Below are 52,138 nucleotides of genomic sequence, written 5' to 3'. Positions count from 1 at the left end.
CGCGCGGGCGGCGCCACCTGGGTCGGGGACGGCAGGGTGGCCCGGGTGGAGAGTGACACCGGTGCCGGCGAGGAACCGGCCTCCTCGGTGGCGCTGACCGGATCGGGTGCGGGGTCCTGGGCGAACCCGCCGGGCGCCGGGACGAACGCCGTCGCTTCCTGTTCCGGGCGCGGGGCGCCGGACCAGAGCGGGACGAGGGCGAAGACCAGCATGGCGGCCACGCCGACCGCGAGGCAGCCGAGCATCAGCGTCCGGGCGGAGCGGTCGGGAGATTTCCGGGACGTCGGCGCGGGCGGAGGCGTGGTCTGCCGGGACGGTGCCGGAGCAACCTGGTGCCAACGGCCCTGGACGGGGTCGGGGTCCGGTGCGGGTGGCCGGGCCGGTTGGCGGGAGTCGGGCAGCCAGCCGCCGATTCGCAGGGCCGCGTTGGTGGGAGGGGTGTCGTCGGATGAGGTGGCCATGGCCCGTTTCGAAGCTGTGCGAAGCCACTCCGGTGGTGGCGCTGGGCAACGATTATCCGGGCAGTGCGCTTCCCGCGGTCAATAGCCCACTTGGGCGGAAAACGTGACCTTCCTCTGCGGCGCTCCGATGACGGAAAGTGACCATTGTGGTCTGGCCCCGCTTCGCCCGCTCAACCGTCAAGGGCGAGGTCCGCCACCTCGGCGGCGCATCCCCAGGACAGGGTGACCCCCGCCCCGGCGTGACCGTACGCGTGCACGAGCCGGCCGCCGGGCGAGCCCGCCGGGCCCGGCTCCGCCTCCACCCGCGGGCCACCGTGCCGGGCCGGTCGCAACCCGATCCGCTCGCCGAGCACCGGCGCGTCCGCCAACTCCGGCACCAGCGCGACGCAGCGGCGCCGGATCGCTGCTGCCGTGGCCGGGTCAGGTCTGGTGTGCCCCACCCCCGGCTGGTACGTGCCGCCGAGCACCACGTCGTGCCGGCGGGGGTGCACGTACGTGATCCCGGCCGGGTCGTCCTCGTCGCGGACCGAGACGGTCAGGCCCGGGTTCGCCACCAGCACCAGATGCCCGCGCACCGGGTGCACGGCCGGGTCGGCGGCGAGCTGGCCGGCGGCCAGCCCTGTCGCGTTGACGATCGTCGGGGCGGTGGCGAACGCGTCGGCGAGCCGGCGCACCCGGCGGCGCAGGATCCGCCCGCCGCCGGCCTCCAGCCGCTGCCGTAGCCAGTGCAGGTACGGGACCATCTCCACGGTCGGCGCGGTGAACCGCAGCAGCGTGGTGTACGGCGGCTCGGCCGCCTCCGCCGTTAGGTCGTCGAGGGCCTCCGCCCACCACGGCGGGCCGGCGTACCGGTGGCGCAACAGCATCCGGGTCGGCCGCTCGACCACCCCCGGCACCCCGGCCTGGGCCTGGCGGCTCAGCTCGATGCGGGTTTCCCGGGCCCACCGCAGCATTCGTGGGTCCCGCTCGGTGTGGGTCGGGTACCAGACGGCGGCGGCCACCGCGGAGACCGTGTCGGCCGGGTCGTCCGGGGCCAGCACCGTCACCCGTGCCCCACGCTGCTGGAGGGTGACCGCCGTCGTCAGCCCGACGATCCCGCCCCCGATCACCACCACATCCGCCGCTGCCGTCATTGTCGGCTCCCTCCCTCGCTCGGGCCGTTGGCTTCGGATCGTCGCCGGTCCGGTGGGTCGCCGTCCAAGACGGATCAGGTTGCCGGCGATAAGCGGCGCTTATGATGCGGGCATGTCCGATGCCCCGGCCCGCAACGCCTGGTTGGACCCGCGTCGGCTGCGCTCCTTCGCGGTGCTCGCCGAAGAGCTGCACTTCACCCGGGCTGCCGCCCGGCTGTGTATCGCCCAGCCGGCGCTCAGCCAGCAGATCCGGGCCCTGGAACGGCAGCTCGGCGTGCCGCTGGTGCACCGGACCAGCCGGGGCTGCCAGCTGACGGAGGTGGGGGCGCGGGTCGCCGAGGAGGCCGCCCGGCTGCTCGCCGAGGTCGACGCGGCCACCAACCGGATCCGCGACCTGGTAGGCGGGCGGGGCGGGCGGCTCCGGCTCGCGTACACCCGCTCGGCGCGCGGCGGCCCGGTCGACGCGCTGGTCGCGCGGTTCCGGGCCGCCCACCCGGATGTCGAGGTGGTCCCGGAGACGGCCTGGACGGCGCCGAACGTCGCCGGACTGCTCGCCGGCCGACTCGACGTGGCGTTCGTCCGCCCGCCGGTCGACGAGCCGGCGCTGGCCTGCCGGACGGTCGACACCGAGGAGCTGCTGCTGGCCCTGCCCGCGGCTCATCCCCTGGCCGTCGGCCGTCGGAAGATCAGTCGGGACGAGGTGGTCGACCTGCCGGCCGTGATGTGGCCGCGCGAGAACGGCCCCGGCATGTTCGACCGGACGATCGCCCAGGTCTGGCCACGCGGCGGGTTCCGGCTCGTCCGGCAGGAGCCGGACGACGAGCAGCTGCTACGGGCGGTGGCGCAGGGAGGCGTGGTCGCGGCCGTCCCGGCCGGCCGGGCCCGTGCGCTGCGGCTGCGCGGGGTACGGTTGCGCCGCTTCACCGCCCCCACGCCCACCGTGGACGTCGCCCTGGCCTGGTTGCGGGACAGCACCAACCCGGCCCTCGGCCGCCTGCTCGCCCTGCTCGACTGATCGGGGTCTCAGGAGATCGCGGCCCGCACCAGCTCGACGACCTTCTTCTCCACCTCGGGGCTCCACTTCTGCAGCGCGTACGACGTCGGCCACATGTCCCCGTCGTCGAGGTTGGCCGTGTCCTGGAAGCCGAGGGTCGAGTACCGCGAGTTGAACTTGCCGGAGTCCTGGAAGAAAAGAACGATCTTGCCGTTCGCGTTCGTGTAGGCGGGCATGCCGTACCAGGTTTTCGGCGACAGCTCCGGCGCGGTCGCGGCCACCGTCACGTGTACGCGCTCGGCGAGCGCCCGGTCCTCCGGCGCCATCTGCGCGATCCGATCGAGAACCGCCTGCAGGTCGTCCGCCTTCTTGGCGCCCTTCCTGCCCTCGGCGCGCAACTCGGCGGCGCGCTCCTTCATCGCGGCCCGCTCCTCGGGGCTGAAGCCGTCGGACTCGGTCCCGGAGTTCTTGGCGGACATGCTGGGCCTCCTGTTACCTGTTCGGGCGCCGGCCTGCTACCGGCTGCCTGGGAGAAGGCTAGGCCCACGGACAGCCTGGCTGCTTCTCGATTCCTGATCTCATCGCGGCCGGACGAGGGGTCGGGCGCGCGGCACCCTGGCTGGCCGAGCACGGTGTTGTCGATGACCACGTCGGCCAGCCGGAGCGGGTCCACCTCGGCCAGGTACAGCCGTTCGGCGACCAGGAGGTCTGCCACCGATCTCGTCCTCTGGCGGCTGCCACCGTGCCTACCGTGCGGATATCGCTCGCGTTCGTGATCGTGCCACGCGAAGATGTGGTGATGAGCGGAGCACCTGACGGGTTCACCTATCGCCTCCGGAAGAACGGGGAGGTCGAGTTGCTACACCATGGCCGGCCAGCCGGTGTTCTCCGCGGCGCCGCGGCGACCCGGTTTTTGATCGACGTGACGAACGATGATCCACAAGAGCTGATGGCCCGGCTGACCGGCAACTACAAGCACGGCAACGAACGGACGGCGAAGAGCCATCCGCGCAACCGCCGCCGGTAGCCCGACCCAAGGCATGCGGGAACACGCCCTTGCGCAGTGCCGCGCGATGCACCAGGCGTGCGCCGAGCGGGTGGACCGATGACCGGGGCGGAGGTCCCGCTCACCGGGGGCAACGTCACGGCGGGCGTGGTGCGGGTCGGCGACACCGTACGACGGCGGGTCGGCCCGTGGACGCCGGCGGTCCACGCGCTGCTCGACCATCTCTGGTCGGTCGGGTTCCGGGGCGCACCGCGCGCGTTGGGCATCGACGAGCAGGGACGGGAGGTGCTCAGCTACGTCGACGGTGAGGTGCCGTGGCCGTTCCGCTTCGACCTGCTGGAGCCGCGTGACCAGCTCGCCAGGGTGGGTCGGCTCGTCCGGGAGCTGCACGACGCCCTGGCGACCTTCACCCCGCCGCCGGACGCGCGCTGGAACGTGCTGATCCCGGCGGACCGCGACGAGTTGGTCATCCACCACGACCTGGCCCCGTGGAACCTGGTGGTCGGGGATCGGTGGGTCGTCATCGACTGGGACAACGCCGGGCCGGGCTCGCGGCTGTGGGACGTCGCGTACGCCGTCCACGGCTTCGTGCCCATGTCGGCGCACCCCGACTGGCAGCGGGTGGACGCCGGGCCGCGACTGCGGGCCTTCGCCGATGCCTACGGGCTGGACGAGCAGCAGCGCCGTCGCCTGGCGCCGATGCTGACCGTCCGGACCCGGGCGATGTACGAGTTCCTGCGCGAGCAGGCAGCGCTCGGCGCGGAACCCTGGGCGACCCACTGGCGGACCGGGCACGGCGACGCGTGGCGCTCGGACGCCGAGTACACTGAGCACCACACGGACCTGTGGGTGAGGGCGTTGCTCGACTGACTGGGTCGGAAGCGGATCGTGGCCGGTTGCCGTGCACCCTGTCGTCCAGCCCGAGGGATGACGTCGCGCCCACCCCTCCACCCGAACGGAGCCTGCTCGTGGCCGACCTCGCCGTCCGCCCGATGACCGTGGCCGACGCCGACCGGGTCCTCGCCATCTACCAGGCCGGTCTCGACGGCGGTCACGCCAGCTTCGAGACCACCGCCCCCACCTGGGCGGCCTTCGAGACCGGGAGGCTGCCCGCCCACCGCTTCGTCGCCGCCGACCTCGCCGATGAGGTCGTCGGCTGGGTCGCGGTCACACCCACCTCCACCCGCGCGGTCTACGCCGGCGTGGTCGAACACTCGATCTACATCGACCCCGCCGCCCAGGGCAGGGGAGCCGGTCGCCTACTCCTGGACGCGTTGATCACCTCCACCGAGGCCGCCGGGATCTGGACCATCCAGTCCGGCGTGTTCCCCGAGAACACCGCCAGCCTGGCCGTGCACCGGCGGGCCGGGTTCCGGATCGTCGGCACCCGGGAACGCGTCGGCCGCCACCACGGCCGGTGGCGGGACGTCATCCTCCTGGAACGCCGCAGCCCCGCCATCACCTGACCGTCGCGAGTAGCCTCCGGGAATGGCGTTCGGTCAAGGGTTGGCTGGGCCAGCCGGCGAGGCGCGGTTCCCGCCGCGGCAGGCTGCGGGGCGGGGACCCGGCTGGTACCGGGGTGACTGCCACGTGCACTCGGTGCACTCGCACGGCGCAGACCGGACGCCGGCGCAGCTGGCCGCCGCTGCCCGCGCGGCCGGCCTGGACTTCGTCGCCACCACTGAGCACAACAACTCGCTCGGGCACGAAGCGTGGGCACCCCACGCGGGTGATGATCTGCTGGTCATCCTGGGTCAGGAGGTCACCACTCGCACCGGGCACTGGTTGGCGCTCGGTGTCGCCCCCGCAGCAGTGGTGGACTGGCGGTACGGCGTCCGCGACGAGGTGATCCGTCGGCACCTCGACCAGGTACGTCGAGGGGGCGGGTTGTGCGTCGCGGCCCACCCGTACGCGCCCTATCCCGGCGGCACTTTGATGTACCCGTACCGCTGGTTCGACGCCGTCGAGGTATGGAACGGGCTGTGGGCGTCGGACGTGGCGTGGAACGCCGACAACGAGGCGGCCCTGGCCGAGTGGGGGCGCGGACTGGCCTTCGACGTGCACCAGGGGAGTTGGCGTCCGGCGGTGGGCAGCAGCGACACCCATCTGGCGGGTCAGCTCGGCGCGCCGCACACCGTCGTGTTCGCGGAGGAGTTGAGCACCGAGGCGATTCTCGCCGGTGTCCGGGCGGGCCGGAGCTGGATCGCGGAGTCGGCCGCCGTCGAACTGGCGTTCGCCGCCACTGCCGCCGACCGGAGCGCGGGCGTCGGCGAACGCCTGGAATCCCGGGGCGAACCGGTCGTGGTGCGGGTACGGGTGACGGGCGTGCCGTTCGGCATCGTCAGCCTGCACACCGAGCGCGGCGTGGCACACCGTGAGCGGTTGGGCGCCGACGGATCGGGCGTCGCTCAGTGGCGGACCGCGGCGGACGAATCCGGCCTGGTGCGGGTCGAGGTACGTCATCCGGACGGACGTATGGCGGCGCTCAGCAACCCGATCACGATGATCTGACCGGCGCGATCTGCCCACTGGTTTCAGCCGAGGTCGTGTTCCTTCTGCGACCATCATCGATCGGCAACCCGGGCGGTGCGGACGTCGGTCGACCCACTCGGCGAACCGATGCGTAGAGCACACCGTTTCCCCTGCTCAGGGCCTTCCCGTCGTCCGCACCGCCCGGTTCTCGCGAATCAGACCTCAGGAGGTGCTGCCCGGGAGCACCCAGGCTCCCTCCGGCCCGGCGTACACGCCGCCGAGGCCGGGAACGCTGGCGGCCCGGCCCGGCGCCGTGCCGTTGGTGGCCGACTCGACCGCGTCGAGGATGTCGTCGAGCACCTCGACGTCGATGTCCACGTCCAGGTCGATGTCGCGGATGCAGACGACGACGCCCTGCACGTTGGCGTTCGTCGCGGCGGCCACGCCGGTCTGGACGAAGGTGTTGACGCTATTGGTGCTGGTGTTGTCGCGGATGTTCTGGATGACCGCCGCGTCGGCGTCCTGGTCGTTGGTCGCGCAGGTGACGCCGTTGCCGTCCCCGTCGGGCAGTACCACCCGCTTGGGCGTGGTGTTGCCACGGTTGTTGTTCGAGGAGTTCTTCTCCCGCTGCTGGTTCGAGTTGCGGGGCTCCTTGCTCGGGCCGTCCGGCGCGGCGAGCGCCGCGACGGGTGCCGCGAACAGCAGGGCGGCGCTGCCCAGCACCGCCCCGCCGGCGAGCTTGGTCAGAAACCTCTTCGACATGTCCCTCATCCCTTCTTTGGGGTCGGCTCAGGAGGACGAGCCAAGCTGAACGTTAGGCGGATTCATGTCGTATCGGGCCGTTTTCCAGGCTTCCGACGCTCGGCGACTTACAGGTGATATATCTGGTTGTTCGCGATTGATGAGGTAAACCCGGTTCGCGGGAGTCTGGGGGATGACGCGGGCCCGTGGCCTCGACGCCGACATCGGCGTCTGCCTGGCCGGTGCCACCGTGACGAGGAACACCTGACTGATCCTCCGCCAAGGGCGAAACTCGGCGGCGCGCGGTCGGTGGTGGCCGCTAATCTCCGCTGCGGACTTCCCCTCCGCACGCCACGTCTGCCTCGGCAGGCGCCGCGTCGGCTCCATGCTGAGCCGGTCATCCGGCCGATCCCCTCAGGAGACCTCGTGACGCAGCAATCGGTCGCGGCACCCCCACCTGTCCCGACATCGGACAAGCTCGACGCCGCAGTGCTCAAGGTGGCAGGCGTCGTGGTGCTCGGCGCGATCATGTCGATCCTCGACGTGACGGTCGTCAGCGTCGCGCTGCCGACCTTCCAGAGCGAGTTCGGCGTCTCCTACGCGCGCGTCGCGTGGACGATGACCGGCTACACCCTCGCGCTGGCCACGGTCATCCCGCTCAGCGGATGGGCCGCCGACCGGTTCGGCACGAAACGCCTCTACATGATCGCCTTGGCGCTGTTCACGATCGGCTCCGGCCTCTGCGCCACCGCCGACACCATCGGGCAGTTGGTCGCGTTCCGTGTCCTGCAGGGTCTCGGCGGCGGCATGCTCATGCCGCTCGGCATGACGATCATGACGCGGGCGGCCGGGCCGCACCGGATCGGCCGGCTGATGGCCGTCCTGGGTATCCCGATGCTGCTCGGCCCGATCGGCGGTCCGATCCTCGGCGGCTGGCTGATCGACGTGGCGAGCTGGCACTGGATCTTCCTGATCAACCTGCCGATCGGGGTCATCGCGCTCGTCTACGCGCAGCTGGCCCTGCCGAAGGACGCTCCCGAGCCCTCGGAGTCGTTCGACTTCCTCGGCATGCTGATGCTCTCCCCGGGACTCGCCCTGTTCCTCTACGGGGTCTCCTCGCTGCCGGAGACCGGCACCTTCGCCGACGCGACGGTCTGGGTGCCCATGCTGATCGGCGGCGCGTTGGTACTGGCGTTCGTCCGCTACTCCTTCACGCCGCGTCACCCGCTGTTGGACCTGCGGCTGTTCGGCAACCGCAGACTGACCGTCGCGGCGGTGACCATGTTCGTCTTCATCATCGCCTTCATGGGCGCCGGTCTGCTGTTCCCGAGCTACTTCCTGCAGGTGCGCGGTGAGTCCACCCTGGCCGCCGGCCTGCTGATCGCGCCGCAGGGCATCGGCGCGATGGTCACCATGCCGATCGCCGGTATCCTGGCCGACAAGGTGCCGGTCGGCCGGACGGTGCCGTTCGCGCTGCTACTGATCGTCGCCGGGATGTTCACCTTCACGCAGGTCGACCCGCACACCTCGTACGTGCTGCTCTGCGGCTCGCTGTTCGTGATGGGTCTGGGCATGGGCGGCACGATGATGCCGGTCATGACCTCGGCGCTGAGGACGCTGACCGGCCCCGAGGTGGCTCGCGGCTCCACGCTGGTGAACATCCTCCAGCAGATCGGCGGCTCCGTCGGCGCGGCGGTGATGTCGGTGATCCTCACCAACGAGCTGAACAGTTCCCGGCCGATCCCCGGCGTGACCGACCCGAGCGGTGAGCCGGTCAGCGAGGCGGGGCTGGCCATCGCCACGCAGCAGCGGCCCGAGCTGATCCAGCAGTTCCCGGTCGACCCGTCGCTGATCGACCGCGGGCTCGACTTCGCCGCCGACTCGTTCGCCACGACGTTCTGGGTGGCGTTCGCGCTGGTGCTCGTCACGCTGGTCCCGGCGGCGTTCCTGCCCCGACGGCGTGAGCGGTCGCACCTGCTGGACGACCAGCCCGAGGGCCAGCCCGGCACACCGGTCGTCGTCCACTGATGCCGAGCCCAGCGGGCCGTCGGACACGTTCCGGCGGCCCGCTGGCATCTGCCGGTGGGCTCAGGCGCTCTGCCGCAGGTAGGTCCGCACCCCGAGCAGGACGGACAGGACGGCGATTCCGAGGGCGATCAGCGCCGTCGAGAGCATGGTCGTGCTGAGCACGTCGCCCTGGAACGCGCTGCGCATGCCGTCGACAATGTACCGGAACGGGGTCAGCCGGGAGACCAGGTCGAGCCAGCGCGGCGCGAACGACATCGGCAGCAGCACCCCGGAGAGCAGCAGCAGCGGCATCAGCCCGGTGTTCAGGGTCGGCCCCAGGGTGTCCTCGCTCTTCACGGTCAAGGCGAGGGCGCAGGAGAGACAGGCCAGACCCAGCGACAGGAGCATGACCACACCGAGCGCCGCCAGCACCCCCGGCACCGACGCCCGTAGGCCCAGCGTCACCGCCACCGCGATCAGCAGGACCGCCTGGACGAGCAGCAGCGCGACGTCGCGCAGTACCCGGCCGAGCAGCAGGGCGACCCGGCTCACCGGGGTCACCCGCAACCGCTCGATCACTCCACCACGCCATTCGGCGATCACCCCGAAACCGACGAACGCGGAACCGAAGAGGCTCAGCTGCACCAGCACCCCGGGTACGTACGTCTGCCACGCGCGCTCGGCGGGGACGCCGGTGATCGAGAGGGTGCTGGTCATCAGCGGGCCGTAGAGCACCAGGAACGCCACCGGCTGGGATAGCCCGATGATGATCCAGAGCGGGTTCCGCAGGGAGATCCGTACGTGTCGTTGGAACACCAACAGGATGTCAACGAGCAGGGACATGCTCCGCCCCCTCGGTGGTCGGGATCGGTGGGGTCGGGCCGTCCGGGTCGTCGCGCAGCCCCCGGCCGGTGAGGGTGAGGAAGACGTCGTCCAGGCTGGGGCGGGCGAGCTGCAACGCGCGTACGCCCAGACCCGCGCCGGCCAGGGTGGTGATCACGTCGATGATGCCCTGTTCGCCGTCGGCCAGGGTGACCTGGAGACCGCCGGTGCTGGTCACCGCCGCCTGCCGGACCCCGGACAGCCCGGCCAGCAGTCGCCGCGCGGCGTCCGGGTCGCCGGCCACGTCCACGGTCAGCACGTCGGCGGCCAGTTGCCGCTTCAGGTTGGCCGGGGTGTCCTCGGCGACGATCCGTCCGTGGTCGATCACCAGGATGCGGTCGCAGAGCGCGTCCGCCTCGTCCAGGTAGTGGGTGGTCAGGAAGACGGTGGTGCCGTTCTCGTCGCGCAGCCGGCGGATGTGCTCCCACAGGTTGTTGCGGCTGTGCGGATCCAGGCCGGCGGTCGGCTCGTCGAGGAAGACGATCTGCGGCTCGTGGACCAGGCCGAGCGCGATGTCCAGCCGGCGACGCTGACCGCCGGAGAGCGAGCCGACCGGCCGGGAATTCAGCCCGCCGAGGTCGAGCTGTGGCAGGAGGGCGGCCACCCGACGACGGGCCGGTCCGGCCCCGATCCGGTACAGCCGTGCCTGCAGGAACAGTTCCTCGTCCACCAGCGCGTTGGGGTCGGTGCCGCCGTACTGGGCGACGTAGCCGATCCGGCGGCGGACCTCCCGTGGCGCGGTACGCAGGTCCGCGCCGGCGATGCGGGCCGTGCCGCTGGTCGGTTGCAGCAGTGTGGTGAGCATCCGCAGCGTGGTGGTTTTGCCGGCGCCGTTGGGGCCGAGGAACCCGACGATCTCCCCGGGCTGGACCCGTAGGTCGACCCCCCGGACCGCCGCGACGGTCTGCCGGCCGGCCCGGAAGGTGCGGGTCAGGCCGTTCGCCTCGATGATGGTCATGGCTGTCCCTCGGTTTCCGCCTGGGTGGCCCGGCCGTCGCCCGCGGCGAGCACCGGCAGGTCGCGCCAGGCGTGCGGATCGGTCGGGTCGGCGGGGGCGCCGGCGTGCAGGACGTACCGGTGCGGCGCCATCGCGGTGTACGAGCCGGCGAGCCGGCGCAGGCAGGCCAGGTGTGCCCGCGCGGGATCGTCGATCTCGTCGGTGGCGGCCAGATGGGCGACGATCATCTCGCCGCCGCCGGTCGCGTCGGAGTCGACCACGAACGCCTGGGCGGGCCCGGGCAGTGCCGCCCGCAGCACCCGGTTGACCTGGCTGAGCTGGATCCAGCTGTGGTCGATGTGGTGCCAGTCGCCGTCCCGGCTGATCGGCGCGATCCCGGCGACCTCGCCGATCTGTGCCAGCGGGATGTTGTCGGTGGCCGCCGCGGCGAGCACCCGTTCGGTGCCGAGCAGCAGCCCTTCCATCTCCGCGTCGGGAAGATACCGGTTGTCCCCGGTGATGAGTTCCAGGATCAGCGCCTGCTCGGTCCGCACCAGATGGAACAGGAGCAGGTTGTCGAAGCCGGCCGGGGTCCACCAGTCGATGAACGTCTCGGCAGTGGCGACCGTCGGCAGGTCCGGCGGGGCGATGCCGGAGATGTTGTTGAACACGCCGTCACGGATCATGGGTAGGCCCCGTTCGTGCGCGATCCGGTCGTGCACCCGCTGCAACGCCTCGGCGTCGAAGACGCTGTTGCGGTTGGCGCGCAGCAACGCGGTGCCGGCGTGCCGGACCAGCGCGTCGTAGTCGGGCTGGTCGACGTCGAGGCCGATCAGGCCGTCCTGGGACACGGTGCTGACGTAGTCGCGCAGCCGTGCGCCGAGCCGGTTGGCGGCGGGGGAGTAGAGCACCACCTGTTGCTGCCCGCTCCGGGTGGCGAGCACGGCGGCGATCGCGGCCAGGACGGCCATCGGTCGGCTGGCGCCGGTGCGGGCCGTGATCCGGTCGAGCGCGGCCGCCGCGCGCGGCGAGTGCAGGTCCGCGCTGCGCGGTGCGAGCGCCGGCGGGGCGCCGTCCGGGCCGGCGCCGTCGGCCGGTTCCACCGGTACGACCGGTCGGGGCAGCACGCAGCGGGGACGCCGCCGCAGGATGCCCGACCAGTGCCGCAGCGCCGCCTCGGCCTGCCGCCGGCCCTGCGGCGAGCCCTCCCGCGCGGCCCGGTCCAGCGGCTGGTACGGCGGCTCGTCCCGGTCGCTGGCTGTCCCGGCCAGCAGTGCGGTGAAGCGTTCGCCCAGCACGGTCATGCTGCCGTAGTCGGCGGCCACGTGCGAGTAGACCGCGACCGCGGCGTGCACCAGATCACCGTCGACCGCCACCGCGAAGCGCAGCGGCAGGTCGGCGGACAGATCGAGCCGTTGGTCCCGCAGCCGGTCGATCAGCTCCCGGGCCAGCGCCGCGCTCCCGGGCCCGGCCGGCCGTTCGTGGACCTCGATCGGCAGTTCGACGCTGCGGGCCACACGCTGCACCGGACCATCGGGCCCGTCGTGGTACGTGGTGCGCAGGGACTCGTACCGGCGGACCAGACCGGCCAGGGCGGCGCAGGCACGGTCGAGGGTGGTCCCGGCCGGCACCGTGAAGATCCATTGCACCAGGCCGAGGAAGTGGTCGTCGGTGAGCGCGGAGATCCATTGCAGCGCGTTCGCCTGTCCCAGGGTCAGTGGGCCCTGCGCCGCGCGGGTGCCGTCCACCCGTAGGCGGATGGTGCGGACGGTCTCGCTCGGGGCGGTCATCGGTCACCTTCCGTGGCGGCGCGGCCGGAGCCGGAGGCGAGCACCGGTCGGGATCGCCAGGCAGCCGGGTCGGTGGGGTCGGCCGGGGCGGAGTCGTGCAGGACGTAGTGGTGCGGGGTCACCACGGCGTACCGGCCGCCGAGGCGGGCCAGGCAGGCCAGGTGGGCCTGCCGCGGGGTTCGGGCCCCGTCCGCGGCGACGAGATGGGCGACCACGCGGTGCCCGGGCCCGTCCGGGACGGCGAACGCGGCCGCGGGGGTGTCCAGCGCATCGTGCAGCAGCGCCTGAACCTCGCTGAGCTGCACCCAACTGACCCCCACCCGCAGCCAGTCGCGGTCGCGGGCCACCGGGGTCAGCCCGCTGAGGGCGGGAATGTCGCCGAGGCGTACCTGCCCGGTGCCGGCGGCGACGAGGACGCGTTCCATGCCCCGCAGCAGGGCGGCGATCTCGGTACGGGGGACGTGCCGGGTGTCGCCGGTGCTGACGCCGAGGATCATGGCCGGACGGACGGCGATCAACTGGACCACCAGGCGGTTGGGGAAGTGCGGCGTCGGTGTCCAGGTGAGGCTGCTCTCCGCGGCGGCGGGCGTGGGCGACCAGGTCAGGTCGGGGTGGTCGAGCGCCGGCAGCTGGACGTTGGCCGCCTGCCCGGCGTCGAGGGTCAGATGGGCGCTGATGTTGTTGAAGACGCAGTCCCGGCTGTAGTCCATGCCCTGCCCGTCGTTGATCCGGGTGGCCTCGGCCACCAGGTCGCCCACGTCGAAGATGCTGTTTCGGTTGGCCCGCAACATGGCCGCGCCGGTCCGCCGGGCCAGGTCGTCGAAGGTCGGCCCGATCACGTCCACCACCATCAGACCGTCCTGTGCCAGCGTGCCGACGTAGTCGCGCAGCCGGGAGGTGAACCGGTTGCTGGACAGCGCGGCGAACACGCAGCGGGACTGGCTCACCCGTACCGACACCACGGCGGAGAATGCGGCGAGTACGGCGGCGGCGGGACCGGCCTGGGTCCGGGCGGCGATCTGGTCGAGGGCCGCGGTGGCGGCGGGGGAGCGCAGCGCGGCGCAGGCCGCGTCGCTCTGCGCGCCGTCGACAGGTGGCAGCGCCATCAGACACTGGGGTGTCTGCCGCAGGTGCCCGGTCCAGTACCGCAGGGCCGCGGCTGTCCGCCGCTGCCCGGACGGCGAGGTCTCCTCGGCCGCCTGGTCGAGCGGCTGGTGCCGGCCCGTCCCGGCCGACCGGTCGTCGGGTGCGTCCACCAGCTCGGCGAACTCCCGGCTCAGAATCGCCATGCTGCCGTAGTCGACGGCCATGTGTGAATACACGGCCACGGCGGCGACCGCTCGGTCGCCCGTGGCCGCCACAGCCAGACGCACGGGCAATTCGTTGGCCAAGTCGAACGGTTTCTCCCGGAGTTGGCCAATCATCTGACGGGATAGCCGGTCCGGATCGACGGCGGCGTCGACATGGTGCATTTCGGCGGTGAGAACCCCGGTGCGCAGGACGTGCTGGAGCAGCTCGCCGTCGCGTTCGTGAAAGGTGGTCCGCAGCGATTCGTGCCGGGCCAGCAGGATCGAGACGGCCTCCACCACGTCCGTGACGTGGACGCCGGGCGGCACCGGAAGGATCCACTGCAGGATGCCCATCGGGTTGGACAGGTCCGTGCGCATCCACTGCCAGGTGTTGCGTTGACCGCAGGTGAGCGGCCCTTCGCCGGCCCGCTGCCCGGCGAATGCGATCGCCAGCCGGTCGGTCACCGTGGGACTGGACATCATGCCTCCGCTCGTCGGCGACCCTACGTGCCTGCTGCCCCACCCTCCCCCCTGCGGCCCTGCCGCGGATAGTCGGGAAAACCCCATTGTTGGCCGGCCCGCGTCCCGGGGGTAACCGAGGCGGCCTGTACGTCCCGTTCGGTGTTGATTCCCAAGGGTTTGCGAATGAATAGTCGGCAAAGCAGGTAAATTGCCTGCTCTGGTTCATTGGCGAGCGCGTATTTCCTTTGTCTGGTCCGGGATTCCCGGCTCTCGGGAACCTGGGGATTACCCCATTGCCCGCCCGTGACCGGCTCCCTAACGTAGTGGCGGCTAACGATCAATAATTGACCCGAGGGGTGGCCGCACCATGACCTCGCTGGCACCGACCCGGCCCGATGTCGTCCTGCGTCAGGTGGCGGCCTTCGCGCCGGAACGCTCGGTCACCGTGGAGGAGATCGCCGCCGGGCTGGGGCTCAACCGCTACCAGACCCGGCTGTTCCGGCGGATCCGTGGCCTGAACCGGATGCGCAGCGACCCCGACCTCGGGCTCCTCGATCTGGTCTGCCCACCGGCGGACGCGCTGCTGGCCACCGTTGCCGAACGCGACCGGATCCGCTACCTGATCTTCGCGCACACCGCGCAGGACCTCACGCCCACCACCATGATCGCGGCGGACGCGTTGCGCGAGCGGCTCGGCCTCACCGGCGCCGAGGCGTTCGCGGTGACCCAGCACGCCTGCGCCAGCGGCCTGCTCGCCGTGGAGGTCGCCGGCGAGCTGCTGCGCGCCGACGGCGACCCGACGGCCCTGGCGCTCGTGCTCACCGGGGAGCAGCCGTTCACCCGGGCCGTCCAGGTGCTCTGGAACACCTCGATCATCGGCGAGGCGTCGTCGGCCTGCCTGGTGGGCCTCGGTGGCGAGGGCACCCGCGTCCTGTCGTACGCGGCGCGCACGGTGGGCGAGTTCTTCGACGGGTACCAGCTCACCGGTGAGGCATTGCACCGCTTCGGCAGCACCTACCACACCCACCTGATCGCAGTGATCCGGGAGGCGCTGGACGCCGCCGGGCTGGAGCTGGACGACCTGACGTTGGTCATCCCGCACAACGTCAACATCTCCTCCTGGGTCACCATCTGCGCCACCCTGGGGTTGGCCCGGGACCGGGTCTTCCTGGACAACGTCGGGGAGTTCTCGCACTGCTCGTGCACCGACCCGTTCCTCAACCTGGCGACGCTCGCCCGCCGGGGTGCGCTGGTTGCCGGGGGTCGCTACCTGGTCACCGCCGTCGGTCTCGGTGCCACCTACTCCGCCATGGTCGTCGAGTGCTGAGGGAGCCGATCATGTTCACCCGATACCTACGCGAGATCAAGCGGGCGCTGACCGGGGCACCCGACACGCCGCTGGTGCTGGTGTGCAACTTCGAGGCCGAGGCGCAGTGGGCCCGGGGACACGTCGGGCTCCCCGCGCCGCCCGCGAACGCCGCCCGCCCGTTGGTCGCCGCCATGGAGGAACTCGGCGTACTGCTCGCCGGCCCGGACGACACGCTGGTGCTCAGCCGCCCGCCCGACCCCGGATACCAGGACTATCTGACCGAGCAGGGCCTGGCCCTGCCCACCGTGCTGGTGCCCGAGAACTGCCAGCCCGGGCGCTCCACCACCCAGAACGCGCTGGACTCGCCGGTCCTGCTCGACCAGCTTCGCCGACTCGGCGGGGACGGCGCCCACCTGCTGCCGATGGGTACCACCAGCGACGAGGAGGAACTCGCCCGCCGATGCGGCATCCCCCTGGCCGGACCGGGCGCCCCGGTGGTCGAACGGGTCAACAGCAAGGTCTACGGCCGGCGGCTGACCGACGCGGCCGGCCTGCGCCCGGTGCCCGGCGCCTGCTGCGAGACCCGGCAGGAACTGACCGACGTGCTGGCGCGATACCAGGGCCGGCTGGAGTCCGGGCAACCGCTGGTGGTCAAGGACGCCTACGGTGTCTCCGGCAAGGGGTTGCTGGTGCTCGACAACCCGACCCGGGCGGCGCAACTGCTGCGCATGGTGGACCGACGGGCGGCCCGCACCGGCGACGACCGGATGCAGGTGGTCGTCGAGGAGTGGCTACCCAAGCGGTGTGACCTGAACTACCAGATCACCATCGGACGCGACGGGCGGGCGGCCCTGGACTTCGTCAAGCAGGCGCTGACCGCGCAGGGCGTGCACCAGGGCCACCTGATGCCGGCCGACCTCAGCGCCGAGCAGTACCGGCAGATCGAGCACGCCGCCGCTCAGGTGGCGGCCCGGCTGCACGCCGACGGCTACCACGGGGTGGTGGGCGTGGACGCCATCGTGGGTGCCGACGAGACGCTCTACCCGGTGCTGGAGATCAACGCGCGGCTGAACATGTCCACCTACCAGGGGGCGATCACGGAGCTGTGCCAGCCGCCCGGCACCGTCGCGCTGGCCCGGCACTACCCGCTGCGACTCGCGGCCCCCCTGGAGTTCGCCGCCGTACGGCGCGTCCTGGACGGCGTCCGCGCCGGCTGGCCCGCGACGCGGGTGCTGGTCACCTGTTTCGCCACCGTCAACGCGAACGCGCTCGCGCCCGTCGGCGCCGGTGGCCCGCCGGAGCCGTTCGACGGGCGGCTGTACGCCATGCTGATCGCCCCCGACCGGGACCGGTTGGCCGACCTCGACGGGGCCGTGCGGGCCGCCGTCACCACCCTGTCGCTGCCCGAGGAGAGCCATGACTGAGCCGGCCAACGGCCACACCGTCCAGGGCGTACCCGTCGCCGAACTGGCCGACCGGTACGGCACTCCGCTGTACCTCTACGACGGTGCGATCATCCGCGCGACCTACCGGCGGCTGCGCGACCTGCTCGACCCGTCGGTCGAGATCTACTACTCGCTCAAGGCCAACCCGAACATCAGCGTCTGCGCGCTCCTGCACTCGCTGGGCGCCGGCGCCGAGGTCTCCTCCCTGGCCGAACTGGTCACCGCCCGCCGCGCCGGGGTGCCGGCGCGGGACATCATCTTCCTCGGGCCGGGCAAGTCCGCCGCCGAGCTGGCCGCCTGCCTGGAGCACGACATCGGCGCGATCGTGTGCGAGTCGCTCGACGAGGTCGCCACCGTCGAGGCCATGGCGGCCGCACTGCCCGACACCGGCAGCGGTAGCCGTTGCGTTCGGGTCGTGCTGCGGGTCAACCCGGCGTTCGTCACCAAGGGCTCCCGGTTGGCGATGGGCGGCAAGCCCCGCCAGTTCGGCATCGACCAGGAACTGGTCGCCGAGGCCGGCCCGACCCTCAAGGCGCTACGCCACGTACGGGTCATCGGCCTGCACGCCTACATGGGCACCCGGATTCTCGACGCCGCGGACATCGTGCACAACACCCGCGGCGTGCTCACCGCCGCGGCGGAGTTGGCCGCCGCGCTGGATCTTCCGCTCGACCTCGTCGACGTCGGCGGCGGGTTCGGCGTGCCCTACTTCGACAAGGAGTCCGACCTGGACGTCGAGACGGTGGCCGAGGGGTTCAACGCCGCCGTCGCGCGGTTCCGCGTCGATCACCCGCAGACCCGGATCATCACCGAGTTGGGTCGCTACCTCATCGGCTGGGCGGGCACCTACGTGGTCCGTGCCCGGCAGGTCAAGGCGTCGCGCGGCGAATGGTTCGTCGTCGCCGACGGCGGCACCAACCACCACATGGCGGCGGTCGGCATCGGCAGCTTCGTCAAGCGGAACTTCCCCATCCGGTCGCTGACCCGACCGGCCGAGCCGCCGGTCCGCCAGTACACGGTCACCGGGCCGCTCTGCACGCCCAACGACGTGATCGGCAAGCAGGTGGCGCTGCCCGAGGTCCGCCCGGGCGACCTGATCGGCGTCGAGCGCTCCGGCGCGTACGGGCCGAGCGCGTCTCCGGTGCTCTTCCTCAGCCACGGCCACCCGGCCGAGGTGCTCGTCCTCGACGGCGTGGCGCACCTGGTGCGCCGGGCCGACACCGTCGACGACCTGCTCCGACCACAGCGCCTCGTCGATCCCGCCGTACCGGTTGCGACTCCGGCCCCGGCCGCGTCGCCGATCCCCTGAGTCGATGTCCCACCGCGTCATGCCCGGCCGCCGGTCGGCCGGATCGTTCCCGAGAGGAAGAACCGATGGAACGCAACGAGATCGTCAAGAACATCCAGGGTGCGCTGACCGAGGTGTTGATGCGTGACTTCGGTCCGCTGCCCGAGAGCACCCGCCTCTTCGAGGACATGCACCTGGACTCCACCGCCATCCTCGAGCTGCTCATGGCCCTGGAGGACAACATCGGCATCGAGGTCGATCCCGAGAAGCTGGACATGGACGACTTCCGCACCATCGGCACGCTGACGGACTTCCTGGAGCGTACGCCGAAGGTGACGTCCTGAGCCGTGCCGCCGCCCGCTCCACCACGGAGGACCTGGCCATGCCCCTGACCCTGCGCGGCGCGGCGGCCCTCGTGCGTCTCGACGGCAACCCGTACGAGCGCGACGAGGGACTGCTCGCCTACCAGCGGGACCTGCTCGCGCCGTACGGCATCGAGGTCGACGAGGATCTGATGAAGCAGTCCCGGAACATCGGGTTCCGGGAACTGGCCGAGGAACTGATCGGCCGGTGCCCGAGCCCGGTCGGCGTGCCTGACCTGCTGCTGCTGGCCTACGGACTGCCCGACCGTTACCCGCTCAAGACCGTCACCACCCGGCTCAACGCCCTGATGGGTGGCCACAGCCGTAGCTTCGCCGTCTCCGAGCAGGGACTGCGGGCACCGTTCACCGCTCTGCGGATCGCCGAGGCTCACCACCGGGCGGGGCAGGCAACCAGCCTCGCCCTGTTCGTCTGCGAGCAGACCACACTGCCCTACCGGGACCCGCTCGTGCACGACACGCCCCTGGTGGACAGCGCCGTCCTGCTGTACTTCGGCACCGGCACCGGCACCGGCACCGGCTTTCGCTTCGTCGGCACTGAGGCCACCGGCGACGGGGTACCGCTCGGGGAACTGCTGGCCAGCCGGCGTCCGGCCCTACCGCCCGGGCCGGCGTTGCTGGTCGCCGGTCCGTGGCCGGCGGCTGACCAGCTCGACGCCGTCGATCTGCCGGTGCACCGGTGCGAGCCGGGCAGCTACTGCACCAGCGTCTGGCTCGACCTGGCCCGCCACCACGAGGAATGGGCCCGCCGCTACGCCAGCCTCGTCCTGTGCGACACCGATCCGCGCACCGGCCGCAGCCAGCTCGCCGTACTCGTCAACACCGGTACGCCCGATCACAGGGAGGTCCGATCGTGAACCGGGCAGCGCCCGTGCCGCCGCCAGCGGCGGCCACGCCGTACGCTTTCGTCCTGGACTCGCTGCACGGGCGGGCCGCGCCCGGCCGGCTGGTCGCGTCCCCCACCGGCCACGTCCTGGCCTCCACGGTGGCCCTGCCCGGCGTGCCACCCGGGCCGCTGACCCGCTTCGGCCTGGCGGTCACCGACGCCACGCCGGAGTCCGCCTTCGGCGAGGGGCCGGCCGCCGACCGCTTCGCCGCCGGCCTGCTGGACGCGCACCGTGAGTTGCTGCACGCCACGCTCGGGCACGCGCTGCGGCACCTCGAGGGGCGTACGTCGGGTGACACCACCCTGCTGGCCAAGCAGCTCGTCGCCGGTCAGCTGGCCGACATCGCGCTGCGGCTGGCCGAGGACGCGGCCGTGCCGCAGACCCGCCGGCACGCCGACCGGGCCGCCCGGTGGCGCTGCCACCTGCGTCTGGTCGGCATCGGCCGGGACCTGCTGCGGCTGCTGGGAGCCAGCGGCTTCCTCGCCGACGGACCGGCCGGCGACCTGCACCTGGCCGAGGTCGCCGGCAACGTCTACCTGCACCCCGACACGGAGAACGCCGATGAATGAGCTTCGCGAGGCCGCCCCGTCCGCCGGGGCGGACCTGCTCGACGAGCGGACCCGGGAACTGGCTGACCACTGCGCGGCGATGGCCGGGCGGCTACGGGAGATCGGCCGGCGGCTGGACCGGGACCCGGACGCCATCGTCGAGTTCCTCGACGAGCCGCAGGTGCGGTTCCCCGTGCAGGGGATGCTTCCGCCGCAGTACCGGTCGGTCGGGGAGTTCCCGGCCCGGCTGGTCGAGGCGAGCAGCACGGTCCTCGGTCAGGTCGTCGCCACCGAACAGGTTTCCTACGGCGATCCGAACGTGCTGCTCGCCAGTCCCGGGCCGTCACTGTCCGGCGGAGTCGTCCAGGCACTTGCCGACGACGCGCAGCGGCAGCGCTACTTCGGTCGGTTGTCCGCAGCGCCCACGCACACGTTCTTCGCCCTGACCGAGCCGGGCAAGGGCTCGGCGGCACTGGAACTGGAGACCACGCTGACCCCGGTGCCCGGCGGCGGCTGGCTGCTCAACGGGGTGAAGTGCTACATCGGCAACGGCGCGCGTGCTCAGCTCGGGGTGGTGTTCTGCCGGCGGGCACCCGGACCGTGGGGGATCGAGGCGGTGCTGCTGGACACCACCGCGCCGGGGTTCAGCGGTGAGCTGCTGCCCACCGTCGGGCTGCGCGGCGCGCGGATCAGCCGGCTGCGCTTCCAGGACGTCTTCGTCGCCCCGCAGGACCTGCTCGGCGCGCACCGCCCGCCGAGCCGGCGCGGGCTCTACGGCGCCACGTACATCCTCTACCGGTTCCGGCCGGGCATCGCGGCGATGGCGATCGGCTGCGCCCAGGCGGCCTGCGACTACCTGCGTACGCACCGCCGGTCGCTGCCCGGGCGCGACGGTGACCGGCTCGACGGGATCGAGGACCGCATCGCTGCGGTGCGGCACCGGACGTACGCGGTGGCCGCCGACATCGACGCCGGTACGGTCGACGTGGCCGCGATCGGCGCGGTCAAGGCCCGGGCGGCGCGGGTGGCCGAGGACGCCACCCGGCTCGTGGCCGAGCTGCTGGGCCCCGCCTCCCTGCTGGAGCATCCCTGGCTGGAGAAGGTCTACCGCGACGTGCGGGCGTTCGAGCTGATGGAGGGGACGACGAACCTGCACGCCTTGGCGGTCTTCCAGAGCCTGCTGCGCGGCACGGGGCCGACGGACCGCCCGCTTGCGCCGGAACGGGCGGTCGACGGTGCGCCTCGGCATTGACCTGGTAAGGCTGGACGAGCTGGACCGGCTACTGCGGCGGGCCTGGTTCGTCCGGTACGTCTTCGCCGCCGACGAACTGGCCCACGCCGAGACGTTGGGCGACAGCCGGCGTCGGGAGTACCTGGCCGGGCGGTTCGCCGCGAAGGAGGCGGTGCTCAAGGTGCTGGGCACCGGCCTGTTCGAGGGGGTCGCCCCCCGGGACATCGCGTTGCTGCGTGATTCCGGGGGGCGACCGACGGTCGTGTTGCGGGGCAGCGCCGCCCATGCCGCCCGATCGGTTTCGATCACTCACGTGAGCGTTTCCGTCACCCACAAACGGGATCTGGTGGCCGTCGTCGCCGCGGGCTGGTGAGACACGGTTGCCGACTCGACCACCGCCGGGCCGGCGCCCCGCCGCACCGCCCGTCCCCGTGCCAAGGAGTACGACGTGATTCCATCCCCGATCCGCTCGCACCCGTACCGCCGGAGACCGGCCGACCGGGACCTGCCCCGCACGCCTGGCGTGGAGCTGTCCCGGGTGGCCGGCGTCGAGCACCTGTCTGATCCGGTCGGTCCGGAGCTGGCGGGCGGCGGCGGGCGGCGCCGGCAGCTGGTGGGCCGGGAGGCGGAGTGCGCGACGCTCGCGGCGGCGGTGAGCGCCCTGGTCGAGGGCGATGGACGGATCGTCGAGGTGGCCGGGGAGCCGGGGATCGGCAAGACCAGCCTGCTGGACCATGTCGCCGGTCTGGCGCGGGCCAACGGGGTGCAGGTGCTCAACGGCCGCGCTCCGGCCCCCGGGTCGGATGTGCCGATGGCGGCGCTCGTCGACGCGCTCGACCCGTACCTGGCCCGAGCGCCGCAGGCCCGGTTGGCCGAGATCCGGCCCGACCACGCGGACCTGCTCAACAACATCTTCCCGTCGCTGCGCCTGTCCGGGGCCCGCTCGCTCGCGCCCGCCGGCGTGCCGGCAGCCGCCCGGCAGTTGCGCGCCGTGCGTCTCCTGCTGGAGGTGTTGGCGGCCGACCGACCGTTGCTGATCACGGTGGACGACCTGCACAACGGCGACCGGGCCACCATCGACCTGCTCTGCCACCTGCTCGACGCGCCACCGCGTACCCCGCTGCTGCTCGTCGTGGCGCACCGCCGCCGCCAGTCGCCAGCCCGGCTGCGCCTGGCGTTGGACACCGCCGGCCAGGTGACCAGGGTCGCGGTGGGGCCGCTCGCGGAGTGCCACCTCGACGCGTTGACGGAGGTGCCGCTCTCGGCGGGCCGGCGCGGGGTGCTGTACGACCTGTCGGGGGGCAATCCACGGTACCTGTCGGCGCTGCTGGCCTCGGCGCTGCCCGCCGGCCCGACGAGCGAGCACCTGGAACTGGGGGCGTTCCCACCCGACGTGGAAAGCGCGTTGGCGGCCGAACTCGAACTGCTGTCCACCACGGCCCGTCTGGTCGCCTCCGCCGCGGCGGTACTCGGGCCGGAGCCGGTCGACACCGGCCTGCTCGCCGAGGTCGGCGGGATCGCCGCCGAGCAGGTGCCGGTGGCCATCGACGAACTCGTCGCCGCCGATCTGTTGCGTCCGGTGCCCGGCGGCGGATGCTTCGCGTTTCGCCACCGGGTCGTCCAGCACGCGGCGTACCTGGCCACCGACGCCGGCTGGCGACTGGCGGCACACGCCCGCGCGCTGGCGGCGTTGCAGGGCCGTCGGGCTGCGGCGGCGGTCCAGGCGCCGCACCTGGTGCGGCTGGCCGTGCCCGGCGACGTCGCCGCCGTCGAGGCGCTCAGCGAGGCGGCCGAGACGGTGGTCGACCGGGCCCCCGACACGGCGGTCCGGTGGCTCGGCGCCGCCATCCGGCTGCTCCCGGCGACCGCGGAGACCGCCGAGCGCCGGATCGCGCTGCGTGTGCGGCTCGGCCGGGCGCTGGGTGCCGCGGGTCATCCGAGGACGGCACGGGCCGTGCTGCACGAGGCCCTGCGGATGGTGGACGGCCACCCGTCACCGGCCCGGGCCGGTGCCATCCTGCTGTGTGCCCGGCTCGAACGCCAACTCGGCCGGCGGGATGAGGCGGCGGCGCTGCTGCGTGCCGGCCTGACGCCGTCCGACGGCGCTCGCCCGGGCGACCGGGTGGCCCTCGCGCTGGCCCTGGCCGGGGTGGAGCTGACCAGCGGCCGGGCCGGGCAGGCCCGCCGCTGGGCGGCCGGCGCGCTGGGCGCCGTCCGGCACGCCGGGGCCGTGCCGGCGACGGTACGGGCGCACGCGCTGGGGCTGCTCGCGGCCGCCAGCCACCTGAGGGGCAACCGTGCGGCGCGCGGCGAGACCGATCGGGCCGCCGCGTTGCTCGACGCGACCCTGGACGGAGACCTCAGGGAGGGTCCCGAGAGTGCCGTCTGGGTGGGGTGGAGCGAGATTCTGCTGGACCGTTTCGACTCCGCGGTGCACCACCTCAGCCGTGCCATCGACGTCTCCCGCGGGGCCGGTCGCTACTTTCCGCTGCTGCACCTGCTCTGTGCCCGGATCCTGGCGTACCGGTGCAGCGGGCGGCTGGTGGAGGCGGCCGCCGACTGCGCGCGGGCACTGCGGCTGGCGTCCCGCACGCAGTGTCGCGAGCTGCACTCGGTGGCGACGACGACGGCGGGACTGTTGGACGTCTGGACCGGAGTCGGTGGCACCGGCTGTCCCCCGGCGTCGGCACCACCGACCCTCGCCCCGCCCGTCGTCGGTCTGCCGGGCACCCTGGCACTGGCCGCGTACGCGGAGACCCGACTCGCCCTGGGAGACCCGTCCGGCTGCCTGGCCGTGGCCTCGGCCGCCGGCCTGCCCGACCTGGAGCCGTGGTCGCAGGTGGGCTGGTACGAGCTGTTCACCCGTGCCGCGTTGGCCGGGGACGACCCCGCCGAGGCGGCCCGGTGGGCGACGCGCGCCGGCGAGGTGGCCGGTCGGCTCGGGCAACCGAGCCGCAGCGCGCTGGCCGCGTCCGCGGCCGCCCGGATCCTGGCGCTGCGGGATCCCGCCGCCGCGGTCGTCGCCGCCCAGGGTGCGGCGGAGGCGCTTGCCCGGGCCCGGATGCCGTTGGACGCGGCGCACGCCCACGTGATCGCCGCGCGGGCCCTGGTGGCCGAGGGCGACCCGGATCGCGCCGGCAGTGCGTTGCGGCTGGCCGAGGAGTTGTTCACGCGCTGCGGTGCCCGGCTGTTCGCCCGTCAGGCGAACAGCGAGCGGCGGCGGCTGCTGGCCGACGCCCCGACCGGCGCCCGGAAGTCCCGCCGCCAGCCGGGGCACTCGGCCCTCACGAAGCGGGAGACACAGGTGGCGACGTTGGTCAGCGAAGGGCTGACCAACCGGCAGGTGGCCGCGCGGCTGTTCGTCACCCAGAAGACCGTGGAGATGCACCTGTCCCACGTGTTCACCAAACTCGGTGTCACCAACCGGGCGGCCCTGGTACGCCGGGTCCATCTGGCCGGGTTGCCGCAGGCGCAGTCGTCGTGACGCCACCGGCCCGGCCGGGCCGGTGCGACGTGGGTGGACCGTCGGCTGGTCGGGCCGCCGCTCTTGCGTAGCGACGAGCGTCGCTTCATGCTGCTTCCAGCGTCTGACATAGACGACTTTCGCCCGGCCACCGGGTACCGCCCCTGGTCCTGCCGCCGGCGTTGAGCCGGGATCTGCTCTGTCAGGACCCGGCACCACCACCACATTCAGGTCGAGGCGTCGCCCGGCATCCGAGTGCCAGATCCATGCTTCGCCCCGAAGCCCGTCCCCCGGAAGGAACCTCGATGAGCAGAATGGACGCGGTCCGGCACCGGCTGCTGTGGCGGGCGGTGACGATCGCCGTGGTCGGCACGGTCGCCGTGGCGTCAGCCGCCGTGGTGGGCCAGAACGACGCGTACGCGGTGACCATCGATCCGAACGCCTGGTATCAGATCGTGTCGCGGCACAGCGGGCTCGCGATGAGCGTCAGCGGGGGGTCCACCGCCGACGGCGCGGGGCTGGTGCAGGCCACCCGGGCCAACCAGACGAGCCAGCAGTTCCAGTTCGTCAGCTCCGGCGGCGGCTACTACCGGATCCGTGCCCGGCACAGTGGCAAGGCCGTGGACGTCTACAACTTCTCCATCGCCGACGGCGCCAACGTGGTGCAGTGGAGCGACCTCAACGGAGCGAACCAGCAGTTCTCGGTGCTGGACACCACCGGTGGTTTCGTCAAACTGGTCAACCGAAACAGCGGCAAGGCGCTGGACGTGTGGGAGCGGTCCACCGCCGACGGGGCGCGGATCTCGCAGTACACCGACAACGGCGGTACCAACCAGCAGTGGCAACTGGTCAACGTGGCGGGCGGCGGTCCGACCGGAAGCCCGTCGCCGAACACCTTCACCAACCCGATCAAGCAGAACGGGCCGGACCCGTGGCTGCAGTACCACAACGGCTACTACCACCTGGCCACCACGACCTGGAACTCGACCATCACCATGCGCCGGTCACCGACCCTCGGTGGCCTGGCCAGCGCCGTCGACCAGGTGGTGTTCAACCTCGCCGGCCGGGCCAACGGCTGCTGCAACATGTGGGCACCGGAGTTCCACCTGCTCAACGGCCCGAACGGCCCACGGTGGTATCTGTACTACGTGGCCGGACGGAACGTGTCCGACTTCAACCCGACGCAGCGGCTGCACGTGCTGGAGAGCGCCGGTACCGACCCGATGGGTCCCTACTCCTTCAAGGCGGATCTGGGCAACGACTGGCAGTTGGACGCCAGTGTCCTCCAGGTCAACGGCAATCTCTACCTGCTGGGCACCTACGGTGGTGACGGCGCCGGGCAGAGCAACTTCATCCAGCGGTTGAGCACCCCGTGGACGGTGACCGGTCCCCGGGTCAGGATCAGCTCCCCGACGCTGTCGTGGGAGCGGCAGACCGCACCGGTCAACGAGGGGCCCGAACCGCTGTACCGCAACGGCCGTACGATGATCGTGTACTCCGCCAGCGCCTGCTGGGGGCCGGACTACAAGCTCGGCCTGCTGACCCTCACCGGCAGCGATCCGATGAGCGCGGCGTCGTGGACCAAGCACCCGAACCCGGTCTTCCAACGTAACGACGCCAACGGCGTGTACGCCCCCGGCCACAACGGCTTTTTCAAGTCCCCGGACGGCACCGAGGACTGGATCGTCTACCACGCCAACAGTTCGGCGGGCGGTGGCTGCGACATGAACCGCTCCACCCGGGCGCAGAAGTTCACCTGGAACGCCGACGGTACCCCCAACTTCGGTGTCCCGGCGCGGCTCGGCGTGACCCTCACCGCCCCCTCCGGCGAAGCGGGATGACGGCTGGCTAGCGCAGCGCGGCGGCGGCGGCCGTCCGGACCGCCGCTGTCAGCGCCGACAGCACCGCCGACTCCAGACGCCAGTACTGCCAGTACAACGGCACGTCGAGGTGGTTGTCGCCGCCGGTCAGCTCGACGAGACGGCCGGCGGCGATGTCGGTGCGGGCGACGGACTCGGGTACGAGACCCCAGCCGAGCCCGAGGCGGATCGCCTCGGTGAAGCTCGCCGACGCGGGCACGAAGTGCGTCGGCGGGTCGACGTCGTGCCGGGTGACCATGCGGGCGAAGCGGTGTTGCAGGGTGTCCTTGCGGTTGAAGCGGATCATGGGTGCGGCGGCGAACGCCGTGGTGAGGTCCTGTCCGGCGAACCAGGCCCGGTGGCCGGCGGGTGCGGCGACGGCGAGGTAGCGCATCGCGCCGAGCCGTTGCACGCGACACCCCTGCACGGCGACCCGTTCGGTGGTGACCCCGGCCATCACGGTGCCGTCGCGCAGCAGTTCGGCCGTGTGCCCCTCGTCGTCGGTGTGCAGCTCGAAGACCACGTCCGGCAGGGCGGTCAGGACCGGCAGGAACCAGCCGGCGAGGGAGTCCGCGTTGACGACGACAGCGACCCGGGTGCGGGCGTGGCCGCGTAGCGCACCGCGCGCGGCTTCGAGGGCTTCGTCCTCCAGCAGCGCCACCTGACCGCCGAGGCGCACCAGGGGCCGTCCGGCGTCCGTGGGTACGCACGGGCGTGCGCGGCGTACCAGCACCTGCCCGACGACCTGCTCCAACGCCTTGATGCGTTGGCTGACCGCGGACGGGGTGACGTGCAGGGCCCGCGCTGCGGCGTCGAAGCTGCCCTGCTCGATGACCGCCTGGAACGTCGCGAGCTGCACCGGGTCGAGCGTCATAAGCCATTCTAATGCTACTGAAGTAACTGTAGCTGGAGTGCAGCAGCCGGCCGTCCTAGCGTGGATCCCATGGGTTCCGTGCTCGCCGGCTTCGGCTTCTCCCTCGCGTTGATCGTCGCCATCGGGGCGCAGAACGCCTTCGTGCTGCGCCAGGGGTTGCGCGGTGAACACGTCCTGCCGGTCGTGGCGGTCTGCGCGGCCGCCGACGCGGCGTTGATGGCCGCCGGCATCGCCGGGCTGGGCGCGCTCCTGGCCGACGCGCCCACCGTGCTGACCGCGGTGCGGTCAGGCGGTGCCGCGTTCCTGCTCGGGTACGCGGTACTGGCGGCCCGCCGGGCGCTGCGGCCCGCCGCCCTCACCCCGCTCGACCGTCCGCCGGCCACGTTGCGTGCGACGCTGTCGACCTGCCTGGCGTTCACGTTCCTCAACCCGCACGTCTACCTCGACACGGTGGTGCTGCTCGGTACGGTTGCCCACCATGACCCGAACCGGTGGGCGTTCGGAGCCGGGGCGGCGACGGCGAGCCTGTTCTGGTTCGCCGGGCTGGGCCTCGGCGCCCGCCGGCTGGCGCCGCTGCTCGCCCGTCCGGCGGCGTGGCGGGTCGTGGACGGGGCGATCGCCGTGGTGATGGCGGCCCTCGGGGTGTCGCTGGCCCTCGGCTAGTCAGGCGGCGATGTCGACGTACTCGGTCGATCCATGGCCACGTGCCTACCGGCCGGCGCAGAATGCGGCCACTGTGCTCACCAGGGATGCTCCGAGACAACCATGACCGCGGTGGGCGCGGCCCGCGCCCCCACCGCGTCGCAGGCGAGGCCGATCACCACCCGGCCCTGGATCCACCCGCCCACCGCCATGGTGGGGCGGCCCGCAACGGTGGCGGTGAGCGCGGCGGCCGGTGGCAGCGGCATCGACCGGTGCAGACCGCCCTGACGCAGGCCGATGCCGAGCGCCTTGCCGACAGCCTCCTTCTGGGTCCACAGCGGCAGGAAGTGGTCAGGGTGCGCGGCGACCCAGTCCGCCTCCGGGCCGGAGAACCACCGCCGGGCGAGCTCGGCCGCGGGTAACGGACGGATCTGCTCGATGTCGATGCCCACCGGTCCGTGCCTGGCTACCGCGACCGCTGCCAGGCCCCGGCAGTGGCTGATGGTCAGGTGCAACCCCGGTGCCCCGACGACGTACGGACGGCCCGCCGGCTCGCGGCCGAGCGCGACCTGACAGGCGTCGACGCCGAGCGACCGGCCCGCGGCGTGCCGGGCCAGGTCGTCGGCGCTCATGACGTCGGACAGCCAGACCCCGATCGACTCTGACATGACGACCACCATGGCACAGTCCCGACCCGATGCGGAGGATGCGCCCGGATGCCGGTGCAGACGGCCCGGTGGTGGCGTGGGCCACCACCGGGCGTCGCGCGTTACTAGCTGGTGATGCGGAAGGTGGCGTCGGCGCGGCCGGTGGCGGTGCTGATGGGGTCGAGCCGGAGCAGGTAGTTGTAGTGGCGGAGGTAGCGGTCGGGTGAGCTGTAGGACTGGAACGATGCCGCCGTGGAGTCGGCCAACCCTGGCACCCGGCGGAACGTGGCGGACGCGGCGAAGGCCGCGGTGCCGTCGGCTGCGGCGAGGACGAAGTCGTTGTTGACGTGCCGCAGGTAGTAGCCCGGGTAGTTCACCGACTCGAACGACACGTAGCCGCTGGCCGAGTTGGCCAGCCCGGGTGCGATCCGCCACTGGGCGTCGGCTGCCGGGCTCACGTTCGGGTCGATGCGGACGTCGAAGTTGACGTGCCGCACGTACCGGTCGGTGAAGTTGTACGACTGCAACCGGTTGATGCCGGGGACGGGGTTGCCGACGCCGGTGCTGGTCTGGGCCACCCGTGGGATGGTGCCGTCGGGGTTGTGGCTGAGGTACTCCATTGCCAGGGAGCGGCGGAAGTCGCTTCCGCCGGGCAGGCCGTTGCGGTGGTACGCGATGTACCACTGGCCGTTGTACTCGGCGATCGACTGGTGGTTGGTGCTGACGTTGGTGTAGTCGAGGATGACGCCACGGTAGGTGAACGGACCCAACGGGCTGGTGGCCGTGGCGTAGTGGATCTGCCCCGGCCAGCCGGTGGAGTACGAGAGGTAGTAGATGCCGTCGCGCTTGTGCAGGTGGGGCGCCTCGCCGTAAACGGTCGACCCGGTGATCGTGACATTCTGGATGGCGCCCGACGTGGATATCATGTCAGGGTTCAGCCGGACCACCTTCGGTGTTCGCGTGCCGAAGTACATGTAGGCCTGACCGTCGTCGTCGACGAACACCGCCGGGTCGATGGGCTCCTCGCCGGTGTTGGCGTCGCGTCCCTTTTCGATCATGGCCTCACCGCGGGCGTCGACGAAGCCGCTGACGGGGGAGGTGCTTCGCGCCACGCCGATCTTCGTCCGGTCCACCGGCAGGTAGAGGTAGTAGTAGCCGTTGCGTTCGACGGCCTCCGGCGCCCACGCGTACTGCCGGGCCCAACTGAACCCGCTGAGCGAGAACGGCGCGCCGTGGTCGGTCCAGTTGACCAGGTCGGCCGACGAGTACACCCGCCAGGCGTTGGAATCCCAGTACGTGCCGCTGTTGATGGCGTCGTCGGTGGCGTAGATGTACACGCGGTTGTCGGAGACGAGCATCGAGGGGTCCGCGGCGAAACGGTTGACGATCGGATTTGCCGCGTGCGCCGGAGTGCTGGGTCCGACGACCAGCGTCCCTGCCGACACCACCGCCGCGGTGGCGAGGTATGCCATGGCCCGTCCGGCCGTCGTCCGGGAGGTGGTCACGATCCGGACGGCGGCCACGCGACACGCCTCCGTGAACGCGGCGGCACGGCCGGTGAATACTATGGACATGAATGTCTCCTAGAGAGTCGGCAGGATCGGGCGGATGGTCCCGTCGGAATGGAACTCCAGGCGATCGATGGCGGTTTCCCGGTTGGTGCCGTTGCCGGCGGGCACGGCGAACCGGTGATAGGCGACGTACCAGGTGTCACTCCCGGGCGCACGGACCACGGAGTGGTGACCGGGGCCCTTGATGCCCGCGTCGAGGCGCTTCTGCAACACGATTCCCCGCTTGGTCCACGGCCCGAGCGGCGAGGGCCCGGTGGCGTACGCGACCCGGTAGTCCTCGCTGCGGGTGTCGTTCTCCGACCACATGAAGTAGTAGACGCCGTTGCGTTCGAACACGAACGGCGCCTCGTTGTAGCCGGCCGGGGTGATGACGCGCACCTGCGCCGGGTCGAACGAGACCATGTCGTCGTTCAGCGGTACCACCCGGGCGACCCCCTGCCCCCAGTACAGGTAGGAACGCCCGTCGGTGTCGGTGAAGACCATCGGGTCGATCGCCTGGCCGGAATACTGGCCACTGCGGATCAGCGGCTGGCCCAGCGCGTCGCGGAACGGTCCGGTCGGCGAGTCGGCGACGGCCACGCCGAGTTGCTTGGCCGTGTTGCCGCTGGCGAGCCCGCCGCTGAAGTACAGGTAGTAGCGGCCGTTTTTGGCCGCGACGGCCGGGGCCCAGGCCGAGTTGTCCGCCCATGACACGTCCGGGCCGTGGTCGAGGATCACGCCGTGGTCCGTCCAGTTCACCAGGTCGGTGGAGGAGAAGGCCTTGTAGTACGTGCCGCTCCAGCTCGCGTAGCCGTCGGTGGTCGGGTACAGGTAGTAGCGGCCGTTGAGGACCGTGAGGTGTGGGTCGGCGAACAGGCCGGGGATGACCGGATTCTTCGTGGTTTTCGGTGCCCACGGCGCGGCGAGGCGGAACGAACTGTCCGCCCGGAACTGGGGAATGTCCTGGTAGGCGTCGAGCGTGAGCGCGAAGTCACGGTGCCGGATCCGACGGTCCGGATAGTTGTACGAGACCAGCGAGATCGATCCGGCGACCGAGCCGGCGACCGCGCAGAAGGTCGCGTCGGCGCGGAATGTCTGGTCCCCGGTGTTGGGGTCGACTCGCAGCCGCCAGTCCCGGTGCCGCAGGAACAGCCCGTCCTTGGTCTGGAACGAGTAGCACGTCGGCGAGGCCAGCCCGTTTACGACCGTGAAGGTGGCGTCCCGTTTGGTCTGGGCGTCGCTGCTGGCGGTCACCGCCGCGAGCTGGCCGGCGTTGCTGAGGTGTCGTACGTACCGGCCCGGATAGTTGACCGACTCCAGCGACTGGGGGGCGGTGGGCAACGACGCGGCGGCCGTGACGGGCTCCGGCGCGGCGAGCACCGTGCCGGCGATGGCCACGGTGAGTAAGGCGAGGGCGGAAACGATTCGCATCGGCGGTGTCCTTCGTGACGGTTCGCTGGACGATGACAATGGCCGTCCGGTCCGACCTTCGGAAAGATCAGCCAGGACGGTTGTGGCGGTGGACGAAACATCACGTTCTAAGGATTGTCTTCGCTTTTGCGGGGTGTTAGCGTTCTCAGCTCCGGGCTATGTGGCAGTAAGTGTCGTCACGGCTACCCGAAGTGTCGATCGATGGACTCCGGCATTGTGGTGCCGGTGTCGTGGGGCCTTCGTCGAGGGTCTGGCAGTCTGAGGGCCACGGTGTCGACGCGTCGCCCCTCGCCGGTCGGTGTGCTGTTGCGGTCGGCACCGCCTCGCTGGACCTGCCCGCACAGAGCGTCACCGCGTACGTCCTGCGCGCCGAGGCGCGAGTTGACACCGACGGCACCGGCGCCGAGCGGTGCCGTCTGGTCAACCTGGTCGCGTGACCTTACTCGTAGGTCGGTCCAGCGTGCCGATGCCGCCCGGCGCAGCGAACCGACCGCCTGGCGACCGCCCGATCGACATCGATTCACATCGCTCTCTATCGTACGGCAAGCGCTTTCCGGCTGGTATCCGGAGGGCATCGGGAGGACGATCACATGGGGCCATCCAAACGCCTGTTCCGCACCATCGCCAGTACCGTCGTCGCGATGGCGGTCGCGGCCGCCGCGACCGTCGCGGTGGCGGCTCCCGCCCACGCCGCGCCCGGAGACGGGTCCACCTCGGACCCGAACATCTCCTTCATCGGCCGCTGGGACCGCAGCTCGACCGCCGCGTTCGCGTCGAACTGGGCCGGGGCCTACCTGCGCACCGGCTTCACCGGAACGACGGTGCGGCTCAAGCAACGCAACGCGGTGGAGTTCTGGGCAAGTATCGACGGCGGGCCGTTCGTGAACTACCGCAACGTCAGCGGGACGGTGAACCTGACCCCGACCCCGCTGCGCGCCGGCAACCACACGCTGGTGGTCTCCTACCGGCAGCGGGCCGGCTCGTACAACGGCGACGCCGTGTTCACCGGGTTGGTCCTGGACTCCGGCGCCCGCACGTATCCGCTGCCGGTGGCGCCGAAGCTGGTCGAGTTCGTCGGGGACTCGATCACCGCGGGCACGGGCAGTTCCAAGCTGGCCATCACGGACTACGCCTGGTTGGTCGGGGAACGGCTCGGCGTGGAGCACACCCAGATCGCCATCGGCGGAGCCTGCCTGGTCGCCGCGCCGGACGGTTGCTGGGGGATGGAGCGACGGTACTTCAACATCGACGCGGGTAGTTCCACGCCGTGGGACTTCTCCCGCTACCGGGCCGACGCGGTGGTCATCAACCTCGGTACGAACGATGTGGGGCACAGCGTGTCGGGCCCCACCTTCCAGGCGTCGTACACGGCGTTCATCCGCAACATCCGCGCGAAGTACCCCCACGCCGCGATCCTCGCGCTGAAGACCTTCCGGGGCCGGTACGTGGCGGAAACCCAGGCCGCCGTGCAGGCGGTCAACAACTCCGGTGACCGCAACGTCTACTTCGTCAACACCGACGGCTGGCTGACCGCCGAGGGTCTGGGCGACGCCGTGCACCCCAACGACCGCGGTCACCAGATGATCGCCGACCGGCTCGCCCCGATCGTCGCGGCCCGCCTCGGCACGACCACGCCGACCCGCCAGTACAAGGTGGTCAACCGCAACAGCGGCAAGGTGTTGGCGGTCAGCGGCAACTCCACCGCCGACGGCGCGGCGGCGGTCCAGGCCACCGACCTCGGCGCGGCCGCCCAGCGGTGGCAGCTCGTGGACGCCGGTGGCGGGTTCAGCAAGCTCGTCAACGTGGCCAGCGGCAAGGTGCTCGACGTGAACGCCCGCTCCACCAGCGACGGCGCGGCCGTCATCCAGTACCGCGACAACGGCGGCACCAACCAGCACTGGCAGACCGTCCCCGTCGACGGTCACGTCAGGCTCGTCAACCGTAACAGCGGGAAGCTGCTCGAGGTGCCGGGCGGATCCACCGCCGAGGGGACCGCGCTGGTGCAACGCGGCGACAACGGCGGCACGAACCAGCAGTGGCACCTGGTGACCGGGTGAGGGGAGCAGTCATGCGTGTGTCGACACGTCAGCTCGCGACACTGATGGCAGTCGTGCTGGCGACCCTGGCCGGCGGTTACGTCGTGACCGGTCAGCTCGCGGTCGCGGCCGCGGCCGGATGCCGGGTGGACTACCGGGTGACCAGTCAGTGGTCGGGCGGCTTCGGCGCGGACGTCACCGTCACCAACCACGGCGACGCGATCAACGGCTGGACGCTCACCTGGAACTTCGTCACCGGCCAGGGCGTCACCCAGGCATGGAACGCCACGGTGACCCAGAATGGCGCGGCGGTGACGGCCAGGAACGCCAGCCACAATGGCGCCATCGGGACCAACGCGACGGTGAACTTCGGGTTCAACGGCTCCTGGACCACGGCGAATCCGGTGCCGCCGACGTTCACCCTCAACGGCACGGTGTGCGGGGGTACCGCCACGCCCACCGTGTCGCCCTGCGCCGGGCCGTCGACCCCACCCGCGTCGCCGAGCAGCCCATCCGCGTCGCCGGGCCGAGTCACCGTGTGGTTGGCCGGCGACTCCACGATGGCCAACCCGTCCGGTGGCGCTGCCTGCCCGGCCGGCTGGGGTGGCCAGTTCGCCCCGTACTTCACCAACGGCGTCACGGTGGTCAACAGCGCGGTTGGTGGCCGCAGCATCCAGACCTGGTTGTACGACCCGAACGTCACCAGCAACAAGAACTCCGCCGGTGAGTGCATCGTCAGCCCGGCCACCTACTCGAGCCGTTGGCGGGCCATGCTCGACCGGTCGACCGGGATGAAGGCGGGCGACTACCTGTTCATCCAGTTCGGCATCAACGACGGGACGAGCACCTGCCCCCGGCACGTGGGATCGGCCCGGTACAAGGAACTGCTGGGGGTGATGGCCCGGGCGGCTCGCGAGCGTGGCGCCCACCCGGTCTTCCTCACGCCCGTCGCCGCGATCAGGTGCAACGGGAACACGGCGGTCGGCAACCGGGGCTTCCTGACCGAAACGTTCGACGCCGCCGTCGCGAACGGCAACGTGCCGGTCATCGACCTGCACCGGCTGAGCTACACGCTCTACAACCGGCTCGGTCTGTGCCCGAACAACGGCGACTACACGCAGGGCCCGGTGGGCGCGTTCTTCTGCAACGACCACACCCACTTCGAGGCGGCCGGCGCCCGGCAGATCGCCGGTGTCGTGGCCGGCGCGGTGCGCAACCAGCGGCTCGGCCTCGCCGCCTATCTGAGATGACGGGTTCCGACAGGAGATGACAGGATCCGCCGGGACGCAGAGCGTCTCGGCGGATCCTGCGCGTACCGCGCTCAGCGCACTGCCGCCCGCCCGAGCCGCCTCGGGCAGGCACGGCCACGGTGGCCAGTTCCGCCCCGGGGCCTGGTGGCTACCGCTCGTCGGCTCCGGTGCCGCCCTCGGGCCGTTGCCACCGGTCACCGGGGTCTGTGGGGCTACGCTCTCCGCCCCAGGGGTCGCGCTCGGGTTCGTCGGTCTGGTCGAAGCTGGGCCGTCGGATGTGTTCGGGGTCGGGTACCTCCACCGGTCGCGCTCCGGACTCCGGGGCCGGCTGGTACTCGGTCACCTCCCGAGGGCCGTACGCTCCCTGCCGGTGGGGCGGTTCGGGAACCCGTTTCTCGGCGTGGAGTTCCTCACGCAGGGTCTGCCGGGGTTCGACGTCGCGTTGCGGCAGGTCGCGGCCGAGGTCGGCGACGTGCGGACCGTACTTGGCGTCGAAGGCGGGTCGTTCGGAGCGAATGCGCAGCATCGTGTCGAAGTTGCGTAACGGGGGTGGGCAACTGGTGGCCCACTCCAGGGAGTTGCCGAAGCCCCACGGGTCCTGCACGGTCACCCGAGGGCCGTAGCGCCAGGACTTCCAGGCGTTCCAGATGAAGAACAGCGTGGAGATGCCGAGCACGAACGACCAGACGGTGGAGAACATGTGCATTCCGGTGAAGCCGTCCTGGGGCTGGTAGTCGGCGTAGCGGCGGGGCATGCCCTCGGCCCCGAGCCAGTGGTGGACCAGGAACGTGCCGTGGAAGCCGGTGAACATCGTCCAGAAGTGGATCTTGCCGAGGCGTTCGTCCATGAGTCGGCCGGTCATCTTGGGAAACCAGAAGTAGATTCCGGCGAAGAGGGCGAAGACCACGGTGCCGAACACCACGTAGTGGAAGTGGGCGACGACGAAGTAGCTGTCGTGGACGTGGAAGTCCGCGGGTGGGCTGGCCAGCAGCACGCCGGTCAGTCCACCGAGCAGGAAGGTGACGAGGAAACCGATCGCGAACAGCATCGGGGTCTCGAAGGTCAGTTGTCCCTTCCACAGGGTGCCGAGCCAGTTGAAGTACTTGACCCCGGTCGGTACGGCGATGAGGAACGTGGTGGCGGCGAAGAACGGCAGCAACACCTGGCCGGTGGTGAACATGTGGTGCGCCCAGACGATCATGGAATAGCCGGCGATGAAGATCGTGGCGGCGACCATGCCCTTGTAGCCGAAGAGCGGCTTGCGGGAGAAGACCGGGATGATCTCGGTGACGATGCCGAAGAACGGCAGCGCGATGATGTAGACCTCGGGATGGCCGAAGAACCAGAACAGGTGCTGCCAGAGCATCGGCCCGCCGGTGGCCGCGTCGTAGACGTGGGCGTTGAACAGCCGGTCGGCCATCAGTGCCAGCAGGGCGGCGGCGAGCAGGGGAAAGACCAGCACCACCAGAAGGCTGGTGATCAGCATGTTCCAGGTGAAGATCGGCATCCGGAACATGGTCATGCCGGGGGCGCGCAGGGTCAGGATCGTGGTGATCAGGTTGACCGCGCCGAGGATGGTGCCCAGGCCGGAGACGGTCAGCCCGACGACCCACATGTTCGCGCCCACCCCCGGGGAGTGCTCGACGCTGCTCAGCGGGGTGTAGGCGGTCCAGCCGAAGTCGGCCGAGCCACTCGGGGTCATGAACCCGCCCATGACCATCAGCCCGCCGAAGAGGTACAGCCAATACGCCAGGGCGTTGAGCCGGGGGAACGAGACGTCGGGTGCGCCGATCTGGAGCGGCACGATGTAGTTGGCGAATCCGAACGCCGCCGGGGTGGCGAACAGCAGCAGCATCACGGCGCCGTGCGAGGTGAACAGCTGGTTGTACTGCTCGGCGGAGAGGAGCTGCATCCCGGGCCGGGCCAACTCGGCCCGGATCAGCAGCGCCTCCACCCCGGCGGCGACGAAGAACCCGAACGACGTGAGCAGGTAGAGCAGTCCGATCTGCTTGTGGTCGGTGGTGGCCAGGAACTTGATCAGCGATGCGCCGGGCAGCGGCCGCCGCAGCGGCCCCGGATAGCCGCCGGACATGGCCGGAACGAGCACCGCCGGCCCGTGGTCCCGTGCCGGCTGCGCCGTCCGATTCGACATCTCGCTCGCCTCACCCTGGTATCGGAGATAGGGCGAATGCCCCTTACATTGCTAAACGGAGTAATGCCACACTACCGGCACGGATCGGTTCCGTGCGCCGGATGCGGGTGAGCCGCCCGACCAGCGGCTTCACCCGTCAGAGCAGACCGGTGGCGGCCGCACGGGCGAACCCCTCCGGGTTGTCGAGCATGACGTTGTGGCCGGCCGCCGGAACCGTCACGACCCGCACGCCGGCGGCGGTGAGCCCATCCGGGTCGCGTACCGCAGCGCCCTGCTTGCCCTGGATGAACGTCCGGGGGATCGACAGGCGCTCCAGCATCCGCCGCATGGTGGGTCGGGTCGCCGCAACCAGGTGCACGGCGCTGCGGTACAGGCCGACCGGGTCGGCGAGTCGCATGGTGGACGCCCAGAGCGGTCCGACCCGGTCGAGGGTCTCGGTGAGACCGCCGGCAAGGAACTCGTCCTCGGGGTAGGCGTTGATGCCACTGCCCCCGACCACCGGTGCCGGGCTCGGCTCCAGGTTGGCCTCCACCAGCACGAGCCGGCCGACAAGGTCGGGCCGGTGGTGGGCGAGCACGACCGCCACCCCGCCGCCCATGCTGTGCCCCACCACGTCGGCCCCGCGGACCCCGGCCATGTCCAGCGCCGTGGCGAGGGTGGCGGCGTGCTCCTCCAGGGTGTAGCCGAAAGCCCGCGGGCGGTCGCTCAGCCCGTGGCCGAGCAGGTCGACGAAGAGCGACCGGTGCCCGGCCAACTCCGGCCGGGTGGCCACCGGGACGAAGTACGGCGCCGACATCGCCCCCAGGCCGTGCAGGTACACCCGTGCCGGCGCGTGGCCGGACACCTCCACCCACCGCATCCGGGCACCGCCGGGCCCCACCACCGCGTCGCGCATCTGTCGGTGCACACCTCCGCGCCGAGGTGACTCGGCCTGGGCAATGGGGGTTCGGTCTACCCGGCGAACCTCGGCCCGAACCTGCCGGCGCGACGGGGGCGTCGGCAGGTCGGCCGGGTGACGGTCACGCCGTGGCGTCGGGCGGTAGCGGCCGAGTCGGGGTGACGGTGGGGACGAAGACGACGGCGTCAAAGCTGTCTCGCAGCGAGGGGCAGGTCGTAGTAGTGCTCGGCGTCGTGATCGGGGTCGTAGACCCCGGAGATCAGCCTCGTCCGCCACGGCGCGTCGAGTCGGGTGGCCACCTCGGCCGGGACATCACCGTTCAGGCTGATCGTGCGTTCGCCACCGGCGGCCACCATGAGGTCCTCCAGTGACTCGGGGGCCGGTGCCGGAATCTTGACGTTGCCGACCAGACCGTGGCCGAACGTGACGTGAACGGCGACGTACTGCTCTCCGAGGGCTTTGCGCAGGTGGGAGCCGAGCATGACACCGTGATGCGCGGCGACGTGGGCGCTGCCCTCCCAGAGGACGACCCGGTCGCCGGTGCGTCGGTGTCGTTCCAGGATTCGTTCGGCGGCTGCTCTCTCCTCGCGTTCCACGTCGTATCCCACTCCGATTGCGTTCGCGTGGTGCTCGACGATCCCATCGAGCAACCGCACGGCTTCGTCGCGTTCCGCGCCGGCGTCGAGCCGCCCGGCGATCGCACGCGCCGTGCGCGCGAGTTCCACGAAGGGAGTGCCGGGATGGGTACCCCGGGCTCGCTGCACGTGCTCGGCACTTTCGTGCGCGGTGCGAATGACGTCGAGCAGCTCACGGAGCGGTGGCACCTCGGCCGGGGCGACGGCCGCGATCAGGTCCAGGACCCGGTCGTAGTCGCTCGGTAGCATCCCCGAACCGCTCACTCCGATCACCCGTACCGGATCATCGAGCTGGCTCGCGTTGCGGTGCCGGAGCCAGGTCAGGGCATCCCGCATCTCGCTCGTCTGCCAGGGGCCCCAGGCCTGCCGCAGCGCGGAGTCGATGTCGACCTCCTCACCGCGCACGTAGCGGTCGTAGAGGTCAGCCACGCGCTGGTTGTCGAGCACCGCCAGGATCCGGAAACCGCGGTCGATCAGCACCCGGGTGGTGTGGTCGACGATCTGGAAGGTCTCGTGTGCTTCGCGGGTGCTGGTGCCGAGCCCGACGACGAGGGCGTCTGCGGCGAGGTCGGCGACCGCTTCGGGGTCGACGGTCTCGGGTTGTGCCGCCACCCAGGACACCGTCGGGTCTGCGGTCTCTCCGGTGTCGCCGACGCTGCCGAAGGGGCGTCGCCGTCGGGCGTCGCGCAGCGCGTCGGCCCACCAGGTCAGCTCACGGACGGCATCGAGTACCGCGTGGTCTTCTCCGTCGGGAGCGACGTAGCGGCCTTCGGTCAGGTGTGCCCATGGCGCGCGGAGCGCGACCATGCGCCGGGTGGTGACCACGGAGAGTTCGGCGAAGACCGGGCGGAGGTACTCGCCGGCGAGCAACCCGCCCTGTACGCCATACGGCACCACCGTGGCGGCCTTGAACTGCCACTCGGCGTAATGCCAGTCCAGGAAGCGTTTGAGACTCGCCGGGTAGGAGTGGTTGTACTCGGGGGTGACGATGACGAAGCCGTCCGCGGCGGCCATCAGATCCGACACCGGCGTCGGCTGCCCGCCACCTGGCTGCAGTTCCGAGTCAGGTGGCAGGTGGAGGTCGGCGAGGTCCACCACCTGGGTGCGAACGTCCCCGGGGATCTGTTCCGTCACCCAGTCGCCCACGACCCGGCCGATCCGGTCGCCGCGGACGCTGGCCACCACGACGACGAGGCGGAGCGGGTCCTGCCGGTTCTCGCTTCTTGCGCTTCTCTGATCGGTCATGCCCGTCACGCTGCCGGTTGAACATATGTTGAAGTCAAGCCTCTGCGCATGGCACGCTCGTGGCGTGAGTCATGCCGTCATCTCCGCACCCGAAGCCGTTTTCAGCGTCGGTGACGTTGCCCGCGATGCCGACGTCGCGCCGTCGGCGGTCCGGTTCTACGAGAAGACCGGTGTCATCACCGCCCAGCGCGACGGCGGCAACCAGCGTCGCTTCGACGTCTCCGCGGCCTGCCGGATCAAGGTCGCGAAACTGGCCCAACGCGTCGGCCTCACCGTCCGCGAGATCGCCGATCTACCACCCGACCCCGGACCGCAGGAGTGGGGCCGGGTGGCCACCGCGCTGATCGCCGAGGCCGATCGCCGAACGGCCGAGCTACGCGCCTGTCTGGCCGAGATGCAATCCGGCGGGAGGCTCTGCGAGTCCGTCGACCAGGTCCCGTGACCGAGATGTCCTGGCTGCTGCGGTGACCACAGGCCGCGCCGGGTTGAGGGGCACGGTGCGGGCTGTTACCGGCCGAGAAGCAGGGACGCCAACTTGGCCGTGCCCTGCCGGATGGCACCCGGTCCGTTGCCGCCCGCCCGGCGGGGACCGAGGTCATCCCCGCCGGGGCGAGCCGTGCCCACTGCTCTGCGTGGTGCTGACAGGTCGCGCGCGAGCCCGTGGCCCGGCCGTCGATCAGAAGTCGTCGTCGAAGGTGACGCTGCCGGTGACCCCCACCTGGTACGCCGACACCCGCCGTTCGAAGAAGTTCGACAACTCCTGGACGTCCTGCAACTCCATGAACGCGAACGGGTTCGTCGAGCCGTACAGCGGTGCGATGCCGAGCTGGGCGAGCCGGCGGTCGGCCACGTGCTGCAGGTACTGTCGCATGTCCGCCGGGGAGAGCCCGGAGACGCCCTGTTCGAGCAGGTCCTCGGCGAACTGGGCCTCGCACTCGACGGCCTCGGCGAGCATGTCGCGTACCTGGGTGGCCATCTCGTCGTCGAACAGGTCCGGTTCCTCACGCCGGACGGTGTCCACCACGTCGAAGGCGAACGCCATGTGCATGGACTCGTCGCGGAACACCCAGTTGGTGCCGGAGGCGAGGCCGTTGAGCAGCCCTCGGGAGCGCAGGAAGTAGACGTAGGCGAAGGCGCCGTAGAAGAACAGGCCCTCGATGCACGCGGCGAAGCAAATCAGGTTGAGCAGGAACGCCCTGCGGTCGTCCCGGGTCCTCAGCTCGCGCAGCTCGAAGATGGAATCGATCCAGCGGAAGCAGAAATCGGCCTTGCGCCGGATCGAGGGGATGTTCTCGATCGCGGCGAACGCGGCGAAGCGCTCCTTCTCGTCGGGCACGTAGGTGTCGAGCAGGTTCAGGTAGAACTGGACGTGCACCGCCTCCTCGAAGAGTTGCCGGGACAGGTAGAGCCGGCCCTCCGGGGAGTTCACGTGCTGGTACAGGTTGAGTACCAGGTTGTTGGCGACGATGGTGTCGCCGGTGGCGAAGAACGCCACCAGCCGGGACACCAGGTGCTGCTCGGCGGGGGAGAGCCGGGCCAGGTCGGCGAGGTCGGAGTGCAGATCGACCTCCTCGACGGTCCAGGTGTTCTTGATCGCGTCCTTGAACCGGTCGAAGAAGTGTGGGTACCGCATCGGTCGCAGGGTCAGGTCCATGCCGGGGTTGAGCAGCATGTGCCGGGTGTCGGTGCGGGGTTCGGAGGTCGTGGTCACTGGCAGGCCTCGCAGCTCTCGGGGTTCTCCAGGGAGCAGGCCAGCGCCTCGTCGTCGCTGATCGCGACGAGCGGCGTCACCGCCGGGGTGACGGCGACGGTGGCCTGCTGGATCCGCGTCGCGGGACGCGACCGCAGGTAGTAGGTGGTCTTCAGACCGGACTTCCAGGCGTACAGGTACATCGACGAGAGCTTGCCGATGGTCGGCGCGCTCAGGAACAGGTTCAGCGACTGCGACTGGTCGACGTAGGACGCGCGGGCGGCGGCGAGGTCGATCAGCGCCCGCTGCGGCAGCTCCCACGCGGTACGGAACAGCTCCCGCACGTCGGCGGGCAGGTCAATGATTCCCTGTACCGACCCCTCGGCGCGCTTGATCTGCTCCCGGATCTCCGGCGTCCACAGCCCACGCGCCTTCAGCTCGCCGACCAGATACGTGTTGACCTGGAGGAACTCACCCGACATGGTCTCGCGCTTGAACAGGTTGGACACCTGCGGCTCGATGCACTCGTAACAGCCGGCGATGGAGGCGATCGTCGCGGTCGGGGCGATCGCGACCAGCAGCGAGTTGCGCAGCCCGTGGGTGGCGATCCTCGACCGCAGCGCCGCCCACCGTTCGGCCTGGGTGGGTTCGACGCCCCACAGGTCCGGGTGCAGTTCACCGCCGGCGGCGCGGGTCTCGGCGTACGCCGGGTGCGGGCCGAACCGCTCGGCGAGTCCGGCGGAGGTCTCCAGGGCGGTCAGGAAGATCTCCTCCTGCACCCGGGTGGACAGCTCCTTCGCGGCCGGGGAGTCGAACGGCAGACGCAGGGTGAAGAAGGCGTCCTGCAGGCCCATCAGCCCGAGCCCGACCGGTCGCCAGCGCGGGTTCGACGCCGCCGCCTGCTCGGCCGGGTAGTAGTTGATGTCGATGACCCGGTCGAGGAACACCACCGCGGTACGGACGGTGGAACGCAGCCGCTCCCAGTCGACCCCGTCCGTGGTGACATGGGCGCCGAGGTTGACCGAGCCCAGGTTGCACACCGCGGTCTCGGTGTCGCTGTTGACCTCCAGGATCTCGGTGCACAGGTTCGACAGGTGAATCGTGTTGCCCGGGACGCCGGTCTGGTTGGACAGCCGGTTGGATCGGTCCTTGAAGGTCATCCACCCGTTGCCGGTCTGCGCCAGGGTACGCATCATCCGCCCGTACAGATCCCGGGCCTTGACGGTGCGGACCGCCTTCTTCTCCGCGACCCGGTAGGCGGCGTCGAACTCCTCGCCGTAGAGGTCGGGCAGCTCCGGCGCGTCGGACGGGTCGATCAGCGACCAGTCGCCGTCCGTCTCCACCCGGCGCATGAACTCGTCCGGGATCCAGTTGGCCAGGTTCAGGTTGTGGGTGCGCCGGGCCTCCTCGCCGGTGTTGTCGCGCAGCTCGAGGAACTCCTCGATGTCCGGGTGCCACGGCTCCAGGTAGACGCAGGCCGCGCCCTTGCGCCGGCCGCCCTGGTTGACCGCCGCGACGCCGGCGTCGAGGGTCTTCAGGAACGGCACGATGCCGTTCGACCGGCCGTTCGTGCCACGGATCAGCGCGCCCCGGCCGCGTACCCGCGACCAGGAGATGCCGATGCCACCGGAGAACTTCGACAGCTTCGCCACCTGGTGGTACCGCTCGTAGATCGAGTCCAGCTCGTCGCGGGGCGAGTCGACCAGGAAGCACGAGGACATCTGGGTGTGCCGGGTGCCCGAGTTGAACAGCGTCGGTGAGCTGGGCAGGTAGGCCAGCGACGACATCAGCCGGTAGAAGCCGATCGCCTCGGCCGGCGTCTCGGACAACCCGCAGGCCACCCGCAGCAGCCAGTACTGCGGTGTCTCCACCACCAGCCGGGACTCGGGGTGGCGCAGCAGGTACCGGTCGGCGACGGTACGCAACCCGAAGTACTCGAACCGCAGGTCACCCGTCGGGTCCACGGCGTCGTCCAGCTTGCGCGCGTTGCGGGTCACGAACGCGGCGGTGTCGTCGCCGATCAGGCCCAGGCCGTGGGCGTACCGGATGGACTGGCTGAAACTGGCCACCTGCTGCCCGCGGACCTCCTTGTCCACGAACGCGGCCAGCAGCCGCGCCGCCAGCTTCGAGTACTGCGGCTCCTCGCCGATCAGCTCCGCCGCCGTCTGGATCGACAGCTTGTCCAGCTCGGCGGTGGTCGCCCCGTCGTACAGGCCGCTGATCGTCTTGGTGGCCACCCGCAGCGGGTCCACCTCGTCCAGGTCGGCGACCCACCGCTCGACCGCTTTGACGATCTTGTTGACGTCCACCGGCTCGCTGTCGCCGTTGCGCTTGCGCACCTGCATGACCTGGCGGCGCTGCTCCGGTGCGCCCACACCGGACGCCGGCCTTTCCTGCCCGACCGTCATCGTCTCTCCTCGCACTGTCTCCGATGGTCTTCGGACGCGGGAGAACGCCAACGGACCGCCGGCAAGGCAGGCTCGTGCTGGCGTCGGTCGTCCCGCGTGACCTCCGACCGCCGTTCGCGTACGCGAACGGCGCGCTGGCAGGTCTTCGGACTCGCGGGCGTGACCGGGCTCGCCGGTCGCCTACTGGCCGTCGCTTCCCAGACCCGGTGGGCCCAGTGCGTGGTGACGGCGGTCGTTCCCACTCACCGCTGCGGGGCAGTCCCGGACTCGCACCGGGTTCCCTCTTGCCTCGACCGTCCACCAGGGGCGACCGAACCAGCTGCGGGGGACACCATATATGCCGCTGCCATCGGGCAGGCAACACCAGATGTCGTGTCGATGTGTCGGCTTCGTCTCATCGGCCGTCGGCCTGGTGGCGGCGGCACCGCCTGCCCGCAGGGCCCGGTGACCCCGATCCGGGCAGCGTCCGACCGGGCGGTGGTGAGCCCAGCTCGCGTCGGCCGCTTGCTCCGCCGGTGGCAGCCCGATAGCCTCTCGCCGTCAGGGTGCACGGGAAGCCGGTGGAAGACCGGCGCGGCCCTCGCCACTGTGACCGGGTAGCGACCTCCGACGACGCCACTGGGCCCACCTGGGCCTGGGAAGGCCGGAGGAAGCATCGATCCGGGAGCCAGGAGACCGGCCCTGACAGGTGATCTCATCCACGAGGTGCTGGAGAGGAAGGTCCTCGATGCATATCGCCGAGGGGTATCTGCCCCCGGTGCAGGCCGCGGCATGGTTCGCGGTCTCCGCACCGTTCGTCGTCCACGGCAGCCGGGCACTGGTCCGCCAGGTGCGGCAGGACCCGGAGACGAAACTCCTGCTCGGAGCGGCGGGCGCGTTCACGTTCGTGCTCTCCGCGTTGAAGATCCCGTCGGTGACCGGTTCCTGCTCGCATCCGACCGGCACCGGGCTGGGGGCGGTGCTGTTCCGGCCACCGGTGATGAGCGTGCTGGGCGGCATCGTGCTGCTGTTCCAGGCGGTGCTGCTGGCCCACGGCGGGCTGAGCACGCTGGGCGCCAACATCTTCTCGATGGCGATCATCGGCCCCTGGGTGGCGTACGGGGTCTACCTGCTGGTCCGCCGGGCCGGCGGCGGTCTGGGCGTGGCGGTCTTCGCCGCCGCGGCGCTCGGCGACCTGGCCACGTACTGCGTCACCAGCGCCCAGTTGGCGCTTGCCTTCCCCGACCCGTCGACCGGGTTCGCCGGCGCGCTGGCGAAGTTCGGCGGGATCTTCGCCGTGACCCAGATCCCGTTGGCCGTCAGCGAGGGCCTGCTGTCCGTCCTGGTGATCCGACTGCTGACCCGGACCAGCGGAGACGACCTGCGCCGGCTCGGCGTGTTCCGGACGGCGGCGGAGGTGCGGGCATGAAGCGCTTCACCCGGGTCAACCTGCTGTTGCTGCTCGCGGTGCTGGCCCTTGCGGTGGCGCCGCTGGCGCTGGGCCTCGGGTCGGGCGAGGAACCGTTTGCCGGCGCGGACGCGCTGGCCGAGCAGGCGATCGTGGAGGATCACCCCGACTACGAGCCGTGGTTCACCCCGCTCTACGAACCACCCTCGGGTGAGGTGGAGTCGGCGCTGTTCGCGCTCCAGGCCGCGCTGGGCGCGGGGTTCCTCGGGTACTACTTCGGGGTCGCCCGGACCCGGCAGCGGCAGCGCGACGCCGCCGCCGAGCAGCCGCGCGGGTAGGTGTTCGCCCTCGACGCCGCGGCCCACACCGGAGTGTGGCGATCACGGCACCCGGCCGAGAAGGCGCTGCTCTCCCTCGGGCTGCTGGCCTGCGCGGTGATCCTGCCCCCGTGGCCGGGCGCGGCGCTGTCCGGCGCGGCGGCCGTGGTGCTGCTGGTCGGCCCGGCCCGGGTGGCACCGGCCGTGGTGCTGCGCGCGGCGCGGGTGCCGCTGCTGTTCGTGGCGACCTCGACGGTGCCGCTGCTGGTGACGATGCCGGCGCCGGCACGGGTCACGCTCGACCCGGCCGGTCCCGCGCTGGCGGCGCAGACCGCCGGCCGGTCCGTGGCGGCGTTGGCCTGCCTGCTGCTGTTCAGCGCCACCACGCCGCTGTCGGACGTGCTGCCCCGGCTACACCGGCTGGGGGTCCCCCCGGCGGTCAGCGAGGTCGCCGCGCTGACGTACCGGATGCTCTTCCTGCTGATGGAGAGCGCACGGGCGGTCCGTGCGGCGCAGGCGGCGCGGCTCGGCTTCCGGACCTGGCGGGCCGCGTACCGGTCGGTCGCCGGGCAGGCCGGCGCGGTGTTCGTCCGGGCGTTCGACCGCGCCCGCAGGCTGGAGGAGGGGTTGGCGTTGCGGGGATACACCGGATCGCTCGCGGTGCAGGTGGAGGCGCTGCCGGTGTCACCGCCGTTCGTGGCGGCGACCGTGGGGTTGGTCGCGGCGATCGTCGCCGCCACCGTCCTGGTGGCGCCGACGTGGTGACCGGGCCGCTGCTGGAGTTCGCCGGCGTGCACTTCGGCTACCAGCCGGACCGTCCGGTCCTGACCGGCGTCGACCTCCGGGTGGAGGCGGGCCGACGGCTGGCGGTGGTCGGGCCCAACGGTGGCGGCAAGACGACCCTGTTCCGGCTGGCGGCCGGCTCGTTGACGCCCTCCGCGGGCCGGATCGCCGTCGCCGGCAGCCGGGTGCGGCACACCCGTGCCGGCCTGCGGACGGTACGCCAGCAGGTGCAACTGGTGCTGCAGGACCCGGACGACCAGCTCTTCTCCGCCAGTGTCCGGCAGGACGTCTCCTTCGGACCGGTCAACCTCGGGCTGCCGCCGGAACAGGTCCGGCAGCGCTGCGACCAGGCTCTCACGGCGCTCGGCGTGACGTCGGTCGCCGACCGCCCGACCCATCTGCTGTCCTACGGTCAGCGCAAGCGGGTGGCCATCGCCGGTGCGGTCGCGATGCGACCCCGGCTGCTCATCCTCGACGAGCCGACGGCCGGGCTCGACCCGGCCGGCGTGGAGGAACTGCTGCACACCCTGGACGACCTGCACGCCACCGGTACGACGGTGGTGCTGTCCACCCACGACGTCGACCTCGCCTTCCGCTGGGCGGACACGGTGGCCGTGGTCAGCGGCGGTGGGGTGTGCGCCATGCCGGCGGGCGAGGCGCTGGCCGACCCGGCACTGCTCACCGCGGCGCACCTGCTGCCGGCCTGGGCTCCGTTGGTGCACCGGCTTCTCGACCGGGTTCCCGGCCTGGCCGGGAAACGCCCCCGGTGCGCCGCGGACCTCGCCGCGCTGCTCACCGCGGAACCGGATCGGGGCACCTGACCCCCGGCCACCGCCCACGGTGGCACCACCGCGCGCCAGCTGTCGTACGACGGCACCGCGCACACCGGGCGGTACCTGGCCGAGCGCCGGGCCGTCCGGTCGCCACGTTCGGGCGTGACCGGCCGGACGGCCCGCAAGGATCAGCCGCCGGTCGCCGCGGGCGAGACCGGAACGGCATCGCGGCGACGTCGGGCGACCACACCGAGGATCACGTCGACGAGGAGGAAGCCGAGCAGGGTGACGCCGAACCAGGGCAGCGCCCCGCCGACGGCCACGGTGACCGGCACACCGAGCAGCAGCGCCCACCACGGCAGGCCGCGCACGCCGCCGCGGACGGGCGGGATGCCGACCGGCAGCCGCCGGTCGACCCGGGTGGGGCGGCGCTGCCACCACATGCGGTAGCCCCAGACGATGACGCAGAGCAGGCCGAGGGCGAGCGCGGCGAGCAGGATCTGGTTGACCGGGCCGAACAGCAGGCCCATGTGGGCCTGGATGCCGAGGTTGCTGAGCTGGGCGAGCAGGGGCCAGTCGGCGAAGTCGCTGCGGGCGGTGATCGTGCCGGCGGCGGGGTCGACGGCGACGCGGTCGCGGCCGACCGGCCAGGTGTCGTCGGTCTGGGCGACGGTCCAGGCGCTGCCGGGTTCCTCGGCGGGAGTGATCTCGACGGGACCGGCCAGGCCAGCGTCGCGGGCGACCGCCAGCACCCGGTCGTACGTCGCCGGGTCCGCGTCGGCTCCGGTGGCGGGGCCGCCGTGCTGGTGCTCACCACCGCCGGTGGCGGGGGGTGCGCCGTCGAGGACGGTGGACAGCGGAGGGCGGCTGGCGTTCAGCGCGCCGAGGGCGGCGCTGAAGTTGTCGCCGGCGTAGCGGGACCAGGTCAGGCCGGTGGCGGAGAGGAAGAGCAAGCCGACGGCGAGCCAGACGCCGGTGGTGGCGTGCCAGCCCCGGGTACGCCGCACGCCCCTGCCGGCGGACAGGTCCGGCACGAGCAGGTGCCGGACCCGGGACCGGTTGCTGGCGCGGCGGCGCCACCACAGCACGATCCCGCCGACGACGAGGACCCACAGCCAACTGGCGGCGATCTCCGAGTAGTGCCGGCCCAGGTCGCCCAGGTGCAGGTTGCGGTGCAGGTCGTCCAGCCAGGTGGTGGCCGGGGTGGCGCCGAACCAGGTGGTGAGCTGCCCCTTGACCTCTGCCGTGTACGGGTCGACGTAGACGGTGTGCTGCTTCTCGCCCAGGTCGGGCTGGGCGAAGACCACCTGGGTCGTCTGCTCGCCGGTGCCGGGCAACACGCCGGTGAGGGTGCCGTCGGGGTGCGCGGCGCGGGCGGCGGTGATCTGGGCCGCCAGGGGGGTGGGCTGGTCGCCGATGGTCGCGACGGTGAGCTTGTCGCCGTAGAGGGCCCGGTCCAGTTGGGGGGTGATGGTGTAGGCCAGGCCGGTCAGGGCGGCGACCAGCAGGAACGGGGCGACCAGGATGCCGGCGTAGAAGTGCAGGCGGGTCAGCAGCGCCACGAGGGGTGTGGGCCGACGGGCCGGTCGTCCGCCGTCCGGCGCGGCAGTGGGCCCCGGCGTACGGTCGTCGGACAGTTCGGTCACGGACATCGACTACTCCGATCGGGAAAGAGGGTTGGTGATCGGGGTGGCTCGTGCCCTTCGAGCCGTGGCTGCCCGGCCGCCGCTCCCGGTCGAGTAGTCGGGTTGGGGGATGGAAAAGTTCCGGGCTGATGCCTGCCGATTGCCGTCCGGTGTGGAGTGCGGAGGTGCGCGCGGCAGTCGCCGACGGCTCGTCAGCGCCCGGCGCGGCGCCGGCGGAGCAGGACCACCGTCCCGGCGAGCACCCCGGCGGCCAGTAGGATCCCGCCGCCGACCAGCACCGGGACGTTCGCTCCGCCGGGGTGCTCGGACGACGCCGTGACGGGGCCTGCGGGGGTGGTGGACGGTTCGGCCGTCGGGGTCGAGGCGGCCGGCGTGCCGGCCACGTCGGCGGTGGGGTCGGCGACGTGGAACCGGTACGAGCCCTGCACCGGGTGCCCGTCGGCGGAGACCACCCGGTAGGCCACGGTGTAGGTGCCGTTGGCCAGGGATTCGTCGACGGTCACGGTGCCGGCCGTGCCGCTGACGGCAGGCTCACCGGTGGTCACCTTCCGGGCGGTGGCGTCGGACAGCACGATGGTGGTGAAGGCCGGGTTCAGCTTCTGCATGAACCGCAGCGTGATCCGTGCCGGCGGCTCGGTGAGCCGGGCCTCCCTGGCCGGGGTGGCGGACGTCAGGGTGTTGTGCGCGGCGGCCGGGGTGGCCGGTACGAGCAGCAGCGCCAGTGTGGTCAGCGCGGCGGTGAGCAGGCCGACGGTGGTCGGGCGGGCATGGATGCGCATGTTTCGTCCTGTCCGGCTCAGTCGAGCAGTTGTTCGCCGATCCAGCCGCCCTCCGGGCAGCCGGGCGGGATCGCGAAGACGGCCGAGCCGATCGGGGTGGTCCACTCGTTGAGCAGGTCCCGTTCGGCCAGGCGCCGCTGGATGGGCAGGAACTGCTTGCCGATGTCGGCCTGGAACGACGCGAAGATCAGACCGCTGTCGGCGGTGCCGTCCGCGGCGGGCGTCCCGTCGTAGTTGTAGGGGCGGCGCAGGATCTTGAGTCGGTCGTCGGTCACGTGCGCCCGGGTGAGATGGGAGAAGTCCGGGATCACGGTCAGCCCGTCGGGTCCGAGGGCGGTGAAGTCCGGCTCGTCGTGCTCGGCGGTTCCGGTCAGTGGGGCTCCGGTGTCGAGGCGACGGCCGGTGGCCAACTCCCGGTCGGCCCGCCCGAGCAGGTCCCACGTCTCCAGGTTCATGCTGATCCGGCGGACCACGAGGGTGGTGCTGTCGCGTAGCCAGTCGGGGCCGTCGGGAACCCATACCGCGCTTTCCAGCGGGCCGCCCGGCTTCGGGTTGGCGGTGCCGTCGAGCTGGCCGAACAGGTTACGTTGGGTACGCCCCGGTTCGGACCCGGCGGCCCGCCGGAAGCCCTGCTGCACCCAGCGTACGGTGGTGAACGGGCGGCTGTCCTTGACCAGCACCCGCTGGGCGTGGGCGACGGTCAGTGGGTCGTCGGCGCACACCTGCACCAGCAGGTCCCCACCCGACCAGCGGGGCTGGAGCCGGTCGATACGCAACGGTGGCAGCTCCGTCACCGACTCGGGACGCCGGTCCGGTCGGCCCGCGGCGCGGTAGAGATTAGGGCCGAAGCCGAAGGTCACGGTGAGCCGGGCCGGTAGCAACCCGAGTTCGGGCTCGGTGTCGGCCAGGGCCGGGCGGCCCTGGGTGAGCCGGGCGGCGTCGTCGGAGAGCAGGCGCAGCATCCGCCGCAGGGCCGCCCGGTCGACCTCCGACCGCAGGCTCAACGCGACGAAGGAGGCGTGCGCCTGCGGTTCCGTGGCGACCCCCGACTGCCGGGGACCGTGGAACGGCTCGACGGCGGTGCCGACCTGCGCCGCCGGGACCGCTTCGACGGTGCGCCCGGCCGGGGTGTCGGAGCGGGCGGCGGTGATGGCGGCGGCCCCGGCCAGGGTGCCACCGGCGGCGACGGCCCCGCCGGTGAGCAGCCGCCTCCGGCTCACCGGCTGGATGCCGGACGTTGCGGTCATGAGGCCGGGCTCGGGCTCGTCCTCGGGGTGGCCGAGGTGCCGTGCGCCGGTTGGCCGTGGCCCGGGGCGTAGCTCTCCTGCGCGCCGGTGAAGGGCTTGGCGACCGCGGTGAAGGTCTGGGTGCGGCCGTCGGCGAAGGTCAGCGTGACAGCCACCTCGTCACCGGCCGGCACCGGGCGGGCGAGGTTCATCAGCATCAGGTGGTCGCCGCCGGGCTGCAGGACGTGCCGGCTCTTCGCCTTGATCACAATGCCACCCTGCTTGGCCTGCATGACCATCTTCCCGTCCTGCATGGTCATCTCGTGCAGTTCCATCGGCGACACGTCGGTGGTGGCACCGGTCAGGGTGACGTCGGTGTCACCGTCGTTGACCAGCGTGCCGAACGCGGCGGTCATGCCGTGGTCGGCGGCCTTCACCCACGGGTCGCGGATGCTGAGCACCCCCGCCGTACCGACCGACGCCGAGGCCGTCGGCGAGGCGGTGGGGGTGGCGGTCGATGTGCCGTCCGACGACCCGCAGCCGGCGCCGGACGCGGCCACGAGAGCAGCCGTGAGCAGGGCTGCCGGGCGCAGGAGCCGGCCGGATCGGAAGTTTGGCATGAAGTGTCCCCTCAAAAGTAGGTGTCGGCATGTTGGTCGGATTCGCACCGGCGACGGTTCCCGCCGGTGTCGTAACCCGCGTCACACCGGACGGTGGTCAGGCCGCCGTGTCGTACCGGTGGTGGGCCGACCCGGGGTGCGGGGACGGAAGCAGTCGCAGGGCGGGCGCGGGCACGTCGTCCTCGGTCAGCCGCCAGCGGCTCCCGCCGGGACGGGCCCGGCCGGCGGGGTCGCCCGGTCGCGCCTGGGTACGCGACAGGGCCACGACGATGAGGTATCCGGTGAGCAGGAAGGCGTGGCTGACCAGCCGGGTGGTGTCCACCCGGCCGGTGGTCAGGTCGTTGACCGACAGCAGCACCAGCGTGCCCACGAACGCCGACAGCGTCGGCACCAGTCCGGTCGGCGGGGTACGCCGGGCGGCCACGAACAGGAAGCCGGCGCCGACCGCGATGTTCCACGCCGCCGCCTCGTGCCACAGGTGTCCGGAGGCCAGCGGGCCACCGGCGTGGATGTGTGGTCCGGCGGCGCCTCTCCCGACCTGGGCAAGGCCGAGCACGAGCTGCAG

At 71.6% G+C, this 52,138-nt stretch carries 46 protein-coding genes, 2 pseudogenes and 2 riboswitches (1 of these 50 running past the window's edge); of the genes and pseudogenes, 25 read left to right on the top strand and 23 right to left on the bottom strand.

What is annotated here, in order from left to right; translation table 11 throughout:
* Together E1182_RS00475 and E1182_RS00470 are read right to left on the bottom strand one after the other, a co-directional pair.
* Positions 1–461: pseudogene (locus E1182_RS00475) on the bottom strand (hypothetical protein); the annotation flags it as partial.
* A gap of 170 nt (positions 462–631) precedes the next feature.
* Positions 632–1,594 (bottom strand): FAD-dependent oxidoreductase, encoded by a 963-nt coding sequence (locus E1182_RS00470; RefSeq protein ID WP_132260557.1) that lies wholly within the window; start codon positions 1,592–1,594, stop codon positions 632–634.
* Between the two features lie 112 nt (positions 1,595–1,706).
* Here E1182_RS00470 and E1182_RS00465 point away from each other — a divergent pair, with 112 nt between their 5' ends.
* Positions 1,707–2,609, top strand: coding sequence for a LysR substrate-binding domain-containing protein (locus E1182_RS00465; RefSeq protein WP_243705941.1), 903 nt, complete (start codon positions 1,707–1,709; stop codon positions 2,607–2,609).
* An 8-nt stretch (positions 2,610–2,617) separates the two neighbouring features.
* Here the strand turns inward: E1182_RS00465 and E1182_RS00460 are convergent, their stop codons facing one another.
* Both E1182_RS00460 and E1182_RS32860 read right to left on the bottom strand, forming a co-directional pair.
* Positions 2,618–3,067: an iron chaperone gene (locus E1182_RS00460; RefSeq protein ID WP_132260555.1), complete on the bottom strand. Its 450-nt coding sequence runs from the start codon at positions 3,065–3,067 to the stop codon at positions 2,618–2,620.
* 137 nt (positions 3,068–3,204) lie between these two features.
* Positions 3,205–3,291, bottom strand: a pseudogene (locus E1182_RS32860) (uridine kinase); the annotation flags it as partial.
* Between the two features lie 48 nt (positions 3,292–3,339).
* On the opposite strand from E1182_RS32860, the gene E1182_RS00450 reads away from it, so the two are divergent.
* The 4 genes from E1182_RS00450 to E1182_RS00435 all read left to right on the top strand — a co-directional run bounded on the left by E1182_RS00450 (position 3,340) and on the right by E1182_RS00435 (position 6,105).
* Positions 3,340–3,615, top strand: coding sequence for a hypothetical protein (locus tag E1182_RS00450; RefSeq protein WP_243705940.1), 276 nt, complete (start codon positions 3,340–3,342; stop codon positions 3,613–3,615).
* Positions 3,616–3,693: 78 nt separating this feature from the next.
* Entirely contained in the window at positions 3,694–4,464 is a 771-nt protein-coding gene (locus E1182_RS00445) for a phosphotransferase (RefSeq protein WP_132260552.1), read from the top strand.
* Positions 4,465–4,562: 98 nt separating this feature from the next.
* The gene (locus E1182_RS00440) at positions 4,563–5,060 is read left to right on the top strand and encodes a GNAT family N-acetyltransferase (protein ID WP_132260550.1); all 498 of its coding nucleotides are present in this window, start codon (positions 4,563–4,565) and stop codon (positions 5,058–5,060) included.
* A 22-nt stretch (positions 5,061–5,082) separates the two neighbouring features.
* A complete protein-coding gene (locus E1182_RS00435; RefSeq protein ID WP_165942453.1) occupies positions 5,083–6,105 on the top strand; it encodes a CehA/McbA family metallohydrolase in 1,023 nt (340 codons plus the stop codon).
* A 183-nt stretch (positions 6,106–6,288) separates the two neighbouring features.
* On the opposite strand, the gene E1182_RS00430 is transcribed toward E1182_RS00435, so the two are convergent.
* Positions 6,289–6,828, bottom strand: coding sequence for a hypothetical protein (locus E1182_RS00430; RefSeq protein WP_132260548.1), 540 nt, complete (start codon positions 6,826–6,828; stop codon positions 6,289–6,291).
* Between the two features lie 405 nt (positions 6,829–7,233).
* On the opposite strand from E1182_RS00430, the gene E1182_RS00425 reads away from it, so the two are divergent.
* On the top strand, positions 7,234–8,835 hold the full coding sequence (locus E1182_RS00425) for a DHA2 family efflux MFS transporter permease subunit (RefSeq protein ID WP_132260546.1): 1,602 nt from the start codon (positions 7,234–7,236) through the stop codon (positions 8,833–8,835).
* Between the two features lie 60 nt (positions 8,836–8,895).
* On the opposite strand, the gene E1182_RS00420 is transcribed toward E1182_RS00425, so the two are convergent.
* Genes E1182_RS00420 through E1182_RS00405 form a run of 4 tightly spaced genes read right to left on the bottom strand, consistent with a single transcriptional unit; the run spans position 8,896 to position 14,192 of the window.
* Entirely contained in the window at positions 8,896–9,657 is a 762-nt protein-coding gene (locus E1182_RS00420) for an ABC transporter permease (protein WP_132260543.1), read from the bottom strand.
* Positions 9,641–10,648 carry an ABC transporter ATP-binding protein gene (locus tag E1182_RS00415; RefSeq protein ID WP_132260594.1) on the bottom strand — a complete coding sequence of 336 codons (1,008 nt, stop codon included), beginning with the start codon at positions 10,646–10,648 and terminating at the stop codon, positions 9,641–9,643. The genes E1182_RS00420 and E1182_RS00415 overlap by 17 nt, the downstream gene beginning before the upstream one ends.
* A gap of 2 nt (positions 10,649–10,650) precedes the next feature.
* Positions 10,651–12,423: a condensation domain-containing protein gene (locus tag E1182_RS00410; RefSeq protein WP_132260541.1), complete on the bottom strand. Its 1,773-nt coding sequence runs from the start codon at positions 12,421–12,423 to the stop codon at positions 10,651–10,653.
* Positions 12,420–14,192 (bottom strand): condensation domain-containing protein, encoded by a 1,773-nt coding sequence (locus E1182_RS00405; protein WP_165942452.1) that lies wholly within the window; start codon positions 14,190–14,192, stop codon positions 12,420–12,422. The genes E1182_RS00410 and E1182_RS00405 overlap by 4 nt, the downstream gene beginning before the upstream one ends.
* Before the next feature lie 349 nt (positions 14,193–14,541).
* On the opposite strand from E1182_RS00405, the gene E1182_RS00400 reads away from it, so the two are divergent.
* The 10 genes from E1182_RS00400 (at position 14,542) to E1182_RS00355 (ending at position 26,566) form a co-directional block, all read left to right on the top strand.
* The gene (locus tag E1182_RS00400; protein ID WP_132260536.1) at positions 14,542–15,501 is read left to right on the top strand and encodes a 3-oxoacyl-[acyl-carrier-protein] synthase III C-terminal domain-containing protein; all 960 of its coding nucleotides are present in this window, start codon (positions 14,542–14,544) and stop codon (positions 15,499–15,501) included.
* An 11-nt stretch (positions 15,502–15,512) separates the two neighbouring features.
* Positions 15,513–16,907 (top strand): ATP-grasp domain-containing protein, encoded by a 1,395-nt coding sequence (locus E1182_RS00395; RefSeq protein WP_132260534.1) that lies wholly within the window; start codon positions 15,513–15,515, stop codon positions 16,905–16,907.
* Complete coding sequence (locus tag E1182_RS00390; protein ID WP_132260531.1) at positions 16,900–18,237, top strand: alanine racemase; 1,338 nt, start codon at positions 16,900–16,902, stop codon at positions 18,235–18,237. The genes E1182_RS00395 and E1182_RS00390 overlap by 8 nt, the downstream gene beginning before the upstream one ends.
* Before the next feature lie 65 nt (positions 18,238–18,302).
* Positions 18,303–18,560, top strand: coding sequence for an acyl carrier protein (locus E1182_RS00385; protein ID WP_132260529.1), 258 nt, complete (start codon positions 18,303–18,305; stop codon positions 18,558–18,560).
* Positions 18,561–18,598: 38 nt separating this feature from the next.
* Complete coding sequence (locus E1182_RS00380; RefSeq protein WP_132260526.1) at positions 18,599–19,453, top strand: hypothetical protein; 855 nt, start codon at positions 18,599–18,601, stop codon at positions 19,451–19,453.
* A complete protein-coding gene (locus E1182_RS00375) occupies positions 19,450–20,052 on the top strand; it encodes a hypothetical protein (RefSeq protein WP_132260524.1) in 603 nt (200 codons plus the stop codon). Before E1182_RS00380 ends, E1182_RS00375 begins: the two co-directional genes overlap by 4 nt.
* Complete coding sequence (locus E1182_RS00370) at positions 20,045–21,283, top strand: acyl-CoA dehydrogenase family protein (RefSeq protein ID WP_207921196.1); 1,239 nt, start codon at positions 20,045–20,047, stop codon at positions 21,281–21,283. The genes E1182_RS00375 and E1182_RS00370 overlap by 8 nt, the downstream gene beginning before the upstream one ends.
* Entirely contained in the window at positions 21,267–21,635 is a 369-nt protein-coding gene (acpS, locus tag E1182_RS00365; RefSeq protein ID WP_132260522.1) for a holo-ACP synthase, read from the top strand. The genes E1182_RS00370 and acpS overlap by 17 nt, the downstream gene beginning before the upstream one ends.
* Positions 21,636–21,710: 75 nt before the next feature.
* Positions 21,711–24,746 carry an AAA family ATPase gene (locus E1182_RS00360; protein WP_132260520.1) on the top strand — a complete coding sequence of 1,012 codons (3,036 nt, stop codon included), beginning with the start codon at positions 21,711–21,713 and terminating at the stop codon, positions 24,744–24,746.
* Between the two features lie 284 nt (positions 24,747–25,030).
* Positions 25,031–26,566, top strand: coding sequence for a family 43 glycosylhydrolase (locus tag E1182_RS00355; RefSeq protein ID WP_165942451.1), 1,536 nt, complete (start codon positions 25,031–25,033; stop codon positions 26,564–26,566).
* Between the two features lie 7 nt (positions 26,567–26,573).
* Here E1182_RS00355 and E1182_RS00350 read toward each other — a convergent pair whose 3' ends face one another.
* Positions 26,574–27,458 (bottom strand): LysR family transcriptional regulator ArgP, encoded by an 885-nt coding sequence (locus tag E1182_RS00350; protein ID WP_132260517.1) that lies wholly within the window; start codon positions 27,456–27,458, stop codon positions 26,574–26,576.
* 69 nt (positions 27,459–27,527) lie between these two features.
* Here E1182_RS00350 and E1182_RS00345 point away from each other — a divergent pair, with 69 nt between their 5' ends.
* A complete protein-coding gene (locus E1182_RS00345) occupies positions 27,528–28,121 on the top strand; it encodes a LysE/ArgO family amino acid transporter (protein ID WP_132260515.1) in 594 nt (197 codons plus the stop codon).
* A gap of 77 nt (positions 28,122–28,198) precedes the next feature.
* Here E1182_RS00345 and E1182_RS00340 read toward each other — a convergent pair whose 3' ends face one another.
* The 3 genes from E1182_RS00340 to E1182_RS00330 all read right to left on the bottom strand — a co-directional run bounded on the left by E1182_RS00340 (position 28,199) and on the right by E1182_RS00330 (position 31,728).
* Positions 28,199–28,768 (bottom strand): 4'-phosphopantetheinyl transferase superfamily protein, encoded by a 570-nt coding sequence (locus tag E1182_RS00340; RefSeq protein WP_207921195.1) that lies wholly within the window; start codon positions 28,766–28,768, stop codon positions 28,199–28,201.
* Positions 28,769–28,872: 104 nt separating this feature from the next.
* Positions 28,873–30,321, bottom strand: coding sequence for a family 43 glycosylhydrolase (locus E1182_RS31520; RefSeq protein ID WP_207921194.1), 1,449 nt, complete (start codon positions 30,319–30,321; stop codon positions 28,873–28,875).
* 9 nt (positions 30,322–30,330) lie between these two features.
* On the bottom strand, positions 30,331–31,728 hold the full coding sequence (locus E1182_RS00330; protein ID WP_132260509.1) for a family 43 glycosylhydrolase: 1,398 nt from the start codon (positions 31,726–31,728) through the stop codon (positions 30,331–30,333).
* Between the two features lie 230 nt (positions 31,729–31,958).
* Between E1182_RS00330 and E1182_RS00325 the strand changes: the two genes are divergently transcribed.
* The 3 genes from E1182_RS00325 (at position 31,959) to E1182_RS00315 (ending at position 35,014) form a co-directional block, all read left to right on the top strand.
* Positions 31,959–32,165, top strand: a complete 207-nt coding sequence (locus E1182_RS00325) for a hypothetical protein (protein ID WP_132260507.1) — start codon at positions 31,959–31,961, stop codon at positions 32,163–32,165.
* A 153-nt stretch (positions 32,166–32,318) separates the two neighbouring features.
* Positions 32,319–33,785, top strand: coding sequence for an RICIN domain-containing protein (locus tag E1182_RS00320; protein ID WP_132260504.1), 1,467 nt, complete (start codon positions 32,319–32,321; stop codon positions 33,783–33,785).
* Positions 33,786–33,796: 11 nt separating this feature from the next.
* Complete coding sequence (locus E1182_RS00315) at positions 33,797–35,014, top strand: cellulose binding domain-containing protein (RefSeq protein ID WP_132260501.1); 1,218 nt, start codon at positions 33,797–33,799, stop codon at positions 35,012–35,014.
* Positions 35,015–35,162: 148 nt separating this feature from the next.
* Here the strand turns inward: E1182_RS00315 and ctaD are convergent, their stop codons facing one another.
* From ctaD to E1182_RS00300, 3 genes are all read right to left on the bottom strand, one after another.
* Positions 35,163–37,166 carry a cytochrome c oxidase subunit I gene (gene ctaD / locus E1182_RS00310; RefSeq protein WP_132260498.1) on the bottom strand — a complete coding sequence of 668 codons (2,004 nt, stop codon included), beginning with the start codon at positions 37,164–37,166 and terminating at the stop codon, positions 35,163–35,165.
* 136 nt (positions 37,167–37,302) lie between these two features.
* Positions 37,303–38,061 carry an alpha/beta fold hydrolase gene (locus E1182_RS00305; RefSeq protein ID WP_132260496.1) on the bottom strand — a complete coding sequence of 253 codons (759 nt, stop codon included), beginning with the start codon at positions 38,059–38,061 and terminating at the stop codon, positions 37,303–37,305.
* 188 nt (positions 38,062–38,249) lie between these two features.
* A complete protein-coding gene (locus tag E1182_RS00300; protein WP_132260493.1) occupies positions 38,250–39,944 on the bottom strand; it encodes an NAD(P)H-dependent oxidoreductase in 1,695 nt (564 codons plus the stop codon).
* Here E1182_RS00300 and E1182_RS00295 point away from each other — a divergent pair.
* Complete coding sequence (locus tag E1182_RS00295; RefSeq protein WP_243705939.1) at positions 39,943–40,386, top strand: MerR family transcriptional regulator; 444 nt, start codon at positions 39,943–39,945, stop codon at positions 40,384–40,386. The two genes, E1182_RS00300 and E1182_RS00295, sit on opposite strands and share 2 nt — an antisense overlap.
* A gap of 234 nt (positions 40,387–40,620) precedes the next feature.
* On the opposite strand, the gene E1182_RS00290 is transcribed toward E1182_RS00295, so the two are convergent.
* On the bottom strand, positions 40,621–41,616 hold the full coding sequence (locus E1182_RS00290; protein ID WP_132260585.1) for a ribonucleotide-diphosphate reductase subunit beta: 996 nt from the start codon (positions 41,614–41,616) through the stop codon (positions 40,621–40,623).
* 35 nt (positions 41,617–41,651) lie between these two features.
* Positions 41,652–44,042, bottom strand: coding sequence for a ribonucleoside-diphosphate reductase subunit alpha (locus E1182_RS00285; protein ID WP_132260491.1), 2,391 nt, complete (start codon positions 44,040–44,042; stop codon positions 41,652–41,654).
* 118 nt (positions 44,043–44,160) lie between these two features.
* Positions 44,161–44,377: riboswitch (cobalamin riboswitch) on the bottom strand.
* Positions 44,378–44,568: 191 nt separating this feature from the next.
* A riboswitch (cobalamin riboswitch) is annotated at positions 44,569–44,741 on the top strand.
* Positions 44,742–44,769: 28 nt separating this feature from the next.
* Between E1182_RS00285 and E1182_RS00280 the strand changes: the two genes are divergently transcribed.
* From E1182_RS00280 to E1182_RS00265, 4 genes are read left to right on the top strand one after another with little or no spacing between them, the layout of a single operon-like run.
* The gene (locus E1182_RS00280) at positions 44,770–45,450 is read left to right on the top strand and encodes an energy-coupling factor ABC transporter permease (protein ID WP_132260488.1); all 681 of its coding nucleotides are present in this window, start codon (positions 44,770–44,772) and stop codon (positions 45,448–45,450) included.
* Positions 45,447–45,767 (top strand): energy-coupling factor ABC transporter substrate-binding protein, encoded by a 321-nt coding sequence (locus tag E1182_RS00275; RefSeq protein ID WP_132260486.1) that lies wholly within the window; start codon positions 45,447–45,449, stop codon positions 45,765–45,767. Before E1182_RS00280 ends, E1182_RS00275 begins: the two co-directional genes overlap by 4 nt.
* Positions 45,768–46,511, top strand: a complete 744-nt coding sequence (gene cbiQ / locus E1182_RS00270; protein ID WP_132260484.1) for a cobalt ECF transporter T component CbiQ — start codon at positions 45,768–45,770, stop codon at positions 46,509–46,511.
* Positions 46,505–47,350 carry an energy-coupling factor ABC transporter ATP-binding protein gene (locus tag E1182_RS00265; protein WP_207921193.1) on the top strand — a complete coding sequence of 282 codons (846 nt, stop codon included), beginning with the start codon at positions 46,505–46,507 and terminating at the stop codon, positions 47,348–47,350. The genes cbiQ and E1182_RS00265 overlap by 7 nt, the downstream gene beginning before the upstream one ends.
* A 140-nt stretch (positions 47,351–47,490) precedes the next feature.
* Here E1182_RS00265 and E1182_RS00260 read toward each other — a convergent pair whose 3' ends face one another.
* The 5 genes from E1182_RS00260 to E1182_RS00240 form a co-directional block, all read right to left on the bottom strand.
* The gene (locus E1182_RS00260) at positions 47,491–48,954 is read right to left on the bottom strand and encodes a PepSY domain-containing protein (protein WP_132260482.1); all 1,464 of its coding nucleotides are present in this window, start codon (positions 48,952–48,954) and stop codon (positions 47,491–47,493) included.
* Between the two features lie 185 nt (positions 48,955–49,139).
* Entirely contained in the window at positions 49,140–49,727 is a 588-nt protein-coding gene (locus E1182_RS00255) for a copper resistance CopC family protein (protein ID WP_132260480.1), read from the bottom strand.
* A 17-nt stretch (positions 49,728–49,744) separates the two neighbouring features.
* The gene (locus tag E1182_RS00250; RefSeq protein WP_132260478.1) at positions 49,745–50,974 is read right to left on the bottom strand and encodes a Dyp-type peroxidase; all 1,230 of its coding nucleotides are present in this window, start codon (positions 50,972–50,974) and stop codon (positions 49,745–49,747) included.
* Complete coding sequence (locus E1182_RS00245; RefSeq protein WP_132260476.1) at positions 50,971–51,573, bottom strand: copper chaperone PCu(A)C; 603 nt, start codon at positions 51,571–51,573, stop codon at positions 50,971–50,973. The genes E1182_RS00250 and E1182_RS00245 overlap by 4 nt, the downstream gene beginning before the upstream one ends.
* A 97-nt stretch (positions 51,574–51,670) precedes the next feature.
* Positions 51,671–52,138 carry the 3' portion of a zf-HC2 domain-containing protein gene (locus E1182_RS00240; protein ID WP_132260473.1) on the bottom strand. The gene runs 303 nt beyond the window's last position, so the window shows 468 of its 771 coding nt (coding positions 304–771); the start codon falls outside the window, past its right edge; its stop codon occupies positions 51,671–51,673.

It is taken from the genome of Micromonospora sp. KC721 (assembly GCF_004348355.1).
Lineage (GTDB): Bacteria > Actinomycetota > Actinomycetes > Mycobacteriales > Micromonosporaceae > Micromonospora.
The sequence above is the reverse complement of the archived record's forward strand: the minus strand, read 5'-3'. Positions and strand labels throughout refer to the sequence as shown.

Excerpts from the sequence above, each read along its gene's own strand:
- E1182_RS00470 (WP_132260557.1), bottom strand. The coding sequence starts at position 1,594 with ATGACGGCAGCGGCGGATGTGGTGGTGATCGGGGGCGGGATCGTCGGG.
- E1182_RS00465 (WP_243705941.1), top strand. The coding sequence starts at position 1,707 with ATGTCCGATGCCCCGGCCCGCAACGCCTGGTTGGACCCGCGTCGGCTG.
- E1182_RS00460 (WP_132260555.1), bottom strand. The coding sequence starts at position 3,067 with ATGTCCGCCAAGAACTCCGGGACCGAGTCCGACGGCTTCAGCCCCGAG.
- E1182_RS00445 (WP_132260552.1), top strand. The coding sequence starts at position 3,694 with ATGACCGGGGCGGAGGTCCCGCTCACCGGGGGCAACGTCACGGCGGGC.
- E1182_RS00435 (WP_165942453.1), top strand. The coding sequence starts at position 5,083 with ATGGCGTTCGGTCAAGGGTTGGCTGGGCCAGCCGGCGAGGCGCGGTTC.
- E1182_RS00430 (WP_132260548.1), bottom strand. The coding sequence starts at position 6,828 with ATGTCGAAGAGGTTTCTGACCAAGCTCGCCGGCGGGGCGGTGCTGGGC.
- E1182_RS00420 (WP_132260543.1), bottom strand. The coding sequence starts at position 9,657 with ATGTCCCTGCTCGTTGACATCCTGTTGGTGTTCCAACGACACGTACGG.
- E1182_RS00410 (WP_132260541.1), bottom strand. The coding sequence starts at position 12,423 with ATGACCGCCCCGAGCGAGACCGTCCGCACCATCCGCCTACGGGTGGAC.
- E1182_RS00405 (WP_165942452.1), bottom strand. The coding sequence starts at position 14,192 with ATGTCCAGTCCCACGGTGACCGACCGGCTGGCGATCGCATTCGCCGGG.
- E1182_RS00400 (WP_132260536.1), top strand. The coding sequence starts at position 14,542 with ATGACCTCGCTGGCACCGACCCGGCCCGATGTCGTCCTGCGTCAGGTG.
- E1182_RS00395 (WP_132260534.1), top strand. The coding sequence starts at position 15,513 with ATGTTCACCCGATACCTACGCGAGATCAAGCGGGCGCTGACCGGGGCA.
- E1182_RS00390 (WP_132260531.1), top strand. The coding sequence starts at position 16,900 with ATGACTGAGCCGGCCAACGGCCACACCGTCCAGGGCGTACCCGTCGCC.
- E1182_RS00385 (WP_132260529.1), top strand. The coding sequence starts at position 18,303 with ATGGAACGCAACGAGATCGTCAAGAACATCCAGGGTGCGCTGACCGAG.
- E1182_RS00380 (WP_132260526.1), top strand. The coding sequence starts at position 18,599 with ATGCCCCTGACCCTGCGCGGCGCGGCGGCCCTCGTGCGTCTCGACGGC.
- E1182_RS00370 (WP_207921196.1), top strand. The coding sequence starts at position 20,045 with ATGAATGAGCTTCGCGAGGCCGCCCCGTCCGCCGGGGCGGACCTGCTC.
- E1182_RS00355 (WP_165942451.1), top strand. The coding sequence starts at position 25,031 with ATGAGCAGAATGGACGCGGTCCGGCACCGGCTGCTGTGGCGGGCGGTG.
- E1182_RS00350 (WP_132260517.1), bottom strand. The coding sequence starts at position 27,458 with ATGACGCTCGACCCGGTGCAGCTCGCGACGTTCCAGGCGGTCATCGAG.
- E1182_RS00345 (WP_132260515.1), top strand. The coding sequence starts at position 27,528 with ATGGGTTCCGTGCTCGCCGGCTTCGGCTTCTCCCTCGCGTTGATCGTC.
- E1182_RS00340 (WP_207921195.1), bottom strand. The coding sequence starts at position 28,768 with ATGTCAGAGTCGATCGGGGTCTGGCTGTCCGACGTCATGAGCGCCGAC.
- E1182_RS31520 (WP_207921194.1), bottom strand. The coding sequence starts at position 30,321 with ATGTCCATAGTATTCACCGGCCGTGCCGCCGCGTTCACGGAGGCGTGT.
- E1182_RS00330 (WP_132260509.1), bottom strand. The coding sequence starts at position 31,728 with ATGCGAATCGTTTCCGCCCTCGCCTTACTCACCGTGGCCATCGCCGGC.
- E1182_RS00320 (WP_132260504.1), top strand. The coding sequence starts at position 32,319 with ATGGGGCCATCCAAACGCCTGTTCCGCACCATCGCCAGTACCGTCGTC.
- E1182_RS00315 (WP_132260501.1), top strand. The coding sequence starts at position 33,797 with ATGCGTGTGTCGACACGTCAGCTCGCGACACTGATGGCAGTCGTGCTG.
- ctaD (WP_132260498.1), bottom strand. The coding sequence starts at position 37,166 with ATGTCGAATCGGACGGCGCAGCCGGCACGGGACCACGGGCCGGCGGTG.
- E1182_RS00305 (WP_132260496.1), bottom strand. The coding sequence starts at position 38,061 with ATGCGCGACGCGGTGGTGGGGCCCGGCGGTGCCCGGATGCGGTGGGTG.
- E1182_RS00295 (WP_243705939.1), top strand. The coding sequence starts at position 39,943 with ATGCCCGTCACGCTGCCGGTTGAACATATGTTGAAGTCAAGCCTCTGC.
- E1182_RS00300 (WP_132260493.1), bottom strand. The coding sequence starts at position 39,944 with ATGACCGATCAGAGAAGCGCAAGAAGCGAGAACCGGCAGGACCCGCTC.
- E1182_RS00290 (WP_132260585.1), bottom strand. The coding sequence starts at position 41,616 with ATGCTGCTCAACCCCGGCATGGACCTGACCCTGCGACCGATGCGGTAC.
- E1182_RS00285 (WP_132260491.1), bottom strand. The coding sequence starts at position 44,042 with ATGACGGTCGGGCAGGAAAGGCCGGCGTCCGGTGTGGGCGCACCGGAG.
- E1182_RS00280 (WP_132260488.1), top strand. The coding sequence starts at position 44,770 with ATGCATATCGCCGAGGGGTATCTGCCCCCGGTGCAGGCCGCGGCATGG.
- E1182_RS00275 (WP_132260486.1), top strand. The coding sequence starts at position 45,447 with ATGAAGCGCTTCACCCGGGTCAACCTGCTGTTGCTGCTCGCGGTGCTG.
- E1182_RS00260 (WP_132260482.1), bottom strand. The coding sequence starts at position 48,954 with ATGTCCGTGACCGAACTGTCCGACGACCGTACGCCGGGGCCCACTGCC.
- E1182_RS00255 (WP_132260480.1), bottom strand. The coding sequence starts at position 49,727 with ATGCGCATCCATGCCCGCCCGACCACCGTCGGCCTGCTCACCGCCGCG.
- E1182_RS00250 (WP_132260478.1), bottom strand. The coding sequence starts at position 50,974 with ATGACCGCAACGTCCGGCATCCAGCCGGTGAGCCGGAGGCGGCTGCTC.
- E1182_RS00245 (WP_132260476.1), bottom strand. The coding sequence starts at position 51,573 with ATGCCAAACTTCCGATCCGGCCGGCTCCTGCGCCCGGCAGCCCTGCTC.